The organism is Streptomyces sp. D2-8 (assembly GCF_023184515.1).
In the GTDB taxonomy this organism is placed as follows: Bacteria; Actinomycetota; Actinomycetes; order Streptomycetales; family Streptomycetaceae; genus Streptomyces.
The window spans coordinates 1-57069 of sequence record NZ_JAAHBP010000001.1 but is presented as its reverse complement, the minus strand read 5'-3'; the positions used below and the strand labels follow the sequence as shown (position 1 = coordinate 57069).

Below are 57069 nucleotides of genomic sequence, written 5' to 3'. Positions count from 1 at the left end.
CCTCGGAGCGGCCGTACATCGGCGGGTCGACGGACGGCACCGCCTGGAACCTGATCATGGGCTACAACGGCCTCGGCCGGATCCTCGGCGGCGAGGGCAACGGCGGTGGCGGCGGGGGCGGAGGCGGCGGCTTCTCCGGCACCGCGGGCCTCGGCCGGATGTTCAACGACACCCTCGGCGGCCAGATCTCCTGGCTGCTCCCCTTCGCGGGCATCGCGCTCGTCGGCGGCCTGGTGCTGTGCGGCCGTGCCGCGCGCACGGACCTCACCCGGGCCGCGCTCGTGCTGTGGGGCGGCTGGACCGTGCTGCACTACCTGACCTTCGCCCTGGCCGAGGGCACCATGCACCCGTACTACACGACCGCGCTCGCCCCGGGCATCGCGGCGCTGTGCGGAGGCGGCGGGGTACTGCTGCTGCGGGCCTTCCGCGCGGACCGGCGGTGGGTGTGGGTGCTGCCGCTGGCGCTGGGCGTCACGGCGGTCTGGGCCGCGGTGCTGCTGCGGCGGGCGTCGGGCTGGAACACCTGGCTGTGGCCTGCCGTCCTGGTCGTCATGGCACTGGCCGTGGTGGGCCTGTTCGTCTTCCGTTCCGGCACCTCGGGGCTGCGGCTGCGGCTGCTGGCGGTGTCGGTGGCGGCCGCGGTCGTCGCGGCGGTGGCGGGTCCGGCGGCGTACGCCTGGTCGGTTCCGTCGTCGGCAGCGAGTGGCGGCATGGGCGGGACGAACCCGACGGCAGGGCCGACCACCGGCAGCGGCTTCGGCGGGCCCGGCGGCGGAGGCGGTGGTGGCCGGGGGTTCCCGGGCGGGGGCTCGGGTGGTCCCGGTGAGGGAGGCGTGCAGGGCGGCAACGCCCAGGCGGGGGGCGGCATCCCCGGCGGCGGGACGCCCTCCGGCGGGCAGAGCGGGCAGGCTCCCGAAGGGACGGGCACCCCTGGGGGCACGCCCCCGAACGGCAGCGGCACGTCCTCCCAGGACGGCTCCGGCACCGACCGGTCCGGTGGTACGGGCAGCCAGCCCGGCGGCATGCAGGGCGGTGGCGGCATGGGCGGCGCGAGCAGCGAGCTGATCGCGTACCTGAAGAAGCACCAGGACGGCGCCAAGTGGCTGCTGGCGGTGTCGAGTTCGCAGGGTGCCGCCCAGCTCATCCTGAGCAGCGGGGAGCCCGTCATCTCCATGTGGGGCTGGTCCGGCAGCGACAAGGCGATGACGCTCGACAGGCTCAAGGAGCTGGTGAAGAACGGCGAACTGCACTACGTCCAGCTCGGCGGCGGCATGGGCGGCGGCCCCGGCGGCGGCTCCACCGTCAGCTCCGAGGTCACGGCGTGGGTGCAGAAGCAGGGCACGGCGGTGAAGGAGAGCGACTACAGCAACAGTACGAGTGCGGACTCCGCCTCCGGCTCCGGCTCCTCGACGCAGTCCGGTCAGTCGGCCGTCTACCGACTGGACGCCTCCGACGTCAGCTGACCCGACCCGACCGCGCACCGGCGAACGGCCCCGACCCCTCGGTCCGGGGCCGTTCCCGCGTCCCCGATCATGGAGACCGGTGTCCGGCGAACGGGTGAAGGGAAACGCAGCGGTGGGCTACTGCCTCGAGATGAGCACCGGCGACATGAGAACGGTGGTGCGGCTGCTCACGGCGGTGGAGCGGACCGAGCAGCAGGAGCGCACGCTCACCCGGGTGCGCACGGAGTGCGAGCGGACCGACGCCCGCTTCCAGGAGCAGGGCATCGACCTCGACGTCTCCATCAGCCAGGCCTTGGACGAGCTGATCGACGGCGCCCCGAGCACCGACCTCTGCCCCTCGTACAGCTACGCCTTCTACCAGGCCGTCGCGGCGCACTTCTCGGACCCCACGGACCTCGGCGCCTGGCGCCGGCCGACGTGGTTCCACGCCATGGACGACGAACTGGCCCGGCACGGCGTACCGTCCGACCTGCTCCCGGGCACGTTCCTGTTCAGCGGCCCGCCGCTGCGGCTGCCCCACCCCGGCGACGCGGTGCCCGCGATCGGCACCCTGCCGGCCCACCGGGCCGCCGCCCTGGCCGATGCCTACGAGGCCGCACTCGACCGTCTGGATCCCGAATTCCGCGGCCCGGCCCGCCGGTTCACCGAGGTCATGCGGTTCGAGGCGGAGGAGTGGGCGAGCGCCCGCGAGCTCGGGAGGAATCCGGACACGCTGCTCTTCTGGTTCCACTGACACCTGCCGGAACTCTTGACGCCGCCTTTCCCGCCGGGATACTTGCGTCGACAGCGCGCCAACTGCCGTGTCGTTCAAGGACGTTGTGCGGACGGCGGTGCCGATTGTCCGAGATCCCGAACGTCGTACGAAGTTTCGCAAATTTCGTGACGGCCACCCCCACCGGAGGATCCGCACATGAACCCACGCAAGGCACTCGTGGCCGCCCTGACCGCCGCGCTGCTGGCCGGCCCCGGCGTCGCCCAGGCCGCCACCCCCCAGGCCCCGCCCGCCCCCGCCCGGGAACGCGCCGCGGCGGCCACCATCACCTGGTCCCTCGTCCGCGCGAGCAACCCCACCGCGGACCAGCGCTCGGCCTACGACCTCATCACCCGGGCCATGAACGCGGCGGTGGCCCGCTACAACAACCTCAGCGACCTGGGCAAGACCCTCACCGTCCGCTACGAGCCGGGCGTCCCCACCGCCGACGGCAACATCAACGGCACCATCCGCTTCGGCAGCAACCGCAGCTACATGAACGAGCGGACGGCCCTGCACGAGATCTCCCACACCATCGGCGTGGGACTGAGCGGGGGCTGGTCCCGCCTCGGCGGCAGCGGCACCTGGACCGGCGCGCAAGCCACCGCCCTCGTCAGGCAGTACGACGGCTCCGGCGCCAAGATCTCCACCGGCGGCGGTCACTTCTGGCCCTACGGCCTGAACTACGACAACGAGTGGTCGGGCACGGCGGCCGACCGCCACGTCCGCATAGTCGCCGCGATGGTCCGCGACGGTCTCTGACCGGTCCGGCCGGCGCTCACCCCAGGTGCGTCGGCGCGAACATCCGCAGCACGGCCGGGAGCAGGACCACCGAGGGCCCGGGCGCCTGAAGCGCCTTCGCGAGGTCCCGCTCCAGGTTCTCCGGGGTCGTCCGGACCCCGGGGACGCCGAAGGACTCCGCCAGGGCCACGTAGTCGGGCCGGGTCAGTTCCGTCCCGGTCGCCTCGCCGAACGTGTCGGTCATGTACTCGCGCAGGATGCCGTAGCCGCCGTCGTCCACGATCAGCCAGGTGACGTTCAGGCCGTACTGGCGGGCCGTCGCCAGCTCGGCGATGGAGTACAGGGCCCCGCCGTCGCCGGAGACGGCGAGGACCGGCTGCGTCGGGTCGGCCGCCGCCGCGCCGAGTGCCGCGGGGAAGGCGTAGCCGAGGCCGCCGGCGCCCTGGGCGGAGTGCATGTGGTTGGGGCCCTTGGCGTCGAAGGCCGACCAGGCCCAGTAGGCCAGGATCGTCATGTCCCAGAAGGACGGGGAGCCGGCCGGGAGCGCCCTGCGGACGGACGCCAGCACGTCCTGTTCCAGGGTGAGTTCCTGCGCGGCGATGCGGTCGGCGACCTTCGCGAGCAGGTCCCGGACCCGGTCCGCGGCCGTCGCGTCCTCGCGGGCCGGCACCGTCTCCAGCAGGGCCTGCAACGCGAGGCGGGCGTCCGCGTGGATGCCCAGCGCCGGGTGGTTGGACTCCAGCTTGCCGAGGTCGGCCTCGATCTGGACGACCCGGCCGCGGGGCTTGAACGTGTGGTAGTTGGAGGACAGTTCGCCGAGGCCCGAGCCGACGACCAGGAGGACGTCGGCGTCCTCCAGGAAGTCGGTGGTGTGCCGGTCCTCGATCCACGACTGGAGCGACAGCGGGTGCGTCCAGGGGAACGCGCCCTTGCCGCCGGGCGTGGTGACGACCGGTGCCTGGAGCCTGACCGCCAGCTGCTTCAGCTTGCCGGAGGCGTCCGCCCGGACCACTCCCCCGCCCGCGATGATCGCCGGGCGGGCCGCCTTCGCCAGCAGATCGGCGGCCACGGCGGTCAGCTCGGGGCGCGGCGGCAGCTCCTCGGGGAAGGCGTCGCCGCCCGTCACCACCGGGATCGACGTCCCGGCGAGCAGCACGTCCTGCGGGATCTCCACCCACACCGGACCGTGCGGGGCGGTCAGCGCCGATTTCCAGGCCGCCTCGATGGCGGAGGGGATCTGTGACTGGGTGCGGACGGTGTGGACGGACTTGACCACGCCCCGGAACGAGGCGGCCTGGTCCGGGAGTTCATGGAGGTAGCCGTGCCGGCCGCCGCCGAGGCCCGCGGTCGGGACCTGACTGCTGATCGCGAGCACGGGCGCGGAGGCCGCCGCCGCCTCATGGAGCGCGGCCAGCGAGGTCAGGGCGCCCGGCCCCGTCGACAGCAGCAGCGGAGCGGCCTCACCGGTGATCCGGCCGTAGGCGTCCGCCGCGAACCCGGCGTTGTTCTCCACCCGCAGGCCGATGTACCGCAGGTCCGAGCGGCGCAGCGCGTCGAACATGCCGAGCGCGTGCTGGCCGGGCAGACCGAAGACGGTCGTCGCGCCCAGCCCGGCCAGCGTCTCCACGACCAGGTCTCCGCCGCTGCGGCCGTCAGGCGGGTTCAGGGCGGCCTCCGTCTGGGCGGGCGTCGGACGGAGCACCAGGTCGTGGTCGTGAGTCACTTCGCGCGGGCCTCGGCAATCTGGCGGGACATGATCGTGGTCAGTTCGTACGCGGTGTGGGAGGCCGCCACCGACGTGATCTCCGCGTGGTCGTACGCGGGGGCCACCTCGACGACATCGGCCGACACCAGGTTGCAGGATGCCAGGCCGCGCAGGATCTCCAGCAGTTCGCGGGAGGTCATGCCGCCGGCCTCGGGGGTGCCGGTGCCGGGGGCGTGGGCCGGGTCGAGGCAGTCGATGTCGATGGAGATGTACAGCGGCCGGTCGCCGATGCGCTGGCGGAGCTGGTCGGCTACCTCGTCGGCACCGCGCCGGTAGACGTCGGCCGAGGTGACGATGCCGAAGCCCATCTTCTCGTCGTCGGTCAGGTCCTGCTTGCCGTAGAGCGGGCCGCGGGTGCCGACGTGGGACAGGGCGGAGGTGTCGAGGATGCCCTCCTCGACCGCGCGGCGGAACGGCGTGCCGTGCGTGTACTCGGCGCCGAAGTAGGTGTCCCAGGTGTCGAGGTGGGCGTCGAAGTGCAGCAGGGCCACCGGGCCGTGCTTCTTCGCGACCGACCGCAGCAGGGGCAGCGCGATGGTGTGGTCGCCGCCGAGGGTCATCAGGCGGGCGCCCGTGCCGAGCAGGTCGTCCGCGGCGGCCTCGACGGTCTCCACGGCCTCGTTGATGTTGAACGGGTTCACGGCGATGTCGCCGCCGTCCGCGACCTGGGCGAGAGCGAAGGGCGAGGCGTCCTGCGCCGGGTTGTACGGGCGCAGCAGCCGGGACGCCTCACGGATCGCGTTGCCGCCGAAGCGGGCGCCCGGCCGGTACGAGACGCCCGAGTCGAACGGCACGCCCACCACCGCGACATCGGCCCGGCCGACCTCGTCCAGCCGGGGCAGCCGGGCGAAGGTCGCCGGTCCCGCGTACCGCGGAACGCGGGAGGAGTCGACGGGCCCGCGCGGAGTCTCGTTGCTGCTCATGAAGAAATGCCTTCTTTCCTACGCTTCATCGCGTATGTACTGCTTGCTCTACGACTCTACTGGGGAGCCGGGACCGGTTCGGACGCGCGTTCGGGGGATCGTCGGGCCGTGGTCGACGGCCCTGGGGCCCTCATCGATCGGTGTCGCCGACGGGTGACGAGGACTGACCTTAGGTGGCCGCAAAGCGACTGCGAAGTGTACGTTTCATCCATTCGAGCCGGCCCCGAATGGAGGGAACGCACACCATGCCCGACCCGGCGGTCCCGCCCACTCCGCCGGTAGGGCTGCCCGCCCTGCTGGCCCGGGAGGACCTGGCCCTGCGGCAGCTCGCGGGGCCGTCCGCCCCCGGCGTCGTCGTCCACTGGGTGCACACCTCCGAGATGGCCGACCCGTACCCGTATCTGCTGGGCGGGGAGCTGCTGCTCACGGCGGGCGTGCACGTCCCGCAGGCGGCGGGCCCGGACTACTTCGACGCCTACGTGTCCCGGATCGTGGCGGCGGGCGGCGCGGCCCTCGGCTTCGGAGTGGCGCCCGTGCACGACACGGTGCCGGAGGCGCTGGCCGCCGCCTGCGACCGGCACGGGCTGCCGCTGCTGGAGGTGCCGCCCCGGACCACGTTCTCGGGCGTGGCCCGCGCGGTCTGGCAGCTGATGGCCCAGGCCCGCCTCTCCGAACTCCGCCGCGTGACGGAGGCCCAGCAGAGCCTCGCCTCCGCCGCGTCCCGGCCCGACCCGGTCCCCTCCGTGCTTCGCCGGCTCGCCCAGCGGCTGGGCGGGTGGGCGGTGCTGTACGGACCGGAGGGCTCGGAGATCGCGACGGCGGGGCGGGAGCCCGGGGAGGGGCCGCGGGGGGCGCTGGCGCGGTTGGCGGGGGTGGTACGGCCGGAACGTCCGGGGGCGGGGGCGGGTGCCGAGCAGCAGAGCGCCACCGCCTCACGTACGGGCGCGCCCCCGCAAGCCGACCCCGCGCCGCGAACCGGCGCGGCCGGGGGGCGGGCGGCCGAGGACGGGGCGGTCCGCTCCCACGCCGCCCAGCGGCCGGACGCCCCACCCGATCCCTCCGCCCAGGCCTCACCCGCCGACCCCGGCCGCCCCGCCCCCACCTCCGCCACCGACACCAGCGCCGGCCTCCACCTCGCCGCCTACGGCCTGGGCGCCGGGCACGGGTTCGTGCTCGGGGTCGCCACGCCGCAGCGGACGCCCGGGGACCACACCGTCGCCAGCGTCGCCTCCGTACTGCTCTCCCTGCTCACCGGCGAGCAGCAGAGCGGCACCGGCGCGGCCCGTTCCTCCGCCCTGGTCCGGCTGCTGCTGGGCGCCGCGCCCGAGGAGGTCGCGCCGCTGCTCGGCGACGGGCCGTGGGCCGTCGTGCACGCGCGGCCCGAGACGGAGGGCGCCCCCGGCCCCGTCGCGGCCTCCGCGCTGGGCGCCGCGCTCGGTTCCGCCCTGGTCGACCCGGCCGGCGAGACCGTACGCGTCCTCGTCCCGGCCGACCGGGCACCGGCCGTCCCGCTGCCCGGCTGGACCCTGGGCGTCAGCGCCGCCGTCGCCCCGCACGACTGGCCCGCCGCCGACACCCAGGCCGCCCGCGCCCTGGCCCGGGCCCGCGCCACCCGCGCCCCGCTGCTGAGGCACAGCGCACGCCCCGCCCTCGCCGGCCTGGTCCCGCCCGGCGAGGCGACGGCCCACGCCCGCACGCTCCTCGCCCCCGTCACGGACCACCCGTCCCTCACCGAGACCCTGCGCACCTGGCTCTCCCTGCACGGCAGTTGGGACCGCACGGCCGTCGCCCTGTCCGTGCACCGCAACACCGTGCGGCAGCGCATCGCCCGCTGCGCGACGCTGCTGGAGACGGACCTGGACGACCCGGACGTACGGATGGAGCTGTGGTTCGCGCTGCGGCACATCTGAGTACGTGAGCGGTGCAGCTCTGAGTACGTGACGCACATCCCAGCGTTCGATACGCCAGGGACGCCCACAGTCGGCTGCCTCACAATGGATGCCATGCCGATATCCGGGACACCCAGCCGCGCCGAACTCGTCGAGCACCTCGTCAGGACGCGCATCGCGGGCGACGTCGCCACCCCCCGCGAGAACAACCTCTCCCACTACCGCAAGCTGGCGAACAGCGACCGTCACTACTGGCTCGGGCTGGAACTCGGCGACCGCTGGAGCGACGAGCAGGACGTCCTCGCGGTGATGGCGGAACGGGTCGGCGTGAACGACGACCCCGAATACCGGTACGGCCAGGACACCATCGACCCGGAGCTGACCGTCGACGGCCTGGAGCGGATGGCCGGGCGGCTGCGCAAGGCGGCGGACGGGCAGCAGCGCGTCCTCTTCGCCACCGGCCACCCGGGCGGCCTCCTCGACGTGCACCGCGCGACCGCGGCGGCGCTGCGCGCGGCCGGCTGCGAGATCGTCGTCATCCCGGACGGGCTGACGACGGAGGAGGGCTACGTCATGCAGTTCGCGGACGTGGCGGTGCTGGAGCACGGCGCCACCCTGTGGCACACCCACTCGGGCGAACCCATGAAGGCCATCCTGAAGACCCTGGAGCGCGAGGGCCGCCCGCTGCCCGACCTGGTCGTCGCCGACCACGGCTGGGCGGGCTACGCGGGGCAGCACGGCGTCGACTCCGTCGGCTACGCCGACTGCAACGACCCGGCCCTCTTCATCGCCGAGGCCGAGGGCACCGTGCAGGTGACGGTGCCCCTCGACGACCACGTGGTCAGCCCCCGCCACTACGACCCGATGACGGCGTACCTGCTGGCGGAGGCGGGCCTCAGCCAGTGACCGGCTCGCGCGGGACGCGGACCACGCCCTCCTGGATCACGGTGATGGCCAGCCGCCCGTCCTGCGTGTAGATCCGGGCCTGCCCCAGTCCCCGGCCGCCGTACGCGGACGGGGACTCCTGGTCGTACAGCAGCCACTCGTCGGCGCGGAACGGCCGGTGGAACCACATCGCGTGGTCGAGCGAGGCCCCTACGACGTCCCCGACGGCCCAGCCGCCGCGCCCGTGCGCGAGCAGCACGGAGTCGAGCAGCGTCATGTCGGAGACGTAGGTGGCGAGGACGACGTGCAGCAGCGGGTCGTCAGCGAGCTTGCCGTTGGTCCGGAACCACACCTGCGAGTGCGGCTCGCGCGGCTCGCCGAACGTGCCGTACGGCGGCTCGTCGACGTACCGCAGATCGACGGCGGCGCGGGCCTCGATGAACTTCTCCACCACGGCCGGGTCGAGATGCGCGTACCCGCGCAGCCGCTCCGCACCGGTGGGGAGGCTCTCGGGGTCGGGCGAGGCGGGCATCGGTTCCTGGTGATCCAGTCCGTCCTCGTACGTCTGGAAGGACGCCGAGAGATGGAAGATCGGCTTGCCGTGCTGGACGGCGACCACCCGGCGGGTGGTGAAGGAGCGGCCGTCGCGGATCCGGTCGACGGTGTAGACGATGGGCGCGCCGGGGTCGCCGGGGCGCAGGAAGTACGCGTGCAGCGAGTGCGCGGGCCGGTCCTCGGGGACCGTGCGCCCGGCGGCGACGAGCGCCTGGGCCGCGACCTGGCCGCCGAAGACCCGGGGGACGACGGCGGACCGGGACCGGCCGCGGAAGATGTCCTCCTCGATCTGTTCGAGGTCGAGCAGATCGAGGAGGTCCTGTAGTGCCTGACTCATGGGGTAGTTGTACCGGCCAGTGATCGCGTGCCGGTGTCGGGGGCCTTACAGCCCCATGTCCTTCGCGATGATCGACTTCATGATCTCGCTGGTGCCGCCGTAGATGCGGTTGACGCGGTTGTCCGCGTACAGGCGGGCGATCGGGTACTCGTTCATGTAGCCGTAGCCGCCGTGCAGCTGGAGGCAGCGGTCGATGACGCGGTGGGCGACCTCGGTGCAGAACAGCTTCGCGGAGGCGGCCTCGGCGGGGGTGAGCTCACCGGCGTCCAGGGCCTCGGTCGCGCGGTCGGCGACGGCCTCGGCGGCGTCCACCTCGGCCTGGCAGGCGGCCAGCTCAAACTTGGTGTTCTGGAAGTGCGCGACGGGCTTGCCGAAGACGGTGCGCTCCTGCACGTACTGCTTGGCGAACCGGACCGCGGCCTTGGCCTGGGCGTAGGCGCCGAAGGCGATGCCCCAGCGCTCGGAGGCCAGGTTGTGGCCCAGGTAGGAGAAGCCCTTGTTCTCCTCGCCGAGGAGGTCCTCGACGGGCACCTTGACGTCGACGAACGCCAGCTCGGCGGTGTCGGAGGTCTTCAGGCCGAGCTTGTCGAGCTTGCGGCCGACGGAGTAGCCCTCGGACTTGGTGTCCACGGCGAAGAGGGAGATGCCGTGGCGGCGGTCCTCGGCGGTCGGGGCGGCGGTGCGGGCGCAGACGATCACGCGGTCGGCGTGCACGCCGCCGGTGATGAAGGTCTTGGCGCCGTTGAGGACGTAGTGCGTGCCGTCCTCGGAGAGCTTGGCGGTGGACTTCATGCCCGCGAGGTCGGAACCGGTGCCCGGCTCCGTCATCGCGATGGCCCACATCTCCTCGCCGGAGACGAACTTGGGCAGGAACCGCTTCTTCTGCTCGTCGGTGGCGAGCATCTTGATGTAGGGCAGGGCGAGCAGCACGTGCACGCCGGAGCCGCCGAACTGGACGCCGGCACGAGCGGTCTCCTCGTACAGCACGGCCTCGAACTTGTGGCTCTCCAGGCCCGCGCCGCCGAACTCCTCGGGGACGTTGATGCCGAAGATGCCCAGCTCACCGAGCTTGTAGTAGAAGTCGCGGGGCGCCTGGCCGGCCGCGAACCACTCGTCGTACACGGGTACGACCTCGGCCTCGATGAAGGCGCGGATGGTCTCCCGGAACGCCTCGTGATCCTCGTTGAACACCGTACGGCGCACGCCGCCACCTCCACGACTTCGCATGTCTAAGCGCTTGCTCAGTCAAGATACCGGCGAGTATCGAGACGCGTCCAGGGTGGGGGCGGGGTAACGCTCGTCACGCCGGTCACGCCCGGCGGGCGCGGGGACCCCGCGCGTCAGCCTTCCGCCGCCGCAAACGCCCCCCTGGCCATCCGGTGCAGCAGCTCCGCCATGGCCCCCCGGCCGGGCAGCGACCCCGCCCTCCCCAGATGCGGCGTCGAGTTCAGCAGCCCGAACACCGAGTGCACGGCCGACCGCGCCGCGGGCTCCCCGAGCTCCGGGTACACCTCCCGCACCACCCCGACCCACAACTCCACGTACTGCCGCTGCAACTGCCGCACCATCTTCCGGTCGGTGTCCCGGAGGCGGTCCAGCTCCCGGTCGTGCAGGGTGATCAGAGGCCGGTCGTCGAGCGCGAAGTCGATATGTCCCTCGATCAGCGAGTCGAGGACCGCCTCCGCGCCACCCCCGTCCGCCTCCGCCAGCCTCCGCTTCGCCCCGGTCAGCAACTGCCCGCTGATCCCCACCAGCAGCTCCGCGAGCATCGCGTCCTTGCCCGCGAAGTGCCGGTACAGCCCGGGCCCGCTGATCCCGACCGCGGCACCTATCTCGTCGACTCCGACCCCGTGGAAGCCCCGCTCGGCGAACAGCCGCGCGGCTTCCTTGAGGATCTGCTCACGGCGGGTGGGGGCGTCGGTTCTGGTGGCCATGAAAACAATTCTAGACAGGGAGGTTAGCGGTCGTTAACCTGAAGGAAATGCGTTAACGCTCATTAACAAGGTGAGGGGACCCGCAGGATGCACGAGGCACCGGAGCTCACGAGCGCGGCAGACCCCGCGTCGGAGGCCTTTCGGGCCAACGAGGAGGCGCACCACACCCTCGTCGAGGAGCTGCGCAGCAAGCTCGCCGCGGCCGCGCAGGGCGGCGGCGACAAGGCCCGCGCCCGCCACACCGCGCGCGGCAAGCTGCTCCCCCGCGACCGCGTGGACACCCTCCTCGACCCGGGCTCGCCGTTCCTGGAGCTGGCCCCGCTCGCGGCCGACGGGATGTACGAGGGCCAGGCCCCGGCCGCCGGCGTCATCGCCGGCATCGGCCGGGTCAGCGGCCGCGAGACGGTGGTCATCGCCAACGACGCCACGGTCAAGGGCGGCACCTACTACCCGATGACGGTCAAGAAGCACCTCCGCGCCCAGGAGGTCGCCCTCGACAACCGCCTCCCCTGTGTCTACCTGGTGGACTCCGGCGGCGCCTTCCTCCCCATGCAGGACGAGGTCTTCCCGGACCGCGACCACTTCGGCCGCATCTTCTACAACCAGGCCCGCATGTCCGGAGCCGGCATCCCCCAGATCGCCGCCGTCCTCGGCTCGTGCACGGCCGGCGGGGCGTACGTCCCGGCGATGAGCGACGAGGCGGTGATCGTCCGCAACCAGGGCACGATCTTCCTGGGCGGCCCGCCCCTGGTGAAGGCGGCCACCGGCGAGGTCGTCACGGCGGAGGAACTGGGCGGCGGCGAGGTCCACTCCCGCGTCTCGGGCGTCACGGACCACCTCGCGGAGAACGACGCCCACGCCCTGCGCATCGTCCGCACCATCGTCTCCACCCTCCCCGCGCGCGGGACGCTCCCCTGGGAGGTCACCGAGGCGACCGAACCCAAGGTCGACCCGCACAGCCTCTACGGCGCGGTCCCGGTCGACTCCCGCACCCCCTACGACGTACGCGAGATCATCGCCCGGGTCGTCGACGGCTCCCGCTTCGCCGAGTTCAAGTCCGAGTTCGGCCAGACCCTGGTCACGGGCTTCGCCCGGATCCACGGCCACCCGGTGGGCATCGTCGCCAACAACGGCATCCTGTTCTCCGAGTCCGCGCAGAAGGGCGCCCACTTCATCGAGCTGTGCGACCAGCGCGGCATCCCGCTGGTGTTCCTGCAGAACATCTCGGGCTTCATGGTCGGCAAGGACTACGAGGCGGGCGGCATCGCCAAGCACGGCGCCAAGATGGTCACGGCGGTGGCCTGCACCCGCGTGCCGAAGCTGACGGTCGTGGTCGGCGGCTCGTACGGCGCGGGCAACTACTCCATGTGCGGCAGGGCGTACTCCCCCCGCTTCCTGTGGATGTGGCCGAACGCCAAGATCTCGGTCATGGGCGGCGAGCAGGCCGCCTCGGTCCTCGCGACCGTCAAGCGGGACCAGCTGGAGGGCCGCGGCGAGTCCTGGCCCGCGGAGGACGAGGACGCCTTCAAGGCCCCGATCCGCGCCCAGTACGAGCGCCAGGGCAACGCCTACTACGCGTCGGCCCGCCTCTGGGACGACGGTGTGATCGACCCGCTGGACACCCGTCAGGTCCTGGGCCTGGCCCTGACCGCGTGCGCCAACGCGCCCCTGGGTGACCCCCAGTTCGGCGTCTTCCGGATGTGAGGGGACGGACGACGATGTTCGAGACAGTGCTGGTGGCCAACCGCGGCGAGATCGCCGTACGGGTGATCCGTACGCTGCGGTCGATGGGCGTGCGCTCGGTGGCCGTCTTCTCCGACGCGGACGCCGACGCCCGGCATGTCCGCGAGGCGGACACGGCGGTCCGGATCGGCCCGGCTCCCGCGTCGATGAGCTACCTGTCGGCGGAGCGACTGCTGGAGGCGGCGTCCCGTACGGGCGCGCAGGCCGTCCACCCCGGCTACGGCTTCCTCGCGGAGAACGCCGCCTTCGCGCGCGCCTGCGCCGAGGCGGGCCTGGTCTTCATCGGCCCTCCGGCGGACGCGATCGCGCTGATGGGCGACAAGATCCGCGCCAAGGAGACAGTCCAGGGGGCCGGGGTACCGGTCGTGCCCGGCGGGCGCGACCCGGATCTGGCCGAGGCGGCCCGCGAGCTGGGCGCGCCGGTGCTGCTGAAACCCAGCGCGGGCGGCGGCGGCAAGGGCATGCGCCTGGTGCGGGACCTGACCCGGCTGGAGGACGAGATCGCCTCGGCCCGCCGTGAGGCCCGGGCCTCCTTCGGCGACGACACGCTCCTCGTGGAGCGCTGGATCGACCGCCCCCGTCACATCGAGATCCAGGTCCTGGCCGACGGCCATGGGAACGTGGTCCACCTCGGGGAGCGCGAGTGCTCCCTCCAACGCCGCCACCAGAAGATCATCGAGGAGGCGCCGAGCGTCCTCCTCGACGAGGAGACCCGGTCCGCGATGGGCGAGGCGGCGGTCCAGGCGGCCCGTTCCTGCGGCTACCGGGGCGCGGGCACGGTGGAGTTCATCGTCCCCGGCAACGACCCGTCGTCGTACTACTTCATGGAGATGAACACCCGCCTCCAGGTGGAGCACCCGGTCACCGAGCTGATCACCGGGCTGGACCTGGTGGAGTGGCAGCTGCGGGTGGCGGCCGGGGAGCCCCTGGCCTTCGCCCAGGAGGACGTACGGCTGACCGGTCACGCGGTGGAGGCCCGCATCTGCGCCGAGGACCCGGCCCGCGGCTTCCTCCCCTCCGGGGGCACGGTCCTGCGACTGCGCGAGCCGCAGGGCGACGGTATCCGCACCGACTCGGGCCTCACCGAGGGCACGGAGGTCGGCAGCCTCTACGACCCGATGCTCTCCAAGGTCATCGCCTACGGCCCCGACCGCGCGACCGCCCTGCGCAAACTCCGTGCCGCCCTGGCGGAGACGGTCACGCTCGGCGTGCACACGAACGCCGGGTTCCTGCGCCGGCTGCTCGCCCACCCTGCCGTGGTCTCCGGCGACATGGACACGGGCCTGGTCGAGCGGGAGGCCGAGGGACTGGTCCCCACGGACGTACCCGAGGAGGTGTACGAGGCGGCGGCGGCCGTACGCCTGGAAGCCCTGAAGCCGGAACCGGGCGGCTGGACGGACCCCTTCTCGGTGCCGAGCGGCTGGCGCCTGGGCGGCGAACCGAAGCCGGCCGCCTTCCACCTACGGGTGCAGGAGGCCCTGGAGTACACCCCGCGCGGCACGGCCACGGTCACCGGCGACCGGGTCGCGGTGACGCTGGACGGCGTCCGCCACACCTTCCACCGCGCCGCCGACTGGCTCGGCCGCGACGGCGACGCCTGGCACGTGCGCGACCACGACCCGGTGGCCGCGTCCCTGACCGGGGCGGCGCAGGCGGGCGTCGATTCCCTCACCGCGCCGATGCCCGGCACGGTGACGGTCGTCAAGGTCACCGTCGGCGACGAGGTGAGCGCCGGTCAGAGCCTGCTGGTGGTGGAGGCGATGAAGATGGAGCACGTCATCTCCGCGCCGCACGCCGGCAAGGTCACCGAGCTGGACGTGGCGCCCGGCTCCACGGTCGCCATGGACCAGGTGCTGGCGGTCATCGCACCGCACGAGGAGGTGGCGGAATGACAGTCCCGGGGCTCCCGATGGTCGTCCCGAGCAGGGAACTGCCCACCCGCGTCCGCATCCACGAGGTCGGCGCGCGCGACGGCCTGCAGAACGAGAAGGCGACGGTCCCCACGGAGGTCAAGGCGGCGTTCATCCGCCGGCTGGCCGACGCGGGCCTGACCACGATCGAGGCGACGAGCTTCGTCCACCCGAAGTGGGTTCCCCAACTGGCGGACGCGGAAGCGCTGTTCCCGATGGTCGGCGATCTCCCGGCGGCCCTCCCCGTCCTGGTCCCGAACGAACGCGGCCTGGACCGCGCCCTGGCGCTGGGCGCCCGTCGGGTTGCGGTCTTCGCCAGCGCCACGGAGTCCTTCGCCAAGGCCAACCTCAACCGCACGGTGGACGAGGCACTGGCGATGTTCGAGCCGGTGGTGACACGGGCGAAGACCGAAGACGTCCACGTCCGCGGCTATCTCTCCATGTGCTTCGGCGACCCGTGGGAGGGCGCGGTCCCGATCCCCCAGGTGGTGAAGGTCTGCCGGGCCCTGCTGGACATGGGCTGCGACGAACTGAGCCTGGGCGACACGATCGGCGTGGCGACCCCCGGCCATGTCGTCGCGCTCCTCGCCGCCCTGGACGAGGCGGGCGTCCCGCCCACCGCCCTCGGCGTCCACTTCCACGACACCTACGGCCAGGCCCTCGCCAACACGCTCGCGGCGCTCCAGCAGGGCGTCACCACGGTCGACGCCTCGGCGGGCGGCCTGGGCGGCTGCCCGTACGCGAAGTCGGCGACCGGCAACCTGGCCACCGAAGACCTCGTGTGGATGCTGCGGGGCCTCGGCATCGACACCGGAATCGACCTCGGCCGCCTCGTCGCCACGAGCACGTGGATGGCCGCCCACCTGGGCCGACCCAGCCCGTCCCGCACCGTCCGAGCTCTGTCCCACGAGGACACCGAGGAGCAGTGATCACCATGGACTACCGTCTCTCCCCCGAACTGGAGGAACTCCGCCGTACGGTCGAGGAGTTCGCGCACGAGGTGGTGGCGCCGAAGATCGGCGACTTCTACGAGCGGCACGAGTTCCCGTACGAGATCGTCCGGGAGATGGGCCGCATGGGCCTGTTCGGCCTGCCGTTCCCCGAGGAGTACGGCGGCATGGGCGGCGACTACCTGGCCCTCGGCGTGGCCCTGGAGGAACTGGCGAGGGTCGATTCCTCGGTAGCCATCACGCTCGAAGCCGGCGTCTCGCTCGGCGCGATGCCGATCTTCCGCTACGGCACCGAGGCCCAGAAGCGGGAGTGGCTCCCCCGCCTCTGCTCGGGCGAACTCCTGGGCGCGTTCGGCCTGACGGAGCCGGACGGCGGCAGCGACGCGGGCGCGACCCGTACGACGGCGCGTCTGGACTCCTCGACGAACGAGTGGGTCATCAACGGCACGAAGTGCTTCATCACCAACTCGGGCACGGACATCACCGGGTTGGTGACGGTCACGGCGGTCACCGGCCGCACCCCGGAGGGCAAGCCGCACATCTCCTCGATCATCGTCCCGTCCGGCACCCCCGGCTTCGCGGTCGCGGCCCCGTACTCGAAGGTCGGCTGGAACGCGTCGGACACCCGCGAGTTGTCCTTCACCGACGTCCGCGTCCCGGCGGCGAACCTCCTGGGCGAGGAGGGGCGCGGCTACGCCCAGTTCCTCCGCATCCTCGACGAGGGCCGCATCGCGATCGCGGCCCTGGGGACGGGCCTGGCGCAGGGCTGCGTCGACGAGTCGGTCAAGTACGCCCGGGAACGCCACGCCTTCGGCAAGCCGATCGCCGCGAACCAGGCCATCCAGTTCAAGATCGCCGACATGGAGATGAAGGCCCACACGTCCCGCCTCGCCTGGCGCGACGCGGCGGCCCGCCTGGTCGCGGGCGACCCCTTCAAGAAGGAAGCGGCCCTGGCCAAGCTCTACTCCTCCACGGTGGCGGTCGACAACGCCCGCGAGGCCACCCAGATCCACGGCGGCTACGGCTTCATGAACGAGTACCCGGTCGCCCGCATGTGGCGCGACTCCAAGATCCTCGAAATCGGCGAGGGCACGAGCGAGGTTCAGCGGATGCTGATCGCAAGGGAGTTGGGGTTGGTCGGCTGAGCGACGGACCGGGGCCGTAGCCCCCGGCCATACGGGCGCGGTGACTCGGATCACCGCGCCCGTCCGCATTCGCGCTCCCACCCCCGGGCACACCCCCCAGGGCCCCCCTGGACACATCTTGAGGTTAGGCTAACCTAAGTCTCATTCCAGCCAAGCGGCTGTCGGCCGTGCCCGCAGTGGCTCCGTACGCACGAAAGCAGACCCCGTCATGTCGAACGCCAGCACCGCCCGTTTCTCCCGCCGCGGCCTGCTCGCCGCCGGTGGTGCACTCGGGCTCGGCGCCCTCGTGACCGCGTGTGGCAGTGAAGACTCCAAGGACGACGGCTCGGACTCGAAGGGTGCCGCCAAGTCCGGCCCCTGGTCCTTCAAGGACGACCGCGGCAAGACCGTGAGCCTGGACCACGTCCCCACGAAGATCGTCGCCTTCACCGGCGTCGCCGCCGCTCTGTACGACTACGGCATCGACGTCAAGGGCGTCTTCGGCCCGACCAAGACCAAGGACGGCAAGGCCGACGTCCAGGCCGGCGACCTGGACGTCAGCAAGCTGACCGTCTTCGGCAACAGGTTCGACCAGTTCAACGTCGAGCAGTACGCGGCCTTCCAGCCCGAGGTGCTCATCACCACGACCTTCGACGCCGCCGGCACCCTCTGGTACGTCCCGGAGGCCTCCAAGGACAAGATCGCCAAGCTCGCCCCGAGCGTGGCCGTCTCGGTCTTCGACCGGCAGATGCCGAAGCCGCTGCAGCGCATGGCCGAGCTCGCCGAGTCGCTCGGTGCCGACCTGAAGGCCGCGAAGGCCGTCGAGGCGAAGAAGCGCTTCGAGGCCGCCTCCGAGCGGCTGCGCAAGGCCGCCAAGTCCCGCCCCGAGATCAAGGTGCTGGCCGGCTCCGCCTCGGACGCGATCTTCTACGTCTCCGGCTCCAACTTCTCCATCGACCTGGAGTACTTCAAGGCCCTCGGCGTGAACCTCGTCGAGCCGCCGAAGAAGGCCATGGAGGCCAACGGCGGCTGGTTCGAGAACCTCAGCTGGGAGAACGTCGACAAGTACCCGGCGGACGTCATCATGATGGACGACCGCGCCTCGACCATCCAGCCGGCCGACATCAACGAGGCGACCTGGAAGAAGCTGCCCGCCGTCAAGGCCGGTCAGGTCATCTCGCGTTCGCCCGAGCCGATCCTGTCGTACGACAAGTGCACGCCTCTGGTGGAGAACCTCGCGAAGGCCATCGAGTCGGCCGAGAAGGTCGCCTGACACCCCCTCCCTTCCTGACGCCCAGGAGCCGCACGTGACTACCGCCGTAGCCGCCCCGTTCCGCTTCTTCTCCCTCCAGGTCGTGCGGACGAGGCGGCTCGGCCCGTCCCTGGTCCGTGTCACCTTCGGCGGGCCCGACCTGCACGCCTTCCACTCCGACGGGCGCGACCAGTCCCTGTCGCTGTTCCTGCCGCATCCCGGGCAGCCCGAGCCGGTCGTCCCGCTCGAGCTCGGGGACGGCTGGTGGCAGGGCTGGCGTGAACTCCCGGACGACGTACGGGCCGTGATGCGGTCGTACACCCTGCGCGGTCTGCGCCGCGACCCGGACGAGATCGACATCGACTTCGCCCTGCACGGCATCGAGCCGGGCGCCTGCGTCCAGGCGGGTCCGGCCTCCCGCTGGGCCGCCCGGGCCGCCGCCGGGGACCGGGTCCTGCTGCTCGGCCCGGCCGTCGCCGACAACCGGGCGATCCGCTTCCGGCCGCCGCAGGACACCGACCTCGTCGTCGTCTGGGGCGACGAGACCGCCGTACCGGCCGCCTCGGCCATCGTCGAGGCGCTGCCGGCCGGCACCCGCGCCCGGGTCTGGCTGGAGGTCCCGCACGCCGGCGACATCCAGGATCTGGTGACCGAGGCCGACGCCGAGATCACCTGGCTGGTCAGGGAGGAGAGGAACGCCGAGGGGTCCCCCATGGCCCTCGACGCCCTCCGCGACGCCCACCTGCCGTCCGCCGAGCGGCCCTACGTCTGGATCGCCGGCGAGTCCGGGTGCGTGAAGGAGCTGCGCCGGCACTTCGTACGCGAGCGCGGGATCGACCGCCGCCGGGTGACGTTCGTCGGCTACTGGCGCCGCGGCGTGAGCGAGGAGCAGCTGCGGGCGGAGGGGTAGCCGCAGCCTCACCAGGACCGCAGTGACACGAGTGATCACAGTCACGGCAGGGCCCGCCCTCCCGTCAAGTAACTTAGATTAGGCTTACCTAAGTTGGACCGGAGATCAGCCCACCCTGTCCCGCACCGGACTGTCCCACCCGGAGGACCCCCACATGCGTTCGCACCTGCTCAACGACACCACCGCGGAGCAGTACCGCCGCTCCGTGACCGACGGAGTCGAGCGGGTGGCCGCCAAACTCGCCGCCACCGACCGGCCGTTCACCGGCATCACCGTCGACGCCCTCTCCCCGCGCATCGACGAGATCGACCTCGACCGGCCGCTGCACGACACCACCGCGGTGCTCGACGAACTGGAGGACGTCTACCTCCGGGACGCGATCTACTTCCACCACCCCCGCTACCTGGCGCACCTCAACTGCCCGGTCGTCATCCCGGCCGTGCTCGGCGAGGCCGTCCTGTCCGCCGTGAACTCCTCGCTGGACACCTGGGACCAGTCGGCCGGCGGCACACTCATCGAGCGGAAACTGATCGACTGGACGACCGGCCGTATCGGCCTCGGCCCCGCCGCCGACGGCGTGTTCACCTCCGGCGGCACCCAGTCCAACCTCCAGGCCCTGCTGCTGGCCCGCGAGGAAGCCAAGACGGACTCCCTCGCCAAACTGCGCATCTTCGCCTCCGAGGTCAGCCACTTCAGCGTGAAGAAGTCCGCGAAGCTGCTCGGGCTCGGCCAGGACGCCGTGGTCTCCATACCCGTCGACCACGACAAGCGCATGCAGACCGTCGCGCTCGCCCGCGAGCTGGAGCGCTGCACGAAGGACGGCCTCGTCCCCATGGCCGTCGTCGCCACCGCCGGCACCACAGACTTCGGCTCCATCGACCCGCTCCCCGAGATCGCCGAGCTGTGCGAGCAGTTCGGCACCTGGATGCACGTCGACGCCGCCTACGGCTGCGGCCTGCTCGCCTCCCTGAAGCACCGGGACCGCATCAGCGGCATCGAGCGCGCCGACTCGGTCACCGTCGACTACCACAAGTCCTTCTTCCAGCCGGTGAGTTCCTCGGCCGTGCTGGTGCGGGACGCCGCCACGCTCCGGCACGCCACCTACCACGCCGAGTACCTCAACCCGCGCCGCATGGTGGAGGAGCGCATCCCCAACCAGGTGGACAAGTCGCTGCAGACCACCCGGCGCTTCGACGCCCTCAAGCTGTGGATGACCCTGCGGACCATGGGCGCCGACGGCATCGGGCAGCTCTTCGACGAGGTCTGCGACCTGGCCCGGGAGGGCTGGCGGCTGATCGCCGCCGACCCGCGGTTCGACGTCGTCGTGGAGCCGAGCCTGTCCACCCTCGTCTTCCGTTACATCCCGGCGGCCGTCACCGACCCCGCCGAGATCGACCGCGCCAACCTCCACGCCCGCAAGGCCCTGTTCGCCTCCGGTGACGCCATCGTCGCGGGCACCAAGGTCGGCGGCCGCCACTACCTGAAGTTCACCCTGCTCAACCCCGAGACACAGGCGTCCGACATCGCCGCCGTCCTCGATCTGATCGCCGGCCACGCCGAGCAGTACCTGGGAGAGTCCCTTGACCGCGCGTCCTGAAAACCCGACCAGAATCCACGACTTCGTGGGGATCGGGCTCGGCCCCTTCAACCTCGGCCTCGCCTGCCTGACCGAGCCGATCGACGAACTCGACGGCGTCTTCCTGGAGTCGAAGCCCGACTTCGAGTGGCATGCGGGCATGTTCCTGGACGGCGCCCACCTCCAGACACCGTTCATGTCGGACCTGGTCACCCTCGCCGACCCGACGTCCCCGTACTCCTTCCTGAACTACCTGAAGGAGAAGGGCCGGCTGTACTCGTTCTACATCCGCGAGAACTTCTACCCGCTGCGGGTCGAGTACGACGACTACTGCCGCTGGGCCGCGGGCAAACTGAGCAGCGTCCGCTTCGGCACGACGGTCGCCGAGGTGACGTACGAGGACGAGCTCTACGTCGTGAAGACCACCGCCGGTGACACCTACCGGGCCCGTCACCTGGTCCTCGGCACCGGCACCCCGCCCCACATACCCGAGGCCTGCCAGGGCCTGGGCGGCGACTTCCTCCACAACTCCCGCTACCTGGACAACAAGGCGGAGCTGCAGAAGAAGGACTCGATCACGCTGGTCGGCTCGGGCCAGTCGGCCGCCGAGATCTACTACGACCTGCTCAGCGAGATCGACGTCCACGGCTACCGGCTGAACTGGGTCACCCGCTCCCCGCGCTTCTTCCCGCTGGAGTACACCAAGCTCACGCTGGAGATGACGTCCCCGGAGTACGTCGACTACTTCCGCGAGCTGCCGGAGGCGACCCGCTACCGCCTCACGGCCGAGCAGAAGGGCCTGTTCAAGGGCATCGACGGCGACCTCATCAACGAGATCTTCGACCTGCTCTACCAGAAGAACCTCGGCGGCCCGGTCCCCACCCGGCTGCTCACCAACTCCTCCCTGAACAGCGCGCGGTACGAGAACGGCACGTACACGCTCGGCTTCCGCCAGGAGGAGCAGGGCAAGGAGTTCGAGCTGGACTCGCAGGGCCTGGTCCTGGCCACGGGCTACAAGTACGCCGAGCCGGAGTTCCTGGCCCCCGTCAAGGACCGCCTGGTCTACGACTCCCAGGGCAACTTCGACGTCGCCCGCAACTACGCCGTCGACGTCACGGGCCGCGGCATCTTCCTGCAGAACGCCGGCGTCCACACGCACAGCATCACCAGCCCGGACCTGGGCATGGGCCCGTACCGGAACGCGTACATCATCCGCGAGCTGCTCGGCAGCGAGTACTACCCGGTGGAAAAGACCATCGCGTTCCAGGAGTTCGCCGTATGAGCGCCGCCACCGGCATCGGAACGCTCACCGTCCGCCCCCTCGACCCCCTGAAGGACGCCGAGCTGCTGCACTCCTGGGTCACCCACCCCAAGGCGGCCTACTGGATGATGCAGGACGCGAAACTCCAGGACGTCGAGCGCGAGTACATGCGGATCGCGGCGCACGAGCACCACGACGCCTACATCGGTCTGCACGAGGGCCGGCCGGCGTTCCTGATGGAGAAGTACGACCCCCGGTACGTCGAGCTGACCGGGCTGTACGACCCGGAGCCCGGCGACGTCGGCATGCACTTCCTGGTCGCGCCGACCGACCGGCCGATCCACGGCTTCACCAAGGCCGTCATCACCGCCGTGATGGACGAGCTGTTCGCCGACCCGCGCACCCGCCGGGTCGTGGTGGAGCCCGACGTCAGCAACAAGGCAGTACACGCGCTCAACGAGGCCGTCGGCTTCGTGGCCGAGCGCGAGATCGACAAGCCGGAGAAGCGCGCGCTGCTGAGCTTCTGCACGCGTGCACAGTTCCTGGCTGCCCGAGGAGTGGCGATATGACCCTGTCCGACGCCGTGGCACACCTGTCCCCCGAGCGCTGGGACCAGGCCAACCGCCTGCTGGTCCGCAAGGCGCTCGCCGAGTTCACGCACGAGCGGCTGATCACCCCCGAGGAGGACGGGGAGCAGTACGTCGTCCGCAGTGACGACGGCCTGACGAGCTACCGCTTCTCCGCGGCCCGCCGCGCCCTGGACCACTGGCAGGTGGACGCCGACTCGATCACCCGCCACCGGAACGGCACCGAAGTCCCGCTCGCCGCGCTGGACTTCTTCATCGAACTGCAGAAGTCCCTGGGCCTGAGCGACGACGTCCTGCCGGTCTACCTGGAGGAGATCTCCTCCACCCTCTCCGGCACCTGCTACAAGCTCACCAAGCCGAAGAGCACGGCGGCCGAGCTCGCCCGCGGCGGCTTCCAGGCCATCGAGACCGGCATGACCGAGGGCCACCCCTGCTTCGTCGCCAACAACGGGCGGCTCGGCTTCGGCATCCACGAGTACCTGTCGTACGCGCCGGAGACGGCGAGCCCGGTCCGCCTGGTGTGGCTGGCCGCGCACAGGTCGCGCGCCGCGTTCACGGCCGGTGTCGGCATCGAGTACGAGTCGTTCCTGCGCGAGGAGCTGGGCGGCGAGACCGTCGAGCGCTTCCACGGCGTCCTGCGCGACCAGGGCCTCGACCCCGCCGACTACCTGTTCATCCCGGTCCACCCCTGGCAGTGGTGGAACAAGCTCACCGTCACCTTCGCGGCCGAGGTCGCCCGGAAACACCTGGTGTGCCTGGGCGAGGGCGACGACGAGTACCTGGCCCAGCAGTCCATCCGGACCTTCTTCAACAAGACCAGCCCGGAGAAGCACTACGTCAAAACGGCCCTGTCGGTCATCAACATGGGCTTCATGCGCGGTCTGTCGGCGGCCTACATGGAGGCCACCCCGGCGATCAACGACTGGCTGGCCCAGCTCATCGAGGGCGACCCGGTGCTGAGCTCCACGGGCCTGTCGATCATCCGGGAGCGCGCGGCGGTCGGCTACCGGCACCTGGAGTACGAGCAGGCGACGGACCGCTACTCGCCCTACCGCAAGATGCTCGCCGCGCTGTGGCGGGAGAGCCCGGTGCCGTCCCTGGCGGAGGGCGAATCCCTGGCCACCATGGCGTCCCTGGTCCACGTCGACCACCAGGGGGCGTCGGTCGCGGGCGCGCTGATCGAGCAGTCGGGCCTCGCCCCGAAGGAGTGGCTGCGCCGCTACCTCCAGGCCTACTTCACGCCGCTCCTCCACAGCTTCTACGCCTACGACCTGGTGTTCATGCCGCACGGCGAGAACGTCATCCTCGTGCTGAAGGACGGGGTGGTGCAGCGCGCGATCTACAAGGACATCGCCGAGGAGATCGCCGTCATGGACCCGGACGCGGTGCTGCCGCCGACGGTGGAGCGGCTGCGCGTGGAGGTCCCGGAGGACAAGAAGCTCCTGTCGATCTTCACGGACGTCTTCGACTGCTTCTTCCGCTTCCTCGCGGCGAACCTCGCCACCGAGGGCGTCCTGGAGGAGGACGACTTCTGGCGCACGGTCGCGGAGGTCACCCGCGCCTACCAGGACTCGATGCCCTCACTCGCCGACAAGTTCCAGCAGTACGACATGTTCGCCCCCGAGTTCGCGCTGTCCTGCCTCAACCGCCTCCAGCTCCGCAACAACGAGCAGATGGTCGACCTCGCGGACCCGTCCGGCGCCCTCCAGCTGGTCGGCACCCTGAGGAACCCCATAGCGGACCTCTGACCTCACAGACAGACGCGCACCCCCGGTGTACGGTCCACCGGGGGTGCGCGTCTTTGGGGGCGCGGGGAACTGCGCAATCTTTCAGGGGCGCGGGGAACCGCGCGACCAGCCCCCACGCACCCGCAGCCGAATCACCGACCGTCGGACGCGCCCCACGGAACCTGCGGCGACCGATACCACTCGATCCCCAGCGCATCCCACCGCTCAGCCTGCGCAGCAAGCCGCCCCTTGTACCGCTCCCAGTCAAGAGAAGCCGCCGACGACCACCCCAACTCGGCAACACCGGGCAACCGCGGAAACGCCATGTACTCGATGTGCTCGGAGTTCTCCAGCGTCTCCGACCACATCGGCGCCTCGACACCCCGTACGGCCCCGCCCGGCACCCCTGGCAGATACGCCCCGGGATCCCAGTCGTAAGACCGCTTCACCTCGACATACCCCGCCCAGGACAGCCCCAGCGGCGTCTCCTTCGTGTACTTCATGTCGAGATAGGCCCGGTCGGCCGGGGACAGGATCAGGCCCGTCCCGTTCTGCGCGGCCTTCGCGACCCGCGCCTTCTCCTCGGCACCGGTGCTGTCCAGACCCCAGTACTGGGCGAGGGCCCCCTTCGCCGGGGTCGCCCCGGTCAGCTGGTGCCAGCCGACGACCGTCTTGCCGTACTTCGCGACGATCGGCTGCACCCGGTCCATGAACGTCACGTAGTCCTCATGGCTGGTGGAGTGCGCCTCGTCGCCCCCGATGTGGAGGTACCTGCCCGGCGTGAGCGCGGCCAGCTCGCGGATCACGTCGTCCACGAAGTCGTACGTGATCTCCTTGCCGACGCACAGCGAGCTGAAGCCGACCTCGGTGCCGGTGTAGAGCGGGGGTGCCACTCCGTCGCAGTTCAGGCCGGCGTAGGAGGCGAGGGCGGCGTTGGTGTGGCCGGGCATGTCGATCTCGGGGACGACCTCCAGATAGCGGGAGGCGGCGTACCGCACGATCTCCTTGTAGTCGGCCTTGGTGTAGAAGCCGCCGGGACCGCCGCCGACCTCCGTCGAACCGCCGTAGGACGCGAGGCGCGGCCAGGAGTCGATGGCGATGCGCCAGCCCTGGTCGTCGCTGAGGTGCAGATGGAGCTTGTTGATCTTGTAGAGGGCGAGCTGGTCGATGTAGCGCTTGACCTGCCCGACGGTGAAGAAGTGCCGGGATACGTCGAGCATGGCGCCGCGCCAGCCGTAGCGCGGGGTGTCCGTGATCGTGCCGCCGGCGACCAGCCAGGGGCCGGGCTGGACGGAGTCCTTCTCGACGGCGGCGGGCAGGAGCTGGCGCAGGGTCTGCACGCCGTGGAAGAGACCGGCGGGCTCGGCGGCGGTGATGGTGACGCCGCCCCGGCCGCTGTCGAGCCGGTACCCCTCGGCGCCGAAGGGGCCCTCGGTGAGGCGCAGCCGGATGCCCCCGGCGCCCTGGGCGGTGACGGGGAGGCGGTAGCCGGTCGAGGGGCGCAGGATCCTCGCGAGGTACCCGCCGATGCCCCGGGTCTCACGGGACCCGTCGACGCGGATGTGGGTGCCGCGGGTGATCCGGTACGGGGATCCGCCCGGGTCGACCGAGGCGGGCGCGGGGACCACCCGGTCGAGCGGGGTGGGCGATGCCGCCGGCGTGGGAGCGGCCCCGGTCACCGAGGCGGTCATCGCGACCAGCAGCAGGGAACCGAGAAGGCGGAGCATTCTGCGGTGCCGTCTCACACGGCCATCTCTCACAAGCGTGTCCCTTCACGAGCCGTTGAGCTCCAAGAGGTCTGGACCACTCTCTCGTGAGACGGGTGGAACAATCCACCCCATGGCGGAAATCATCCAGAGGGACGGTACGTGGGCCTTCGACGGGGACGCGTTACGGCTGACTCCGGGACGGGACAAGAACGTCAGTCTGCTGCGCAGGGAGCTGGGTGAACTGGTCGTCCCGCTGGGGGCGTTGGCCGGTATCTCCCTGGAGCAGGGCAAGAAGTCGGGGCGGCTCAGGCTCCGGCTGCGCGACGGCGCCGACCCCCTCCTGCACGCCACCGGCGGCCGGCTCACCGAGCCCCACGACCCGTACCAGCTGATCGTGGAGTCCGACCGCTACGGCGTCGCCGAGTACTTCGTGGACGAGGTGCGCGGTGCCCTGCTCCTCGACCAGGTCCCCGCCGGGCCGGTCGACACGTACCTGCTGCCGGGTCCCTCCGTCCCCCTGTCGGTCTCCGCCGGGGACGGCACCGCCGGCTTCGACGGAGAGCGCATACGTCTGGAGTGGAACTGGAAGACGGAGGACGCCAAGGCCGCCGCCGGCGCCCGCACGCTCGCGCTCACCGACATCACGGGCGTGGAGTGGCACCCGGCGGCCGGCCTGGAGAACGGCCACCTGCGCTTCACCGTGCGGCACGCGCCCACCAAGACCCCGCCCAAGTACGACCCCAACGCCGTGGAGCTGTGGGGCTTCAAGAAGGACCCGCTGATGGCGCTGGTCGCGGCGGCGGTCCAGGCCAGGCTTCCGCACCCGGCCCAGGCCGCCGCCCACCCGGTGGACGCCCGACCGGAGCCGCCTTCTCCCCCGGTCGCGCCCACCGAGGACGACCACGACGCCCTGCTGCGCCGCCTGCGCGAGCTCGGTGAACTGCACCGCACGGGCGTGCTGACGGACGAGGAGTTCGCCCTGGCCAAGCAGGCGGTCCTCAAGCGGATGTGACACCCGGGACCGGGGCGCTCCTTGGCCCGGCGGACGACCGTGAAGTGGTCGACCTGGTCCCCGCTCTGCCCGAATCCGGGCAGAATTCTTGCGAAAGCGCCGCCGGTACCCCAGGATCTAGCGAGTGCACGACGAACTCGTAGATCATCTGACGCGGTCCACCGCCCTCGGCCGGGGCGAGGCGCTGCGGGTGATCCAGGACGTGCTCGCCTACTTCGACGAGACGACCGAGGAGTACGTCCGTCGCCGCCACCGCGAGCTCCAGGCCCAGGGCCTGGTCAACGCGGCGATCTTCGAGCGGATCGAGGCGGATCTCAAATACCGCGCGGTGGCCCCGCCGGAGCTCTCGCTCCGGCAGCTGCGGCGCATCGTCTACGGCTAGGAATACGTATACATGTGCGGAATCGTCGGTTACATCGGGAAGCGTGACGTCGCGCCCCTCCTCCTGGAGGGCCTCCAGCGCCTGGAGTACCGCGGCTACGACTCCGCGGGCATCGTCGTCACCACCCCTTCGAGCGGCCGCCTGAAGATGGTCAAGGCCAAGGGCCGCGTCCGTGACCTGGAGGCCAAGGTCCCGGCCCGCTTCAAGGGCACGACCGGTATCGCCCACACCCGCTGGGCCACCCACGGCGCCCCGTCCGACGTCAACGCGCACCCGCATCTGGACGCCGAGGGCAAGGTCGCCGTCGTCCACAACGGCATCATCGACAACGCCTCCGACCTGCGCCGCAAGCTGGAGGCGGACGGCGTCGAGTTCCTCTCCGAGACCGACACCGAGGTCCTCACCCACCTCATCGCCCGCTCGCAGGCGACCAAGCTGGAGGACAAGGTCCGCGAGACCCTCCGGCTCATCGAGGGCACGTACGGCATCGCCGTCATGCACGCCGACTTCCCCGACCGGATCGTGGTCGCCCGCAACGGCTCCCCGGTCGTCCTCGGCATCGGCGAGAAGGAGATGTTCGTCGCCTCCGACATAGCGGCCCTGGTCGCCCACACCCGCCAGATCGTCACCCTCGACGACGGCGAGATGGCCACCCTGAAGGCCGACGACTTCCGCACCTACACCACGGAGGGCACCCGCACCACGGCGGAGCCCACCACGGTCGAGTGGGAGGCCGCCTCCTACGACATGGGCGGCCACGACACCTACATGCACAAGGAGATCCACGAGCAGGCCGACGCCGTGGACCGCGTGCTGCGCGGCCGCATCGACGACCGCTTCTCCACCGTGCACCTGGGCGGCCTGAACCTGGACGCCCGCGAGGCCCGGCGGATCCGCCGCGTGAAGATCCTCGGCTGCGGCACCTCGTACCACGCGGGCATGATCGGCGCCCAGATGATCGAGGAGCTGGCCCGCATCCCCGCCGACGCCGAGCCCGCCTCGGAGTTCCGCTACCGCAACGCGGTCGTCGACCCCGACACCCTCTACGTCGCGGTCTCCCAGTCCGGCGAGACCTACGACGTCCTGGCCGCCGTGCAGGAGCTGAAGCGCAAGGGCGCCCGCGTCCTGGGCGTGGTGAACGTGGTCGGCTCGGCGATCGCCCGTGAGGCGGACGGCGGCATCTACGTGCACGCCGGTCCGGAGGTCTGCGTCGTCTCCACCAAGTGCTTCACCAACACCACGGTCGCCTTCGCCCTCCTCGCCCTCCACCTGGGCCGCACCCGCGACCTGTCGGTCCGGGACGGCAAGCGGATCATCGAGGGCCTGCGCAAGCTGCCCGCCCAGATCGCCGAGATCATGGAGCAGGAGGAGGACGTCAAGAAGCTGGCCCTGCAGTTCGCCGAGGCCCGCTCGATGCTCTTCATCGGCCGCGTCCGGGGCTACCCGGTGGCCCGCGAGGCCTCCCTGAAGCTCAAGGAGGTCTCCTACATCCACGCCGAGGCCTACCCCGCCTCGGAGCTCAAGCACGGCCCGCTGGCCCTGATCGAGCCGGCCCTCCCGACGGTCGCGATCGTCCCCGACGACGACCTCCTGGAGAAGAACCGCGCCGCCATGGAGGAGATCAAGGCCCGCAGCGGCAAGATCCTCGCGGTGGCCCACCAGCACCAGGAGAAGGCCGACGAGACGATCGTCGTCCCGAAGAACGAGGACGAGCTGGACCCGATCCTGATGGGCATCCCGCTGCAACTCCTGGCGTACCACACGGCATTGGCCCTGGGCCGGGACATCGACAAGCCCCGCAACCTCGCCAAGTCGGTGACGGTCGAGTAAGTGACCTTCTTCTAGGGGCGCGGGGAACTGCGCGAACAACCCCCACGCACCCGCACAGGCCACTCAAAGAAGACGGACCCCCATGTGCTGCCACGCAGCACAGGGGGTCCGTTTTCATCGCCGGGAAGCCGCCCAACTCCCCGGCCTGCGCAGCTAACCGGTGGCCGTCACTCCCCGGCCGGCAGCGCGTCGCGGGAGTGCCGTGGGCCAGTGCGCCAACGCGGCAGTCGCCGCGTACCAAGCCACCGCACCCGCGGCGACGGCGAACCAGCCCCCGACCTTCGCCAGCCCGTCGTTCTCCGCGAACACGGCGATCGCGAGCAGCACCAGCGACACGAAGAACAACCCGTACACGCCCTGCCCGAGTTGGTCCCCGCCCGCGAGCGTGAGAGACAGCGCCACGAGGGCGAACAACAGCAGGAACAGCCCTGTCGCGTCGCCGGAGGCACCCTCGGACACGGCCCACGTGAACCACAGCGCCCCGAGCACCGAGAACGCCGTACCACCGGCGGCGTCACCCTCCCGCAGGGCCACCAGCCCGGCGACGAAGAGCGCAATGCCACCCACGTACTGGGCGATTGACACGGCGTCAGCGGCAGACACGCCGTCGATCAGAGCGGTATGCCCCAGCCCGAAGGCCAACAGGGTGATTCCCAGGGCGAGTCGACCGACCACGGTCGTGATTCCGCTTCCCGCGGAGACGTCTTTGTCCACGGCGGGCTCCCTTCGTGCATGTGCAGTTGTGCGGTGTCCCGTATATGCCCTTCACAAGGGCACAAACACCTCTACGCGTGAGTAGATTTATGCGGCACGCAAGGGAGTTGCTCGTACGCGAACGTCAGGGAATGACGATGACGGGGCGCTGCGCCCGCTTGGCGAGGCGCCCGGCGACCGAGCCGAAGAGGCGGCCCACGATGCCGTGGGTGGAGCCGACGACGATCGCGTCGGCCTCGTACTCCCGGCCGACCTCTTCGAGTTCGTGGCAGATGTCGCCGCCGCGCTCGACCAGGATCCAGGGCACCTCGGCGAGATACTCCGCACAGGCCAGCTCGAGACCGAGCACCTCGGTGCGGTGATCCGGCACGTCCACGAAGACCGGCGGCTCGCAGCCGGCCCACACCGTGGTCGGCAGCCGGTTGGCGACGTGGACGATGATCAGGCCCGACCCGGAGCGATGGGCCATGCCGATCGCGTACGCCAGGGCGCGCTCACTGGACGTGGAGCCGTCGAAGCCGACGACGACCCCGTGCTTGAAGGCGGGATCGCAGGAATGGCGTGGCTCTTCCGCCGCCAGAGGCTCGGCCGCCGTGGGATCGGCGACGGGCCGCTTGCGGTCCGCTGGTTCGAAGAATTCGTGACCGGCCATGACTGTCTCGGCGTTGTGATCCTTATACGGGAGGGACAACATGTGCGGCGGAGCTGTGTCCGGGAATGGTCTTCCCAACCCCATACCCCCAAGGGTACGGCGGCACGCCTCCTTAGCCCAGATCCCGCTCACGGTGCGTGCGGGTTCCAGGGAGCATGCACGAGGCACCGCCCGTAACGCAATGGTTGCTGCGCTGTACAGGCGGTGTGCACAGGATTCACTTACCTGCGGGCCGATCCGGGCAGCCAGTGACCGACGCACCGGCCACGCGTTGAACTCCGTGAGTCACGCCACAGGGAGCACGCATGTCCGGACCCCGCGCCGCCGCCGAGGCGGACCGCGCGACCCCGCCGCCGCGGGACACCGCGACGGATGTGGTTCGCTGGGCCGCCTTCAGCTGCCTGCTCGTCCCGGTGGTACTCCTCGGCTACGGCGCCTCTCTGGCCGGCGCCGCCGGCACGGCCCTCGGGCTCGCGGCCGTCACGGGCGCCTGCCGGGTCCTGCTGCGCCAGTCCGAGCGCGGCGCGGCCCGGCTCGCGGCCGAGGACCGGGCACCCCACCGGGGCCGGCGCCACCGCACCGGAACGGGGTCGCACCGTGGCGGACGGCACACCGGAGGAGATACACCGGTCGGCTGACCGGTTTCCGCGCACGCGCACGCTGCTTTTCAGCCAACTTCTCGTACCTGCGCATCACCCGGTCCAACCACCCCCCAACCCCCGTTCGACCTGCACGGAAAGGGCCTCCGGGGACCTGCGCACCCTACGTGGATTGGCCACCGCGACAAGGCGCACTTCCCTGCACGCCCCACGAGTGCAACGCTTCGTGATCGAATGCTTCACGCCAAGTTGCCAAGTCGACAATGTGCCGAGTGACGAACCGGCCACTTCGGCACGACGGGACACAGTAGATTCGATCTTGACTGTCTACGGCGGGGGACTCGTGCAGGACCGAGGGGAAACGTGCAGGAGCGACACAACCGAGGAGCCGCGACCACCGAGGGGGGCTTAGCAGTATGAGCCACGACTCCACTGCCGCGCCGGAAGCCGCGGCCCGGAAACTTTCCGGGCGACGCCGCAAGGAGATCGTCGCGGTGCTGCTGTTCAGCGGCGGCCCCATCTTCGAGAGTTCCATACCGTTGTCGGTGTTCGGGGTTGACCGCCAGGACGCCGGCGTACCGCGCTACCGACTACTGGTGTGCGGGGGCGAGGACGGTCCGCTACGGACCACAGGGGGACTCGAACTCACCTCACCACATGGCCTGGAAGCGATCTCACGCGCGGGCACGGTCGTCGTACCGGCCTGGCGTTCGATCACTTCTCCGCCACCGGAGGAGGCGCTCGACGCGCTGCGCCGCGCCCACGAGGAGGGCGCCCGCATCGTCGGGCTGTGCACCGGTGCCTTCGTCCTCGCGGCGGCGGGCCTGCTGGACGGCCGCCCCGCGACGACACACTGGATGTACGCACCGACGCTGGCCAAGCGCTATCCGTCGGTGCATGTGGACCCGCGTGAGCTGTTCGTCGACGACGGCGACGTGCTGACATCGGCGGGCACCGCCGCGGGCATCGACCTGTGCCTGCACATCGTGCGCACGGACCACGGCAACGAGGCGGCCGGGGCCCTGGCCAGGCGGCTCGTCGTGCCGCCGCGCCGCAGCGGCGGGCAGGAGCGCTACCTCGACAGGTCTTTACCCGAGGAGATCGGCGCCGACCCGCTGGCCGAGGTCGTCGCCTGGGCGCTGGAGCACCTCCACGAACAGTTCGACGTGGAGACACTGGCGGCACGCGCGTACATGAGCCGGCGTACGTTCGACCGCCGCTTCCGCTCGCTGACCGGGAGCGCTCCGCTTCAGTGGCTGATCACGCAGCGAGTGCTCCAGGCGCAGCGCCTGCTGGAGACATCGGACTACTCGGTGGACGAGGTGGCGGGGCGCTGCGGCTTCCGGTCGCCGGTCGCCCTGCGCGGGCACTTCCGCCGCCAGCTGGGGTCGTCCCCGGCCGCGTACCGGGCGGCGTACCGCGCCCGGCGCCCGCAGGGCGAGCGGCCGCAGGACACCGAGAGCGCGCCGGGCGGCCCCGGGTCCGGCATGCAGGGCCATCCGGGCCACGCGGGGCATCCGGGCCAGCCCGGTCACGCGCCGACGCCGCTGCACCCGGAGCACCCGGTCCCGCTGCAGTCCCGCCGTACGGCGGCGGCGAGCGCGGTCGGCCAGTCCCCGGCCCTGTCGGCGAGCCTGCCCGGGCAGCGCAGCGCGCCGTGATCCGGTAGCGGGGCCCGCGAGGAGCACGTCTCCTCGCGGGCCCCGCGCCTTTCCCGGCACGCGCGGCTCAGCCGGTGGCAGCGGGCCGTAAGGTTAGACACATGAACGATCGCATGGTGTGGATCGACTGCGAGATGACCGGCCTCTCGCTGTCGGACGACGCGCTCATCGAGGTGGCCGCCCTCGTGACCGACTCCGAGCTGAACGTGCTCGGTGAGGGCGTGGACATCGTCATCCGGCCGCCGGAGCAGGCGCTGGAGACGATGCCGGATGTGGTGCGTCAGATGCACACCGCCTCCGGGCTGCTCTCCGAGCTGGCGCAGGGCACGACGCTGAAGGACGCCGAGGACCAGGTCCTGACGTACGTGAGGGAGTTCGTCAAGGAGCCGGGCAAGGCCCCGCTGTGCGGGAACTCCGTCGGTACGGACCGCGGCTTCCTGCTGCGTGACATGCCGACGCTGGAGGGCTACCTCCACTACCGGATCGTCGACGTGTCGTCGATCAAGGAGCTGTCCCGCCGCTGGTACCCGCGGGCGTACTTCAACAGCCCGCAGAAGAACGGCAACCACCGTGCGCTCGCCGACATCCGCGAGTCGATCGCGGAGCTGAGGTACTACCGCGAGGCCGTGTTCGTCCCGCAGCCAGGGCCCGACTCGGACACCGCGAAGAAGATCGCCGCGAAGCACGTTCTGCCTGCTCAGTAGGCAGATCAGGGGCCCGTCGGGGGGCGCCGCGAAAGCCGGGCGCGAGCACCCCTTCGGACCCTGTACACTTTTACTCGGCCGGTCGGGGACAGCACTGATCTCCAAGCCGGTCATGGTGGGTGTAGCTCAGCTGGTAGAGCACCTGGTTGTGGTCCAGGATGCCGCGGGTTCAAGTCCCGTCACTCACCCTGAGTATTCAGCCGGTGGCCTCGAAAGAGGCCACCGGCTGAAGCGTTTTCAGCGCGCCGCTCAAGGGGGCGTCCGCGGGCCGGGGCTACCGTCGGCGGCATGGACGGTGGACGCCGGGGATGGCGCGCGTGTGTGTTCGGCGGGGCGGTGTTCGCCGTCTGTATGGCCGGCACCACGCTGCCCACTCCCCTCTACCCCCTCTACCAGGACAAGTTCGGCTTCTCCGAGCTGACGGTCACCGTGGTGTACGCCCTGTACGCCTTCGCCGTGATCGGAGTGCTGCTACTGGTCGGCAACGCCTCGGACGCCGTGGGCAGGCGCCCGGTGCTGCTGTGCGGGCTGGGCTTCGCGGCGTTGAGCGCGGTCTGCTTCCTGTGCGCCACCGGGCTCGGCTGGCTGTACGCGGGGCGGCTGCTGTCGGGACTGTCCGCCGGGCTGTTCACCGGGGCCGCCACGGCGTACGTGATGGAACTGGCGCCGCAGGGCGGTGCCTCCCGGGCCACGTTCGTGGCGACGGCCGCCAACATGGGCGGACTGGGCTGCGGTCCGCTGCTCTCCGGGCTTCTCGCGCAGTACGCCCCCTGGCCGCTGTACCTGCCGTTCGTCACCCACCTCGCCCTGGTGGCCGCCTCGGCCGCCGTCCTGCTGCGGCTCGCGGAGACGGTACGGGAACGGCAGCCGCTGCGCACCGTACGCCCGCAGCGGCCCGCACTTCCCCCGCAGGTGCGTGCGGTGTTCGGCCCCGCAGCCACCGCCTCCTTTGTCGGGTTCGCCCTGTTCGGGGTGTTCACCTCGGTCAGCCCGGCGTTCCTCGCGGAGTCCCTGGACGTCGACAATCACGCCGTGAGCGGGCTGATCGTCGCGCTGGCCTTCTTCGCGTCCACCGCCGGGCAACTGGCCGTCGGCCGGGTCGGCGTACGGCGCTCCCTCCCGCTGGGCTGCGCCGGGCTCCTCGCCGGGCTGGCGCTGCTCGCCGGCGCGCTGCGGTGGGACCAGATGTCCCTGCTGATCGCCAGCGCGCTCGTCGGCGGAATCGGCCAGGGCCTGGCGTTCCGCGGAGCCCTGACCGACGTGGCCGAGGCCTCTCCGGAGCACCGGCGCGCGGCGGTGATCTCGACGCTGTTCGTGGTCGCCTACGCGGGCATCTCCCTCCCCGTGATCGGCGTCGGCCTCCTGACCGGCCCGATCGGCCTGGAGGGCGCGGGACTGGTGTTCATCGCCTGCATGGCCGTCCTGGTCGTGACGGCAGCGGCGTATCTCCTGCGGCGGCTGGTACCGGCCCGGGTGTGAGGGCGGGCGCGGCCGATCGGCTCAGCCCGTACGGGTTGGCCGACCGCGGCCCACCGACCCCCGCCACGCCCTCGTCAACTCCCCCACTCCCGCGAACCGTTCGCCCGGGCCGGATGGGCGGCCCGTTCCACCACCGCCAGTTGCCCGGCCCTGCCCCGCCAGGCGCGTTCCCCGTCACCCGCCTCACGACGACGACCGGGACACCAGCTCCGTGGCCAGGACCATCTGCCGGCGCTCCAGGCCCCGGGACGCGAGCGGGCGGCGGTCGGCGACCTCCGTGAGCAGGAGGTCTATCATCCGGCGGCCCATCTCCTCGATGGGCTGGCGGACGCTGGTCAGCGGCGGTTCCATGTGGCGGGCGATGGCGGAGTCGTCGTAGCCGACGAGCGCCACGTCCTCCGGGATGCGGCGGCCCGCCTCGCGCAGCGCCCGGCGGGCGCCGGCCGCGGTGACGTCGGAGGCGGCGAAGACCGCGTCGATGTCCGGGCGGCGCTCCAGCAGGGCCGCCATGGCCCGGTATCCGCCCTCCTCCGTGAAGTCCCCCGCCTCGATCAACCCCTCGTCCGCCCCGAGGCCGGCGTCGCTCATGGCCTCGCGGTAGCCGTCGACACGGCGCTGGGCACCGTAGACGTCGAGGCGGCCGGTGATGTGGGCCACCCGGCTGCGGCCCCGGGACAGCAGATGCTCGACGGCCTGGCGGGCGCCGCCGTAGTTGTCCGAGTCGACCGACGGCAGGGTCTCCGCCGACGAGCGCGGGCCGCTGATCACCGCCGGGATCTCCAGCTGGGCCAGCAGGTCGGGCAGCGGATCGTCCGCGTGCACCGAGACCAGCAGGACACCGTCCACGCGGTGGGCCGCCAGGTACTGGGCGAGGCGGGCACGTTCGCGGTCGCTGCCCGCGAAGATCAGCAGCAGCTGCATCTCCGTGTCGGACAGCGCCGCCCCGACGCCCTTCAGCATGTCCGAGAAGTACGGCTCCGCGAAGAACCGGGTCTCCGGCTCGGGTACGACCAGCGCGATCGCGTCCGTACGGTTGGCGGCCAGGGCGCGGGCCGCGGTGTTGGGGACGTAGCCGAGCTCCGCGACCGCCGCCTCGACGGCCGCGCGGGTCGCGTCGCTGACCCGGGGCGAGCCGTTGATCACCCGCGAGACGGTGCCGCGGCCGACACCGGCGCGCGCCGCCACCTCTTCGAGGGTGGGCCGGCCACCACTTCGGCCCCGCGCTCCGTGGGTTGCCATGGGCTCCGCCTTCCCGTCCACACCCGCACTCTGCGACTGGCCTGGAATTTAACAGGCTTGTCAGCCGTCTGACCGCTGCCGAGGGCCCGCCGCCCCCGGCCCTCCGCTTCGGCCGGGCGAACCGCTGCGACCGGCGCCCCGGCTGGCTTGATACCACCGGCCCGGGCCCCAACCGATCCCGACCCCGGTCCAGCTAACAGCCCGGTAACTGAACGCATCTCTCCCTGTCCGGTCCCTTGACACCCCCGCCGCGACCGGGGACTCTTCAACACATCACTGGTGGGAGCGCTCCCACAGTACCTGACACATACACAACCCGCACGTTCCCCACCCGAGCCTTAAGCGCGTAAAACGGTCCGACAATGCAGTTGGCCGGGGGGTCGGCACGTCAGGGCAACAGGAGGACGACATGCGAGCACGCATCCGAACCGCCCGCAAGGCGATGGTCGTCGCGGCCGTCGCGTCGCTGGGCGCCGGGCTGCTGGCCGGCTGTGCCGACGATGGCGACGGCGGTGGCAGTTCGTCGTCGGGTGGCGGCAGCGGCAAGACCAAGATCACCCTGGGGCTCTTCGGCACCTTCGGGTTCGAGGAGGCCGGCCTCTACAAGGAGTACGAGAAGCTCCACCCGGACATCGACATCCAGCAGACGGTCGTCGAGCGGAACGAGAACTACTACCCCACCCTGGTCAACCACCTGACCACCAACAGCGGCCTTCAGGACATCCAGGGCGTCGAAGTCGGCAACATCGCCGAGGTCGTCAAGACCCAGTCCGACAAGCTGCTGGACCTCTCCAAGTACGGCAAGAAGAGCGATTACCTGGAGTGGAAGTGGCAGCAGGCCACTGCCGAGGGCGGCCAGACCGTCGGCCTGGGCACGGACGTCGGCCCGATGGCCATCTGCTACCGCAAGGACCTCTTCAAGAAGGCCGGTCTGCCCACCGACCGCGAGGAGGTGTCCAAGCTGTGGGCCGGCGACTGGAACAAGCTGGTCGAGGTCGGCGAAGACTACAAGAAGAAGGCCCCGGAGGGCACCACCTTCCTGGACTCCCCCGGCGGCCTGCTCCAGGCGATCCTCAGCAGTGAGAAGGACCGCTTCTACGACTCCTCCGGCAAGGTCATCTACAAGTCGAACCCGGCCGTGAAGGACGCGTTCGACCTCACCGCGAAGGCCGCCAAGGACGGGCTGATCGGAAACCAGACACAGTTCCAGCCCGCCTGGGACACCACGATCGCCAACAGCAAGTTCGCCGCGATGTCCTGCCCGCCGTGGATGCTCGGCTACATCAAGGGCAAGTCGAAGCCGGATGCCAAGGGCAAGTGGGACGTGGCCGCGTCGCCGAAGTCCGGCAACTGGGGCGGTTCCTTCCTGACGGTTCCCAAGTCGGGCAAGAACACCGAGGAGGCCGCGAAGCTGGCCGCCTGGCTGACAGCGCCCGAGCAGCAGGCCAAGCTCTTCGCCGTGCAGGGCAGTTTCCCGAGCACCCCGGCGGCCTACGAGTCGGACGCGGTGAAGAACGCCAAGAACGAGATGACCGGTGACACGCCGATCGGCACCATATTCGCCGCGGCCGCCCAGAGCAGCCCGGTGCAGACGATCGGCCCCAAGGACCAGATCATCCAGCAGGGTCTGACTGACAACGGCGTCATTCTCGTCACCCAGGGCAAGTCGCCCGAGGAGGCGTGGAACACGGCCGTCAAGACCATCGACAACAACCTGGACCAGTGACCGGAATGGCAACCAGGCACGACACCGCCGCGCCCCCCGTGAAGGAGGGGGGCGCGGCCCCGGGCCGCCCTCCGGCCGACGCGGCCGAGGAGGCGGCGAGGAAGAAGCGCGCCCGGCTCTCACGCCGCTGGCAGCGCGACATGCGCTGGAGCCCGTACGCCTTCGTCTCGCCGTTCTTCCTGCTCTTCCTCGCGTTCGGCCTGTTCCCGCTGCTGTACACCGGCTGGGCATCGCTGCACCAGGTGGAGCTGACCGCGCCCACGGACATGTCCTGGGTGGGCCTGCGCAACTACACCCGTATCTTCGACGACGACTTCTTCTGGAACGCGGCCAAGAACACCCTGACCATCGGCGTCATCTCCACGGTTCCGCAGCTGCTGATGGCGATGGGCATCGCCCACATCCTCAACTACAAGCTGCGCGGCTCCACCTTCTACCGCGTGGTGATGCTGGCCCCGTACGCCACGTCGATCGCCGCCGCCTCGCTGGTCTTCGTGCTGCTCTTCGGCCGTGACTACGGCATGATCAACTGGGTGCTGAACACCATCGGCATCGACAACGTCGACTGGCAGAACGACAAGTGGCCGTCCCAGATCGCCGTGTCGACGATCATCATCTGGCGCTGGACGGGCTACAACGCGCTGATCTACCTGGCCGCGATGCAGGCGATCCCGCAGGACCTGTACGAGTCGGCGGCGCTGGACGGAGCCAGCCGCTGGCGGCAGTTCCTCCACGTCACGCTGCCCTCATTGCGTCCGACGATCCTGTTCACGGTCGTGGTGTCGACCATCGGCGCCTCGCAGGTGTTCGGCGAGCCGCTGCTGTTCGACGCGAACAAGGGCGCCTCCGGCGGTTCCCAGCACCAGTTCCAGACGCTCGGCCTGTATCTGTACGAGCAGGGCTGGGTCAACCAGCACCTGGGCCGCGCTTCCGCCATCGCCTGGACGATGTTCCTGATCCTCATCGTGATCGGGGTCGTCAACTACGTCATCTCGCGCCGGCTGCGCGCCAGTAGCTAAGGAGAACCGGCCGTGACGACGACCCTGACAAAACCCCCGGCCGACGCGGTCCCCGAGCCGCCGAAGCGGTCACGTGGCATGAAGGCGGCACGCGCGGGCGGGCAGCTGCACGCCGGCCCGGTGGCGTACGTCATCCTCGCCCTGTTCACCCTCGTCTCACTGTTCCCGTTGGTGTGGACGGCGATCGCCGCCTCGCGCGACAACCAGCGCTTGGCGCAGACCCCGCCGCCGTTCTGGTTCGGCTCCGGCCTGTTCGACAAGCTCGAAGTGGCCTGGACGGACGCCAACCTGGGCGAGGCGTTCCTCAACACCACGCTGGTGGCGGGTATTTCGGCGTTCACTATCGTCTTCCTGTCGACGATCGCCGGGTTCGCCTTCGCCAAGCTGCGGTTCAAGGGCCGCAACGCGGCGATGCTGGTGGTGATCGGCACGATGATGGTGCCGCCGCAACTCAGCATCATCCCGCTGTACATGATGGTCGCCAAGCTCGACTGGACCGACCAGCTCCAGGCGGTGATCTTCCCGTCGTTGGTGAGCGCGTTCGGGGTGTTCTTCATGCGGCAGTACCTGATCCAGGCGCTCCCGGACGAGATCATCGAGGCGGCCCGGGTGGACGGCGCGAGCAGCTGGCGCGTGGTGTGGCACGTGGTGTTCCCGACGGCGCGGCCTGCGATGGCCGTCCTGGGCATGCTGATGTTCGTGCAGACCTGGAATGACTTCCTGTGGCCCTTCCTGGTCCTGACCCAGACCGGCAACCCGACCGTGCAGGTGGCGGTCGCGGGCCTGGGTCGCGGTTACACCCCGGACCAGTCGCTGATCATGGCCGGCGCCCTGCTGGGCACGTTGCCGTTGCTGATCGTCTTCGCGATCTTCGGCAAGCAGATCGTCGGCGGCATCATGCAGGGGGCCGTCAAGGGCTGAGCCTCTCTGCTTTCCCAGGGGCCGAGCCACCGCCGCCTCGGCCCCTTTCCTCCCCTCCCCCCACCCACTCGTCGGTCCACACGACCCCCTTTGGGAGCGTTTCCATGCCTGACTCCGAGAACCCGGCCACTCCGGTGACCTTCCCGCCCGCCTTCCTGTGGGGCGCGGCGACGTCCGCGTACCAGATCGAGGGTGCGGTGCGGGAGGACGGCCGTACGCCGTCGATCTGGGACACCTTCAGCCATACGCCGGGCAAGACGGCCGGTGGCGACACCGGTGACATCGCTGTCGACCACTACCACCGCTACCGCGACGACGTGGCGCTGATGGCGGAGCTGGGCCTGGGTGCCTACCGTTTCTCCATCTCGTGGTCGCGGGTGCAGCCGACCGGCCGGGGCCCGGCCGTGCAGAAGGGCCTGGACTTCTACCGGCGGCTGGCGGACGAGCTGCTGGCCAAGAACATCAAGCCGGCCGTCACCCTCTACCACTGGGACCTGCCGCAGGAGCTGGAGGACGCGGGCGGCTGGCCGGAGCGCGACACGGCGTACCGGTTCGCGGAGTACGCGCAGATCGTCGGTGAGGCGCTGGGCGACCGGGTGGAGCAGTGGATCACGCTCAACGAGCCGTGGTGCAGCGCGTTCCTGGGCTATGCCTCCGGGGTGCACGCCCCGGGCCGTACGGACCCGGCGGCCTCGCTGCGTGCCGCGCACCATCTGAACCTGGCGCACGGGCTGGGCGCGTCCGCGCTGCGGTCGGTGATGCCGGCCCGCAACACCGTCGCGATCAGTCTCAACTCCTCGGTGGTGAGGCCGCTTTCGCAGGACCCGGCGGATCTTGCGGCGGCCCGCAGGATCGACGACCTGGCCAACGGCGTGTTCCACGGACCGATCCTGCACGGTGCCTACCCGGAGTCGCTGTACGTGGCGACGGCGAGCCTCACGGACTGGGACCACGTCCTCGACGGCGACCTGGAGCTGATCAACCAGCCGCTGGACGCGCTGGGCCTCAACTACTACACGCCCGCGCTGGTTTCGGCGGCGGACGCGTCGGCTCAGGCGCCGCGCGCCGACGGCCACGGGGCGAGCGACCACTCGCCGTGGCCGGCCGCAAACGACGTCGCCTTCCACCAGACGCCCGGTGACCGCACGGAGATGGGCTGGACGATCGACCCGACCGGCCTGCACGAGCTGATCATGCGCTACACCCGGGAGGCGCCGGGCCTGCCGCTCTACATCACGGAGAACGGCGCGGCCTACGACGACAAGATCGACTCCGACGGCCGCGTGCACGACCCGGAGCGGGTCGCCTACTTGCACGGCCACCTGTCGGCGGTCCGCCGGGCGATCGCCGACGGCGCGGACGTCCGCGGCTACTACCTGTGGTCCCTGATGGACAACTTCGAGTGGGCGTACGGCTACGGCAAGCGCTTCGGCGCGGTCTACGTGGACTACGCGACGCTGGAGCGCACCCCGAAGACGAGCGCCCAGTGGTACAGCCGGGCGGCGCGGACCGGGGCACTGCCCGAGGTCGAGGCGGTCTGACCGGCGGGGGACGCGGGCGCGGCACGACGAGGGGGAGTGCCGCGCCCGGCTCCGCCTCAGCCGGGTCCTGGCCGGGTTGGCTGTACTCATCGGCCTCGGGGCGGCGGTGGTCAGCCCTTGTTGGCTCCGAGCGTCAGGCCGCTGACGAACTGGCGCTGGAGCGCGAAGTACACGATCAGGGTCGGGATCGCGGTGAGCAGGGCGCCGGCGGCGACCAGGTTGGGGTCGGTGAAGTACTGGCCGGAGAGGTTGTTCAGCGCCGAGGTGATCGGCATGTTCTCGCCGGTGGAGATGAGGACGATGGCCCAGAAGAAGTCGTTGTAGATCCAGATGGAGAGCAGGGTGGCGAGGGCGGCCATCGCGGGCTTGCACAGCGGCAGCACGATCTGCCAGTACAGCCGCCAGACGGAGGCGCCGTCGACCAGGGCGGCCTCGGTGAGCTCGTGCGGCAGCGAGCGCATGTAGTTGCTGAGCACGAAGGCGCAGAAGCCGGACTGGAACGCCACGTGGATCAGCACCAGGCCGAGCGCGGAGTCGTAGAGCTTGCCGCTCATGGTGATGCCGGGCAGGTCGATCAGCAGGTACAGCCGGTACAGCGGGGTGATGATGACCTGCTGGGGCAGCAGGTTGCCGGCCGTGAAGACCAGGAGGAGGAACAGGTTGAGCCGGAAGTCGAAGCGGCTGACGTAGAAGGCGACCATCGACGACAGCAGCAGTGTCAGCAGCACGGCCGGGACCGCGATCAGCAGCGTGGTGCCGAAGTAGTGCAGCATGTCCGACTGCTGGAAGGCGTTCGTGAAGTTGGCGAAGGTGAGCTTGTCGGGCCAGGAGACGTAGCCCTTGTCGCTGGTCTCCGCGTACGGCCGCATCGCCGCGAGCAGTGCCCACAGCAGGGGCGCGAGCCAGGCCAGCGCCGTGACGACGAGGAAGGTGTGCAGCAGGACCCGGGCGGGGCGGATCGGGGTGCGCTGCGCCCGCGGGCCACTCAGGGTGCTCATGCGCGCCGCTCCTTCCGGAAGGTGGCGATCAGATACGGGATGATCACCGCGAGCGAGATCACCAGCAGGACGACGGCGATCGCGGAGCCGTAGCCGATGCGGCTGGACTCGCCGATGATGTTGTTGGTCACCAGGATCGACAGCAGTTCGGTGCCCTGGGCGCCCTTGTTGAAGACGAAGACCAGGTCGAAGGCGCGCAGCGCCTCGATGATCGTGACGACCAGGACGACGGTGTTGGTGGGCCGCAGGGTCGGGAAGATGACGTTCTTGAACGTCTGCCATTCACTGGCGCCGTCCAGGGCGGAGGCCTCGCGCAGGGCGGGGTCGACGCTCTTCAGGCCGGCCAGGTACAGGATCATCATGTAGCCGGCGTGCCGCCAGGAGGCTGCGACGAGCACGGCCCACAGGTTGAGGTCCGGGTCGCCGATCCAGTCGATGTAGTGGCCGGGCTTGTTGGCGCCGATGATGCTGTTGATCAGGCCCGTGTCCGGGTTGTAGATCAGCTGCCAGACGAACCCGATGACCGCCAGCGACATCACGACCGGCAGGAAGAACGCGGTCTGGTAGACGCGGCTGAAGCGGATCTTCTTGTCCAGCTGCACGGCGAGGAACAGGCCGAAGGGCGTGGGCAGCAGGATCAGCGCCACGAACCAGATCACGTTGTGCTCGACGGCGGGCCAGAACTGCGGGTTGCTGGAGAACAGTTCCCTGAAGTTCTGCAGTCCGACCCACGTGATGGCGTCGAAGCCGATGCCGTCCCAGGTGGTGAAGGCCAGCGCGATCGAGGCGAGGGCCGTCAGCCACACCAGGGTGACGTGCAGGATCGTGGGCACGCCCGCCATCAGGCCGAGCGTGAGGCGGTCGCGGCGGGTGAGCAGACGCCGGTGGCCCTGGGGCGCCTTGGCGGACGGGGGCGTGGGGCCGGGCCCCGGAGCCGGCGGGGTGGCCGACTCCGGAGCCTTCGCGGGGGTGGCGGTCATGTCGGATCCGAGTCGTCGAGTCTCCGTTTCTGCGGTCAGGAGGAGGCGAAGATCGTCTTCTTCTGGCGGTCGATCGACGAGAGGATGCCGTCGATGTTCTTCGGGTTGCGGATGAAGTTCTGCAGCGCGGGCTGCATCACCGTGGACGTGAAGTCCGGGCGGGAGTCGCGGTCCATGAACTGGGTGAGGCTCTTCGCGCCGGAGATCATCTCGTAGGACTTCTTCTGCAGCGCGGTGTAGGAGGAGGTGTCGGCCTTGGTGGAGGCGGCCACCACGCTGGAATCGGCCTTGAGGTAGATCTCCTCGGCCTCGGGCGTGCCCAGGTACTCGAGGAGCTTGACGGCGCCCGCGCGGTTCTTCGGGGCCTTGGAGAGCATGAAGCCGTCGGTCGGCGCCTCGACGGTGTCCTGCCCGAACTGCGGGTCGATCTCCGGGAAGGCGAAGAAGTCCAGGTCGTCCAGGTCGGCCTTGTCGGTGAACTGCTGGCCGACGAAGGTGCCCAGCAGATACATGCCGGCCTTCTTCGCCACCAGCGTCTGCGCCGCGTCCTGCCAGGTGCGGCCCACCGCGCCCTCCTGGTGGTAGGGCAGGATCTCCGTCCAGTGGTCGAAGACCTTGCGCACCTTGGCGTCGGTCCAGGAGGCCTTGCCGGCCATCAGCTCGACGTGGAAGTCGTAGCCGTTGGTGCGGAAGTTGATCTGGTCGAAGGTGCCCATCGCCGGCCAGGCGTCCTTGTCGCCGAAGGCGATCGGGACGAGCCCGTCCTTCTGCATCCGCTTGCACAGGGCGACGAAGTCGTCCCAGGTGGCGGGGACCTCGTAGCCGTGCTGGGCGAAGACGCTCTTGCGGTAGAAGACCGCCCACGGGTACGTGTACAGCGGCACGAAGTAGTACTTGCCGTCCTCGCCCTTGCTGAGCTTCTTCATCGCCTCGGGGAAGTTCCCGCCGATCTTCTGCCACACGTCGTCGATCGGGGTGGCGAGCTTCTTCGACGCGAAGAACTGCATGCGGTAGCCGGCGAACCAGGTGAACACGTCGTCGGGCGTGCCCTGCAGATAGGAGTTGATCTGCTCCTGGAACGTGTTGTGGTCCTTGGTGTTGACGTCGACCTTGATGCCGGACTTCTTGGTGAAGGCGGCGTAGATCTCGGCGAACGCCTTCTTCGGCACGGCGTCGGACGAGTTGGAGCCGAGACTGACCGTCTTCGGGTCGGCGGACGAGCCGCTGCCGCCGCAGGCGCTCAGCAGGGGTATGCCGGCACCGAGCAGGGCCGCGCCGCCCATTCCGCGCAGCAGGGTGCGGCGGCTGGTAGCGGGGAGGGAGAGACCGGAGGGAGAGAGGTCGCGCATGAACGGCTCCTGAGGGCAGGGTTCGGCCACGAGGGTGTGGCATGAAATCCAGTCGTAATCGACCAGAAACCAACTTGACCGAACACGGTGGCGCAATGACAGCCGCATGTCCGGTCATGCGTCAAGAGCCGGTCCGTGCATTTGTCGAAACGTGACCGTCCCGTGAAGGCGGCGATCCGGGAGCGCTCAGTGGGACCGGGAGCGGCTGTAGACGGCAGCGAACCTGCCGGGACGGCGACGCCGCATCTGCCGGTGCCCGCCGCTCGCGGGGGCGCGGCCGTCCAGCTGGATCCAGATCCGCACCTCGGTGCCGCCGAGCACCGAGGAGCCGATCCGTACGTCCCCGCCGGTGGACTCCGCGAGCCGGCGCACGATGTCCAGGCCGAGCCCGGTCGAGCCGTCGCTCCCGGAGCCGCGGCCCCGCGCGATGGCGACCTCGGGGTCGGGTATGCCGGGGCCCGCGTCGGAGACGAGGACGATCACCGCGTCCTCGCCGTTGTGCACGTCGACCGCGAAGGCGGTGCCCTCCGCGGTGTGCCGGAAGACGTTCCCGAGCAGCGCGTCGAGCGCGGCGGCCAGGTCGGCGCGGGCCACGGGTATGCGCACGGGCCGGTCGGCCCCGGCCACCCGCCACTTGCGCCCCTCGTCCTCCGCGAGCGCCGACCAGAAGGCCATCCGCTCCCGGACCACCTCGGCCGCGTCGCATCCGGCGCCCGGACCGGCCGCGGCCGTCTGCGGCTTGGCCTCCCGGGCCGTACGGATGATGGTGTCGACCTCGCGCTCCAGCTGCTCCACCGCGGTCCGGGTCTGGTCGGCGGCCGGTCCCTCGCCGAGCGAGGCGGTGTTGAGCCGCAGCACGGTCAGGGGCGTGCGCAGCCGGTGGGACAGGTCGGCCGCCAGCTCCCGCTCGTTCGCCAGGAGCTGGACCACCTGGTCCGCCATCGAGTTGAACGCGACCGCCGCGAGCCGCAGTTCGGTCGGGCCCTCCTCGGGCACGCGGGCGCCCAGCCGGCCCTCCCCCAGGTCGTGCGCCCCCTCGACCAGACGCCGGGCGGGCCGGACCATACGGACACCCAGCCGGTCGGCGACCGCGACCGAGCCGAGGATCAGCGCCACCCCGACCGCGGCGAGCACCGCCCAGGCCGTGCCCACGCCGTTGGTGACGTCGGACTCCGGCACGTACACCTCGACCACCGCGATCTTGCCGGTGCTGAGCGCGACCGGCTGGAGCAGCGTCGAGCCGCCGCCGACGCCGGTGGTGGAGGCGCGGCCCAGCCTCCGCACGGCCGCGATGTCCTCGTCGGCGGCGCGCTGCCGCCCGAGCTCCAGGGCCTCCTGGCCGTCGCCCGCCGGTATGTGCACGGCCATCCCGGCGTCGGAGCCGGCCGAGGCGACGACCCGTTCGAGCTGGTCGCGGTCGGTGGTGATGGACAGGGCGGGGGCGACGGCCGCGGCCTCCCGCTCGGCGTTGGAGAAGGCCCGGTCGCGGGCCATCTCGCGGATGACGAGTCCGAGCGGCACGGCGAAGGCGAGCACGACCATGGTGGTCACCGCCAGCGACACCTTGACCAGGGCCCACCTCATCGCGGCGCCTCCGCCCCCGGTGGTTCGAGCTTCACGCCGACGCCCCGGAGAGTGTGCAGATAGCGCGGGCTGGCCGCCGTCTCGCCCAGTTTCCTGCGCAGCCAGGACAGATGGACGTCGATGGTCTGGTCGTCGCCGTAGGACTGCTGCCACACCTCGGCGAGCAGCTCCTTGCGGGGGACGACGACGCCGGGCCGGCGGGCGAGGAAGGCGAGCAGGTCGAACTCGCGGCGGGTGAGGTCGAGCCGGGCGCCGTCCAGCTCGGCCTGGCGGCGCAGCGGGTCGACGGTCAGGCCGCCGACCCGGATGACGGGGGACGGCTCCCCTTCGCCGGCGCCGGAGCGGGCGCGGCGCAGCACGGCCGCCATGCGGGCCGAGAGGTGCTCGACCGAGAAGGGCTTGGTCAGGTAGTCGTCCGCCCCGGCGTTCAGCAGCCGGACGACCTCCGTCTCGTCGTCCCGGGCCGTGGCGACGATCACCGGCACGTCCGTGATCCCGCGCAGCATCTTCAGGGCCTCGGACCCGTCGAGATCGGGCAGTCCGAGGTCCAGGATCACCACGTCGAAGCGGACATGGGCGACCTCGCGCAGCGCCTCCAGTGCCGTCCCGACACTGCGCACGGTGTGCGCGGCGTCGGTCAGGTGCCGGATCAGCGCCGAGCGTACGAACTGGTCGTCCTCGACCACGAGCACACTTGCCATGCGCCGCACCGTACGCCATCTCGAACAGCCGGGTGCGGGCCTGTGGACAACTCCCCGCATGCGGACAACGGGCCCCCGTACACCCTCGTTTGTGGACAACGCGTGGGACGCGTGAGGCAGTATGGCCCGCGATGCGCAGAGGACTCGTACACGTACTGGCCTGGCTGCTCGCCACGGGCGCGGCGGTCACGCTGTCGTGGTGGGGTGTCCACACGGTGATGGCGGGCACGGCCTACGACCCGCCGCGCGCCCTGCCCATCAAGGCCGCCGACACGTCCACACAGGAGCCGAAGGCGCTGTCCACGCCGTCGCTGCGGACGCCTCCGCCGAAGCGGCGCGAGCCGAGCACGCCGGCGGCGTCCCCGTCCGGGAAACCGAGCCCCTCCCCCACGCCCTCGTCCTCGCCCGGCACCGCCCCCGCCGCCTCCGGCCGGGTCAGGAGCTACGACACCGACGGCGGCCGGGCGGTCTTCGACCTCGGGAAGACCTCCGCCTCCCTCGTCTCGGCAACGCCCGGGGCGGGCTGGTCGATGCAGGTGTGGAAGACGGAGTCGTGGATCCGCGTGGAGTTCTCCTCGGGCGCGGACCGGGTGTCGGTGTTCTGCACATGGCACGACGGGCCGCCCCGGGTGGAGATCGGGACCTACTGACTGCCGTACGCGGTCATCGGGACCTACCGAGTGCCGCACGCGGTCATCTGAACACCGACGCGGGCGGTGCGGGCGACGCCACCGCCGCGAGGTCCGTGACGGGCGCGGCCCCACCGGTGAAGTCCGTGAGCGTCCTGCCGTGCTCGACCCGGGCGGGATGCGGGTCGGAGGCGGCGAGGCGGGTCAGCTCCGCGACGGGCAGCGGGTGGTCGGAGGCGACCAGCACGGCGTTCCCGAAGCGCTTGCCGCGCAGCACCGCCGGATCCGCGGCCAGCGCGAGGTGCTCGAAGCGGGCGGCGGCGGTGGCGATCTGGCCGCGCAGGTGGGCGAGCGGCGGCCCGTCGGCGAGGTTGGCGGCGTAGACACCGCCGGGCTTGAGGGCCCCGCGCACGTCGTCGAGGAACTCGGTCGAGGTCAGATGGGCCGGTGTCCGGGCCCCGCTGAACACGTCGGTGATGACGAGGTCGGCCCAGCCGTCGGGCACCTTGGCGAGACCCTCGCGAGCGTCGGCGGAGCGCACCCGTATCCGCGCGTTCGGATCCAACGGCAGTTCACGGCGGACCAGTTGGACGAGGGCGCCGTCCCGTTCGACGACCTGCTGGGTGGAGCGGGGCCGGGTGGCGGCGACGTAGCGGGCGAGGGTGAGGGCGCCACCGCCGAGGTGCACGGCGTGCAGGGGCCGACCGGGCGGGGCGACGAGGTCGATCACATGCCCGAGGCGACGCTGATACTCGAAGGACAGGTACGCCGGGTCGTCCAGGTCGACGTGCGACTGCGGGGCCCCGTCGATCACCAGGGTCCAGGCCCGGGCCCGCTCGCGGTCGGGGATCAGCTCGGCGAGCCCGCCGTCGACGCTCTCGACGACGGCCTCCGCACCGGCCTGTCTGCGCCGGCCGCCCTTGGACTTTCCCATGGGGTCATTATCGGGGTGGGCTGTTAAGCAGGGCGTACGCTCCGGCCGCCCGGCGTCCGAGGGCGCCTCAGCGGCAGCTGTCCGCCGCCTTGATCATCCGGGCGGCCTCCCCCAGGGCCTCGCGCAGCACCGCGGGGTCGGTGGCGAGGTCCGCGTCGCCGGGCGGCAGCAGCCAGTCCGAGCCCGCCACGGGAGGCTCGGGCGCCAGGGTGAGTCCGCGTCCGTCCGTCTCCGTGCACGTGCTCCCCGGCACGTCCCACGCGGCGGCCGTCCCCGGCGGCACCAGGAAGCCCAGGGTGTCACCGCCGTCGTCGTGCAGTACGGGTCCCACCGTGTCCCCTGGTCCGCGCCGCAGGATGTCGACCGCCTCCAGCCCCTGCCGCGCCGGCACCGTCACCACATCGCAGCCGGCCGCGGGTGTACTCGGCGGCGTACGAGGATCGTTGATCCGGCTGGTGTCCATCCCGGCCTCCACCACGAAAACCCCTGTTTGGACGAGCGGTCGGGAGTCGGGGGCCTCCCGGTCCGCGAGGTTCAACGCGGCAGACCGTCAACGGCTACGGCGGAAGTCAGCCGCAAAGGATGGCACTTCATGGCAGATCACGGATGAGATATCCGGTTTGTAGCCAAACCCAGCGTGGTGACTTCATCACAGCAGGTACGTTCTTGCCCGCCGGACACGGGGCGGACCATGCGGACAACTCGCACCAGGTCGCCCTCGATCCGGCATGGTTCGACGGTTCGCACGGGAGGACCCGGCCATGGCGTCGTCATCGGTGACCTCGTCTCAACCCAACCGGCCGCCACGGCCGAACCTCGTCTTCCGGCGCCTGCGCGGACAGCGCTCACCGGCCGAGTTCGCCGCGGCGATCCGCCGGGCGGGGCTCGAGATCGGCGAGCAGGTGAGCTGTGACGCGAGGTACATCGGCCGGGTCGAGGCGGGCGAGATCCGCTGCCCCAACTACGCATACGAACGGGTGTTCCTGAACATGTTCCCAGGCCGCACGCTCACCGATCTGGGGTTCGCGCCCCGCTCGTCGGTACGCGGACGCCGGGCGCGCGACACCGAGGACGCGCCCCTGACGCGCACCGCGAACCCGGCGAACGCCACGAGTGAGACCAGCGGGGCGTGCGAGCCGTATGAAAGGCAGAACCCGTACGACCCGCACCACCCGCACGACACCTACGAGGAGAGCGACGTGCTACGTCGCGCGTTCATGACCGGCGGAGGCGCCACGGTGGCCGCCGCCTCGATGGGGCCTGTCGGCCTCGCCCTCGACGCGGCGGCGGCACAGCGCCCCGTGCACCGCGCCGGGGCGAGCGACGCGGGTGCCCTGGAAGAAGCCGTCCGCCGGATCCGGCTGCTCGACGACCGGCACGGGGCCGACGGCCTCTACCGTCGCGCCGCCGCCCCGCTGCGCGCCGCCTACGCCCTGCTGGACGCCGGCGCGACCCGGCAGACGACCGCCGACCGGCTCTACTCCGGCGCCGGTGAACTGGCCATCTCCGTGGGCTGGCTGGCCCACGACTCGGGGCGCTTCGACGACGCCCGCTCCCATTACGCGGAGGCCCTGGCGACCGCCCGGATGACCGGGGACCCGGGCCTGGAGGCGCACGCCTTCTGCAACACGGCGTTCCTCGCGCGCGACGCCGGCCGGCCGCGCGAGGCGGTCCGGGCCGCCCAGGCCGCGCAGCGCGTCGCCCGGCCCGTGGGCTCGGCCCGGCTGATGTCGCTGCTCGCGCTGCGCGAGGCGGGCGGCTGGGCGGGGCTCGCCGACCGCGTCGGCTGCGAGCAGGCACTGGCCCGGGCGCAGGCCTACTTCGAACGCGGCCCCTCGGACGCCGACCCCGAGTGGATGAGCTTCTACGGGGAGGCCGAACTCGAGGGCCTGGAGGCGCAGTGCTGGTCCACGCTCGGCGACTGGCCCCGGGCCGCACGGCACGCACGCCGGGCCGCCGAGCTGCAGGATCCGCACTTCACCCGGAACATCGCCCTGTACACGGCGGAGCTGGCGGACGACCTCGCGCGCGGTGGCCGGCCGGACGAGGCGGCGGTGGCGGGGATGCGGGTGCTGGATCTGCTGGAGGAGGTCCAGTCGTCCCGCGTCCAGACCATGCTGGCGGCGACGGCGCGGGTGCTGCTGCCGCATCGCAGGGCGTCCGGGGTGTCGGCGTTCCTGGAGAGGCACGCCTCGTCGCCGCGCATGGCCTAGGGAGGCGTCCCGGGACAGCACGCCCAGGGACTGTCGCGAACGTCACGCCCGCCGTGTGGCGTCCGGCCCTCCCTGGTCGAGGTGCCCCAGGTCGTTCCAGCTCTCGATCGCCGGCTCCCCATAGGCCCAGCCCAGCACCGACAGCGAGGTCGGGTTCAGCCGTATCCGGGCCGCGAAGTCGATCGGGAGGCCGAGCCAGCGCGCCCCGATGGAGCGCAGGATGTGCCCGTGAGCGAAGACGAGGACGTCGCGGTCCTCGGAGCGGGCCCAGGAGACCACCTCGTCGGCCCGGGCCGTGACCTCGGCGAGCGGCTCCCCGCCCGGGACCCCGTCGCGCCAGATCAGCCAGCCGGGCCGGACGGCCTGGATGTCCGCGGGGGTCATGCCCTCGTACGTCCCGTAGTCCCACTCCAGCAACGCGTCCCAGGTTCGCGCGCGGTCGCCGAAGCCGGCCAGTTCGCAGGTCTCACGCGCGCGTGCCAGCGGGCTGGTGCGCACCTCGACGCCGGCCAGGCCGTCGTACGGCGCCCGGTGCAGGCGCTCGCCGAGCAGCTTCGCGCCGCGCCGGCCTTCCTCCAGGAGCGGCACGTCGGTCCTGCCCGTGTGCTTGCCGGACAGGGACCACTCGGTCTGTCCGTGGCGGGCCAGCAGGATGCGCGCAGCCATAGGGCACCTTTCCGGAAGAACAACGCAAGGGGAACTCCTCCATCATCGCGCACGCCCGCCGCGGGCAACCCGGGGGGCGATCTCTGCGTCTTTGAGGGCCGGAGGCGCCCCCCCGGGGCGCGCGCCCACGCCGTAAAGTGGCACGGCCGACCGGGCTACGCGTGATGACGAAGGGGGAGGACGATCGGATGCCGCACACCGTGACACCGGGCACCGAGGCGGCCCCCGCGCCCAGGCTGCGCTGGTGGACCGAGCTGCCGCTGATCCTGCTGGTGTACGCGTTCTACTCGGCCGGCCGGCTCCTCGCCCGCGGCGACGTCTCCGGCGCCGTCGACCACGGTCTGACGATCCTGCGCTTCGAGAAGGCGCTGTATCTCAACTTCGAGCACCCGCTCAACCGCCTCTTCACGCGCGAGGCCTGGATAGGCATACCCGCCGACTTCTGGTACGCGTCGCTGCACTACCTGGTCACGCCGGCCGTCCTGGTGTGGCTCTTCCGCTCCCGGGCCGTGCGGTACCGCGCCGCGCGCACCTGGCTGATGACGTCCACCCTCATCGGCCTGATCGGCTTCACACTGCTGCCCACCTGCCCGCCCCGGCTCCTCGACGCGAGCCACGGCTTCGTGGACACGATGGCGCAGTACAGCTCCTACGGCTGGTGGGGCGGCGCGGCGAGCGCACCGCGCGGCATGGGGGACATGACCAACCAGTACGCGGCCATGCCGAGTCTGCACGTGGGCTGGGCCCTGTGGTGCGGAGTGATGCTGTGGCGCCATGGCGGTACGCGCGCGGCGAAGGCGGCCGGTGTCGCCTACCCCCTGATCACGACGATCGTGGTCATGGGCACCGCCAACCACTACTTCCTCGACGCGGCCGCGGGCGCGGCCGTCATGGGCGTCGGACTGCTGCTGGCACCGGGCGTGATGCGCACCGCGGACCGGGTCAAGGCACGGTTCGTGCCGGCGGCCACACCGGTCGCGGCGGACTCTTCCGCCGCGGGTTCCTCGATTGTCAGTGCCGGATGCCAGACTTCCGCGGGTGAGCGAATTCCACGGCAGCGCGAGTCGCGGTTCGGAGCGGGAGCCGAGCCGGGTGCCTCTCCCCAGGACGCGGGGGACGAGGCTCCGGCAGCGGCTCGCTGAGCTGCGCGGTCCCGACGTACCCGCGAAGGCACTGGACGCGCGCGCTCTGGCGGCGCTGGCCGCCAACCCCGGTTGTGCGCGGCGGGCGATCCTCGACGGCGCCGGGGTGAACAAGGCGGCGCTGGCGAGTGCGCTGGGCTCGCCGTCGGCCTTCGGGCAGTCGCAGTTCGCACTCACCAGAGGCAACGCCTTCGAGGCGAAGGTCAAGGCCGACGGCGGCGCGGAGCTGCTGCGGCTGGTGCACGAGACGCTCGACCGGTCCGCCGAGCCGCCCGCCGACGCGCGCGTGCCCGACCTGACGGCGACCGGCCCCCAGGGGCGCACGGCCCGTACGGCGCTGGAGCTGCGGGAGGTCGCCGCGCACCCGGGCGCGTGGACACTGCTCGACCATCCCATGCTCGCGCTGGACGTCGCGGGCTCCGCCGCGTTCCTGGAGCCGGACGCGGTGGTGGTGCATCCGGACGGCAGCTGGACCGTGGTGGAGATCAAGTCCTTCCCGCTGCTGGACGGTTCGGCGGATCCGGCGAAGGTCGGGGCGGCGGCCCGGCAGGCGGCGGTGTATGTGCTGGCGCTGGAGGAGCTCGCGGCCCGGCTCGATCCGGCTCCGCGCGTGCGGCACCGGGTGCTGCTCGTCTGCCCCAGGGACTTCTCCAATCTGCCGGCCGCTTCGGCCGTCGACATCCGCAAGCAGCGGGCGGTGACGGCCCGACAGCTGGCGAGGCTGACCCGTATCGAGGACATCGCCGACGCGCTCCCCGAGGCCACGTGCTTCTCGCCCGAGCTGCCCGCCGAGGAGCTGACGGCGGCCGTGGAATCCGTCCCGGCGGCCTACGCGCCCGAGTGCCTGTCCGCGTGCGAGCTGGCGTTCCACTGCCGGACCCGGTCCCGCCAGGCGGGAGCGGTGACCTCGCTCGGGCGTCCGGTACGGGCGGAGCTGGGCGGCCTGACGACCGTGGAGGAGGTCCTCGCGGCCGCCCGTGGCGAGGCGGGCGATCCCGACGACCCGGCCGTGGCGGCCCTGCGGCGGGCGGCTGCCCTGCGCGCCGAGGCGTTGGAGGCGGCGTGTCGCTGATCTCCACCCTGGCCCGCCTGGAAGCCGTCAGCTCGGGCCGCGCCCAGCCCGCCGCCACCGTCCGGCACCGCCATCTCGGCGACCGTCCACTGGTGTTCGTGCCGCTGACCACCGCCGGTGAGGCCGGCGCCCCGCTCGGCGCGCTGGTCGGCACCGACCGGGACGCGCCGCGTCTGCTGGCCGTACCGCAGCCCCGCGACCGGGACCTCAGGTTCGCGTTCCTGGCGGAACTGGCCGGCATCGTGCTGCCGTACGTCGACTCGTTCGCCGAGGTCGTGGAGGCCGCCGAGCGCACCGAGACCGACCCGGAGACCGGCAAGCGCGTCAAGGTCGAGGTCGACCTGTGCGCGGACGCGCCGCAGCTGATCGTGCCGAGCCGCGCGGGCATCGACCTCGTGCGGCTCCTCGGGCGCTCGATGCGGTTCCGGCGCACGGCGGAGCAGGATCCGGAGACCCCCTATCCGGCGCCGCCGCGGGTGCCGCTGCTCGGGCGATGGCTGACGCACTTCGGGGAGCGGGCCCGGGTGCCCGGCTCCTCGCTGCTGCTGGCGATGACCGACGTCCTGGGCCGGCACTGGGTGACCGGGCAGTCCACCCTGGAGGACCAGCATCTGGGCGCGCTGCTCGCCTGGATCGACCCGCCGCAGGGCGTCACCGGCGCCGAGGCCGCGCTGCGCGCCGAGCTGGAGCGGGACGAGCGGGGCCAGCTGACGTGTCCGCCGGCCGGTCCGGCCACCGACCCGGCGTTCGACAACAAGCTGCTCGCCCCGGCCATCGAGCGCTACGACCGTGCCCGCACCGCCCTCGCCGCCGCCGAGGACGGGCTGGAGGCCGACGACCGGCTCGGTACGCTGACCGCCGCCGAGCGGGAGATCCGCGATCTGGTGCTCAGCCGCACCCGGCCCACCTGGGACGCGGTCTGGCGGGGCCTCGACCTGCTGCGGGAGCTGCCCGAGGGGGCGCGGGTCGAGGAGCGGTGGACCCGTGACCGCTGGTCGTTCACCGGCCACCGGGACCGGGTGCTGGCCGGTGAGCCTCCGCAGCCGCGCCGCGACGACGCGGTCACCGCGGCGAACAAGCTCGCCACGCGCGAGCGCGAACAGGCCCGGCTGGAGGCGCAGGAGGCCCTCGACGACCCGCTGGTGATGGCGGGCCGGCGGCTGTCCGGGGAGGCGTTCGCGGGTGAGGTCACCGACGTCGTGATGGCGTACAGCGAGGGCAAGCGGCCCAGCCCGCGCCCCCTGGTCACGGTGCGCACGGACGACCGGCCGCATCTCGGCGAGCGGGCGAAGGTGTACCGGTCGCTGGGCGGGAAGCCGCAGTCGGCGGAGTTCGTCGCGGCCGAGGAGGACGGCGCGTACGTGGTGCTGCGGGTCCTCGACAAGATGGGCCGCGGCAAGGAGCCCGAGCCGGGTTCGGTGCCGGAGAAGGGCGACCGGGTCTGCTTCACGCTCTTCGAGCACGAGCAGCGGGGCGGTGCGAAGCTGCCCGACCCGGAGGAGACGCCGTGGACGCACGGCGGGCCGCCCGGCGAGCTGACTCTGGAGGCGGCCGACCCGGTGACCGAGGAGGATGTGCTGTGACGACGGTCTTCGATCCCGCTGCCGCCGCGGCACAGGCCACCGACGCGATCCTGCGCGACACACTGCACGGCACCGCGCGCGGTGTCGTCGTGGACTCCCCGCCGGGCGCGGGCAAGTCCACGCTGGTGGTCCGCGCGGCCCTGGAACTGGCCGAGGCGGGCCACCCGTTGATGGTGGTCGCGCAGACCAACGCCCAGGTCGACGACCTGGTCCTCAGGCTCGCCGAGAAGAACCCCGGGCTGCCGGTGGGCCGGCTGCACAGCAGCGACTCCGACCCGTACGACAAGGCGCTCGACGACCTGCCGAATGTACGCAAGTCGGCCAAGGCGGGTGACCTCGCCGGGCTGGCCGTGGTGATCTCGACCGCGGCGAAGTGGGCGCACGTCAAGGTCGACGAGCCGTGGCGGCACGCGATCGTCGACGAGGCGTACCAGATGCGTTCGGACGCGCTGCTGGCCGTGGCCGGGCTGTTCGAGCGGGCGCTGTTCGTGGGCGACCCGGGGCAGCTCGACCCGTTCGCGATCGTGGGCAGCGAGCAGTGGGCGGGCCTGGCGTACGACCCGTCGGCCTCGGCGGTGACGACCCTGCTCGCGCACAACCCGGACCTGCCCCAGCACCGTCTGCCGGTCTCCTGGCGGCTTCCGGCCTCCGCGGCGCCCCTGGTCTCGGACGCGTTCTACCCGTACACGCCGTTCCGCAGCGGTACCGGCCCCGGCGACCGGACCCTGGCCTTCGGCGTGCCGTCGGACGGCTCGGGCCCCGACCGGGTGATCGACGAGGCGGCCGAGTCGGGCTGGGGCCTGCTGGAACTGCCCGCCCGGCACACTCCGCGCACGGACCCGGAGGCGGTCCGGGCGGTGGCGACGATCGTCCGGCGCCTGCTGGACCGGGCGGGCGCGGCGACCTCGGAGCGCTCCCCGGCGCCCTCTCCCCTCACCGCCGACCGGATCGCCGTCGGCACGGCCCACCGGGACCAGGCGGCCGCGGTCCGCGCGGCCCTGGCCGGCCTCGGCGTCACCGACGTGGTCGTGGACACGGCGAACCGGCTACAAGGCCGCGAGTACGACGTCACGGTGGTCCTCCACCCCCTTTCGGGCCGCCCCGACGCGACGGCCTTCCACCTGGAGACGGGCCGCCTCTGCGTCCTGACCTCCCGCCACCGGCACGCCTGCATCGTGGTCTGCCGAGCGGGGGTGACCGACCTGCTGGACGACTATCCGTCGACGGAGCCGGTGCAGCTGGGGACGGTGGTGAAGTTCCCGGACGGGTGGGACGCGATGTTCACCACACACCTTCACCTCCTGGAGCACCGTGTGTCCTGCCGTCCCTGACGTCCTACGGCGCCTTGTGCTTGCGGTGGCTGGCTCATGCGCCCGGAAAGTGCCGGGGCGAACGTTGCCTGTCGGGCCACCGGGTGCGGGACCGCCCGCTGGTGGCGGTCCCGGGTCTGCTGAGCCGGGACGTCAACGGGCCACTTTAGACGGTGTCCTATGTGGTGAGGCGGAGGAGTCGCTTGTAGCAGCACAGGGCGGCGGCGAGACCGAGAAAGGCCAGGTAGTTGCGGGGATTTCGTTCGTAGCGGGGGCTGAGCCGACGGTAGCCGGACAGCCAGGAGATGGTCCGCTCGATGACCCACCGGCGGCGGCCCAATCGTTCGCTGGACTCGATGCCTTTGCGGGCGATGCGCACGCCGATGCGCTTGCCGCGTAACCATTTCCGCAGCTGAGGCACATCGTATGCCTTGTCT

At 71.3% G+C, this 57069-nt stretch carries 50 protein-coding genes and 1 tRNA gene (1 of these 51 only partly in view); 33 read left to right on the top strand and 18 right to left on the bottom strand.

Annotated features, from left to right (window positions below; all coding sequences use genetic code 11):
• From G3I77_RS00255 to G3I77_RS00245, 3 genes are all read left to right on the top strand, one after another.
• Window positions 1-1463 carry the 3' portion of a glycosyltransferase family 39 protein gene (locus tag G3I77_RS00255; RefSeq protein WP_248500362.1) on the top strand. It extends 754 nt beyond the left edge of the window, so the window shows 1463 of its 2217 coding nt (coding positions 755-2217); its start codon lies off the left edge, out of view; it ends in the stop codon at window positions 1461-1463.
• A gap of 130 nt (window positions 1464-1593) precedes the next feature.
• A complete protein-coding gene (locus G3I77_RS00250; RefSeq protein WP_248500361.1) occupies window positions 1594-2196 on the top strand; it encodes a hypothetical protein in 603 nt (200 codons plus the stop codon).
• Window positions 2197-2373: 177 nt separating this feature from the next.
• On the top strand, window positions 2374-2976 hold the full coding sequence (locus G3I77_RS00245; RefSeq protein WP_248500360.1) for a hypothetical protein: 603 nt from the start codon (window positions 2374-2376) through the stop codon (window positions 2974-2976).
• A 16-nt stretch (window positions 2977-2992) separates the two neighbouring features.
• Here G3I77_RS00245 and G3I77_RS00240 read toward each other — a convergent pair whose 3' ends face one another.
• Together G3I77_RS00240 and speB are read right to left on the bottom strand one after the other, a co-directional pair.
• Entirely contained in the window at window positions 2993-4678 is a 1686-nt protein-coding gene (locus G3I77_RS00240; RefSeq protein ID WP_248500359.1) for a thiamine pyrophosphate-binding protein, read from the bottom strand.
• Window positions 4675-5643: an agmatinase gene (gene speB, locus G3I77_RS00235; RefSeq protein ID WP_193458894.1), complete on the bottom strand. Its 969-nt coding sequence runs from the start codon at window positions 5641-5643 to the stop codon at window positions 4675-4677. The genes G3I77_RS00240 and speB overlap by 4 nt, the downstream gene beginning before the upstream one ends.
• A 245-nt stretch (window positions 5644-5888) precedes the next feature.
• Between speB and G3I77_RS00230 the strand changes: the two genes are divergently transcribed.
• Both G3I77_RS00230 and G3I77_RS00225 read left to right on the top strand, forming a co-directional pair.
• Window positions 5889-7553, top strand: coding sequence for a PucR family transcriptional regulator (locus G3I77_RS00230; RefSeq protein WP_248500358.1), 1665 nt, complete (start codon window positions 5889-5891; stop codon window positions 7551-7553).
• Window positions 7554-7646: 93 nt separating this feature from the next.
• A complete protein-coding gene (locus G3I77_RS00225; RefSeq protein ID WP_248500357.1) occupies window positions 7647-8438 on the top strand; it encodes a phosphatase in 792 nt (263 codons plus the stop codon).
• Here G3I77_RS00225 and tesB read toward each other — a convergent pair.
• From tesB to G3I77_RS00210, 3 genes are all read right to left on the bottom strand, one after another.
• Window positions 8428-9309, bottom strand: coding sequence for an acyl-CoA thioesterase II (gene tesB, locus G3I77_RS00220; RefSeq protein WP_248500356.1), 882 nt, complete (start codon window positions 9307-9309; stop codon window positions 8428-8430). The genes G3I77_RS00225 and tesB overlap by 11 nt on opposite strands.
• Window positions 9310-9354: 45 nt before the next feature.
• Complete coding sequence (locus G3I77_RS00215; RefSeq protein WP_248500355.1) at window positions 9355-10512, bottom strand: acyl-CoA dehydrogenase family protein; 1158 nt, start codon at window positions 10510-10512, stop codon at window positions 9355-9357.
• Between the two features lie 137 nt (window positions 10513-10649).
• Window positions 10650-11243: a TetR/AcrR family transcriptional regulator gene (locus G3I77_RS00210; protein WP_248500354.1), complete on the bottom strand. Its 594-nt coding sequence runs from the start codon at window positions 11241-11243 to the stop codon at window positions 10650-10652.
• Between the two features lie 87 nt (window positions 11244-11330).
• Here G3I77_RS00210 and G3I77_RS00205 point away from each other — a divergent pair, with 87 nt between their 5' ends.
• The 10 genes from G3I77_RS00205 (at window position 11331) to G3I77_RS00160 (ending at window position 24304) form a co-directional block, all read left to right on the top strand.
• Entirely contained in the window at window positions 11331-12947 is a 1617-nt protein-coding gene (locus tag G3I77_RS00205) for a carboxyl transferase domain-containing protein (RefSeq protein ID WP_248500353.1), read from the top strand.
• Window positions 12948-12961: 14 nt separating this feature from the next.
• On the top strand, window positions 12962-14878 hold the full coding sequence (locus G3I77_RS00200) for a biotin carboxylase N-terminal domain-containing protein (RefSeq protein WP_248500352.1): 1917 nt from the start codon (window positions 12962-12964) through the stop codon (window positions 14876-14878).
• Window positions 14875-15825, top strand: a complete 951-nt coding sequence (locus G3I77_RS00195) for a hydroxymethylglutaryl-CoA lyase (protein ID WP_248500351.1) — start codon at window positions 14875-14877, stop codon at window positions 15823-15825. Before G3I77_RS00200 ends, G3I77_RS00195 begins: the two co-directional genes overlap by 4 nt.
• Before the next feature lie 5 nt (window positions 15826-15830).
• Window positions 15831-16991 (top strand): acyl-CoA dehydrogenase family protein, encoded by a 1161-nt coding sequence (locus tag G3I77_RS00190; protein WP_248500350.1) that lies wholly within the window; start codon window positions 15831-15833, stop codon window positions 16989-16991.
• Window positions 16992-17199: 208 nt separating this feature from the next.
• Window positions 17200-18243, top strand: a complete 1044-nt coding sequence (locus tag G3I77_RS00185; RefSeq protein ID WP_248500349.1) for an ABC transporter substrate-binding protein — start codon at window positions 17200-17202, stop codon at window positions 18241-18243.
• Window positions 18244-18277: 34 nt separating this feature from the next.
• Window positions 18278-19132 carry a siderophore-interacting protein gene (locus tag G3I77_RS00180; RefSeq protein ID WP_248500348.1) on the top strand — a complete coding sequence of 285 codons (855 nt, stop codon included), beginning with the start codon at window positions 18278-18280 and terminating at the stop codon, window positions 19130-19132.
• A 154-nt stretch (window positions 19133-19286) separates the two neighbouring features.
• Complete coding sequence (gene desA, locus G3I77_RS00175; protein ID WP_248500347.1) at window positions 19287-20729, top strand: aspartate aminotransferase family protein; 1443 nt, start codon at window positions 19287-19289, stop codon at window positions 20727-20729.
• On the top strand, window positions 20713-21990 hold the full coding sequence (locus G3I77_RS00170; RefSeq protein ID WP_248500346.1) for a lysine N(6)-hydroxylase/L-ornithine N(5)-oxygenase family protein: 1278 nt from the start codon (window positions 20713-20715) through the stop codon (window positions 21988-21990). The genes desA and G3I77_RS00170 overlap by 17 nt, the downstream gene beginning before the upstream one ends.
• Window positions 21987-22538 carry a GNAT family N-acetyltransferase gene (locus G3I77_RS00165; RefSeq protein WP_248500345.1) on the top strand — a complete coding sequence of 184 codons (552 nt, stop codon included), beginning with the start codon at window positions 21987-21989 and terminating at the stop codon, window positions 22536-22538. Before G3I77_RS00170 ends, G3I77_RS00165 begins: the two co-directional genes overlap by 4 nt.
• On the top strand, window positions 22535-24304 hold the full coding sequence (locus G3I77_RS00160; RefSeq protein WP_248500344.1) for an IucA/IucC family siderophore biosynthesis protein: 1770 nt from the start codon (window positions 22535-22537) through the stop codon (window positions 24302-24304). Before G3I77_RS00165 ends, G3I77_RS00160 begins: the two co-directional genes overlap by 4 nt.
• Before the next feature lie 131 nt (window positions 24305-24435).
• Here G3I77_RS00160 and G3I77_RS00155 read toward each other — a convergent pair whose 3' ends face one another.
• Window positions 24436-26010, bottom strand: coding sequence for a beta-N-acetylhexosaminidase (locus G3I77_RS00155; protein ID WP_248500343.1), 1575 nt, complete (start codon window positions 26008-26010; stop codon window positions 24436-24438).
• Between the two features lie 112 nt (window positions 26011-26122).
• Between G3I77_RS00155 and G3I77_RS00150 the strand changes: the two genes are divergently transcribed.
• The 3 genes from G3I77_RS00150 to glmS all read left to right on the top strand — a co-directional run bounded on the left by G3I77_RS00150 (window position 26123) and on the right by glmS (window position 29216).
• The gene (locus G3I77_RS00150; protein WP_248500342.1) at window positions 26123-27004 is read left to right on the top strand and encodes a DUF4429 domain-containing protein; all 882 of its coding nucleotides are present in this window, start codon (window positions 26123-26125) and stop codon (window positions 27002-27004) included.
• Between the two features lie 124 nt (window positions 27005-27128).
• Window positions 27129-27386, top strand: a complete 258-nt coding sequence (locus G3I77_RS00145; RefSeq protein WP_030838058.1) for a hypothetical protein — start codon at window positions 27129-27131, stop codon at window positions 27384-27386.
• Window positions 27387-27398: 12 nt separating this feature from the next.
• On the top strand, window positions 27399-29216 hold the full coding sequence (glmS, locus tag G3I77_RS00140) for a glutamine--fructose-6-phosphate transaminase (isomerizing) (RefSeq protein WP_248500341.1): 1818 nt from the start codon (window positions 27399-27401) through the stop codon (window positions 29214-29216).
• A gap of 153 nt (window positions 29217-29369) precedes the next feature.
• On the opposite strand, the gene G3I77_RS00135 is transcribed toward glmS, so the two are convergent.
• Together G3I77_RS00135 and G3I77_RS00130 are read right to left on the bottom strand one after the other, a co-directional pair.
• Complete coding sequence (locus G3I77_RS00135; protein ID WP_248500340.1) at window positions 29370-29930, bottom strand: GPR1/FUN34/YaaH family transporter; 561 nt, start codon at window positions 29928-29930, stop codon at window positions 29370-29372.
• A 124-nt stretch (window positions 29931-30054) separates the two neighbouring features.
• A complete protein-coding gene (locus G3I77_RS00130) occupies window positions 30055-30582 on the bottom strand; it encodes a universal stress protein (protein ID WP_010986667.1) in 528 nt (175 codons plus the stop codon).
• 305 nt (window positions 30583-30887) lie between these two features.
• Between G3I77_RS00130 and G3I77_RS00125 the strand changes: the two genes are divergently transcribed.
• The 5 genes from G3I77_RS00125 to G3I77_RS00105 all read left to right on the top strand — a co-directional run bounded on the left by G3I77_RS00125 (window position 30888) and on the right by G3I77_RS00105 (window position 35025).
• Window positions 30888-31220 carry a hypothetical protein gene (locus tag G3I77_RS00125; protein ID WP_248500339.1) on the top strand — a complete coding sequence of 111 codons (333 nt, stop codon included), beginning with the start codon at window positions 30888-30890 and terminating at the stop codon, window positions 31218-31220.
• 377 nt (window positions 31221-31597) lie between these two features.
• Window positions 31598-32842 carry a helix-turn-helix domain-containing protein gene (locus G3I77_RS00120; protein ID WP_248500338.1) on the top strand — a complete coding sequence of 415 codons (1245 nt, stop codon included), beginning with the start codon at window positions 31598-31600 and terminating at the stop codon, window positions 32840-32842.
• A 101-nt stretch (window positions 32843-32943) separates the two neighbouring features.
• The gene (gene orn / locus G3I77_RS00115) at window positions 32944-33546 is read left to right on the top strand and encodes an oligoribonuclease (RefSeq protein WP_248500337.1); all 603 of its coding nucleotides are present in this window, start codon (window positions 32944-32946) and stop codon (window positions 33544-33546) included.
• A 115-nt stretch (window positions 33547-33661) separates the two neighbouring features.
• Window positions 33662-33734: transfer RNA gene (locus tag G3I77_RS00110), tRNA-His, on the top strand.
• A 100-nt stretch (window positions 33735-33834) separates the two neighbouring features.
• Entirely contained in the window at window positions 33835-35025 is a 1191-nt protein-coding gene (locus G3I77_RS00105; protein ID WP_248500336.1) for an MFS transporter, read from the top strand.
• A 183-nt stretch (window positions 35026-35208) separates the two neighbouring features.
• Here the strand turns inward: G3I77_RS00105 and G3I77_RS00100 are convergent, their stop codons facing one another.
• On the bottom strand, window positions 35209-36264 hold the full coding sequence (locus G3I77_RS00100) for a LacI family DNA-binding transcriptional regulator (protein ID WP_248500335.1): 1056 nt from the start codon (window positions 36262-36264) through the stop codon (window positions 35209-35211).
• Between the two features lie 409 nt (window positions 36265-36673).
• Between G3I77_RS00100 and G3I77_RS00095 the strand changes: the two genes are divergently transcribed.
• From G3I77_RS00095 to G3I77_RS00080, 4 genes are all read left to right on the top strand, one after another.
• Window positions 36674-37990 (top strand): ABC transporter substrate-binding protein, encoded by a 1317-nt coding sequence (locus tag G3I77_RS00095; RefSeq protein ID WP_248500334.1) that lies wholly within the window; start codon window positions 36674-36676, stop codon window positions 37988-37990.
• A gap of 5 nt (window positions 37991-37995) precedes the next feature.
• Window positions 37996-39009 (top strand): carbohydrate ABC transporter permease, encoded by a 1014-nt coding sequence (locus tag G3I77_RS00090; protein WP_248500333.1) that lies wholly within the window; start codon window positions 37996-37998, stop codon window positions 39007-39009.
• 12 nt (window positions 39010-39021) lie between these two features.
• The gene (locus G3I77_RS00085; RefSeq protein WP_248500332.1) at window positions 39022-39930 is read left to right on the top strand and encodes a carbohydrate ABC transporter permease; all 909 of its coding nucleotides are present in this window, start codon (window positions 39022-39024) and stop codon (window positions 39928-39930) included.
• A gap of 104 nt (window positions 39931-40034) precedes the next feature.
• A complete protein-coding gene (locus G3I77_RS00080) occupies window positions 40035-41471 on the top strand; it encodes a GH1 family beta-glucosidase (RefSeq protein ID WP_248500331.1) in 1437 nt (478 codons plus the stop codon).
• 110 nt (window positions 41472-41581) lie between these two features.
• Here G3I77_RS00080 and G3I77_RS00075 read toward each other — a convergent pair whose 3' ends face one another.
• From G3I77_RS00075 to G3I77_RS00055, 5 genes are all read right to left on the bottom strand, one after another.
• Complete coding sequence (locus tag G3I77_RS00075) at window positions 41582-42469, bottom strand: carbohydrate ABC transporter permease (protein ID WP_248500330.1); 888 nt, start codon at window positions 42467-42469, stop codon at window positions 41582-41584.
• Entirely contained in the window at window positions 42466-43449 is a 984-nt protein-coding gene (locus G3I77_RS00070; protein WP_248500329.1) for a carbohydrate ABC transporter permease, read from the bottom strand. Before G3I77_RS00070 ends, G3I77_RS00075 begins: the two co-directional genes overlap by 4 nt.
• Window positions 43450-43484: 35 nt before the next feature.
• On the bottom strand, window positions 43485-44798 hold the full coding sequence (locus G3I77_RS00065; protein WP_248500328.1) for an ABC transporter substrate-binding protein: 1314 nt from the start codon (window positions 44796-44798) through the stop codon (window positions 43485-43487).
• A gap of 186 nt (window positions 44799-44984) precedes the next feature.
• Window positions 44985-46382 carry a HAMP domain-containing sensor histidine kinase gene (locus tag G3I77_RS00060; protein ID WP_248500327.1) on the bottom strand — a complete coding sequence of 466 codons (1398 nt, stop codon included), beginning with the start codon at window positions 46380-46382 and terminating at the stop codon, window positions 44985-44987.
• Window positions 46379-47083, bottom strand: coding sequence for a response regulator transcription factor (locus G3I77_RS00055; RefSeq protein ID WP_248500326.1), 705 nt, complete (start codon window positions 47081-47083; stop codon window positions 46379-46381). The genes G3I77_RS00060 and G3I77_RS00055 overlap by 4 nt, the downstream gene beginning before the upstream one ends.
• A 131-nt stretch (window positions 47084-47214) precedes the next feature.
• Between G3I77_RS00055 and G3I77_RS00050 the strand changes: the two genes are divergently transcribed.
• Window positions 47215-47733: a hypothetical protein gene (locus tag G3I77_RS00050; RefSeq protein ID WP_248500325.1), complete on the top strand. Its 519-nt coding sequence runs from the start codon at window positions 47215-47217 to the stop codon at window positions 47731-47733.
• A 43-nt stretch (window positions 47734-47776) separates the two neighbouring features.
• Here G3I77_RS00050 and G3I77_RS00045 read toward each other — a convergent pair whose 3' ends face one another.
• A complete protein-coding gene (locus G3I77_RS00045) occupies window positions 47777-48646 on the bottom strand; it encodes a spermidine synthase (RefSeq protein WP_248500324.1) in 870 nt (289 codons plus the stop codon).
• Between the two features lie 67 nt (window positions 48647-48713).
• Window positions 48714-49109 (bottom strand): hypothetical protein, encoded by a 396-nt coding sequence (locus G3I77_RS00040; protein ID WP_248500323.1) that lies wholly within the window; start codon window positions 49107-49109, stop codon window positions 48714-48716.
• A 298-nt stretch (window positions 49110-49407) separates the two neighbouring features.
• Between G3I77_RS00040 and G3I77_RS00035 the strand changes: the two genes are divergently transcribed.
• Complete coding sequence (locus tag G3I77_RS00035; RefSeq protein ID WP_248500322.1) at window positions 49408-50859, top strand: hypothetical protein; 1452 nt, start codon at window positions 49408-49410, stop codon at window positions 50857-50859.
• Window positions 50860-50901: 42 nt separating this feature from the next.
• Here the strand turns inward: G3I77_RS00035 and G3I77_RS00030 are convergent, their stop codons facing one another.
• Window positions 50902-51525, bottom strand: a complete 624-nt coding sequence (locus tag G3I77_RS00030) for a histidine phosphatase family protein (protein WP_248500321.1) — start codon at window positions 51523-51525, stop codon at window positions 50902-50904.
• A 188-nt stretch (window positions 51526-51713) separates the two neighbouring features.
• On the opposite strand from G3I77_RS00030, the gene G3I77_RS00025 reads away from it, so the two are divergent.
• Genes G3I77_RS00025 through G3I77_RS00010 form a run of 4 tightly spaced genes read left to right on the top strand, consistent with a single transcriptional unit; the run spans window position 51714 to window position 56653 of the window.
• A complete protein-coding gene (locus G3I77_RS00025) occupies window positions 51714-52667 on the top strand; it encodes a phosphatase PAP2 family protein (RefSeq protein WP_248500320.1) in 954 nt (317 codons plus the stop codon).
• A complete protein-coding gene (locus tag G3I77_RS00020; protein ID WP_248500319.1) occupies window positions 52618-53739 on the top strand; it encodes a hypothetical protein in 1122 nt (373 codons plus the stop codon). Before G3I77_RS00025 ends, G3I77_RS00020 begins: the two co-directional genes overlap by 50 nt.
• On the top strand, window positions 53730-55322 hold the full coding sequence (locus G3I77_RS00015; protein WP_248500318.1) for a hypothetical protein: 1593 nt from the start codon (window positions 53730-53732) through the stop codon (window positions 55320-55322). The genes G3I77_RS00020 and G3I77_RS00015 overlap by 10 nt, the downstream gene beginning before the upstream one ends.
• Window positions 55319-56653, top strand: a complete 1335-nt coding sequence (locus tag G3I77_RS00010; RefSeq protein ID WP_248500317.1) for an AAA family ATPase — start codon at window positions 55319-55321, stop codon at window positions 56651-56653. The genes G3I77_RS00015 and G3I77_RS00010 overlap by 4 nt, the downstream gene beginning before the upstream one ends.
• Window positions 56654-56810: 157 nt before the next feature.
• On the opposite strand, the gene G3I77_RS00005 is transcribed toward G3I77_RS00010, so the two are convergent.
• Window positions 56811-57069, bottom strand: a 259-nt coding sequence (locus G3I77_RS00005; RefSeq protein ID WP_248500316.1) for a transposase, incomplete at its 5' end; no start/stop codon positions are given.

What these genes read in the sequence shown, in the direction of transcription:
- G3I77_RS00120 (WP_248500338.1), top strand. Translation starts at nt 31,598, where the DNA reads ATGAGCCACGACTCCACTGCCGCGCCGGAAGCCGCGGCCCGGAAACTT.
- G3I77_RS00205 (WP_248500353.1), top strand. Translation starts at nt 11,331, where the DNA reads ATGCACGAGGCACCGGAGCTCACGAGCGCGGCAGACCCCGCGTCGGAG.
- G3I77_RS00065 (WP_248500328.1), bottom strand. Translation starts at nt 44,798, where the DNA reads ATGCGCGACCTCTCTCCCTCCGGTCTCTCCCTCCCCGCTACCAGCCGC.
- speB (WP_193458894.1), bottom strand. Translation starts at nt 5,643, where the DNA reads ATGAGCAGCAACGAGACTCCGCGCGGGCCCGTCGACTCCTCCCGCGTT.
- G3I77_RS00150 (WP_248500342.1), top strand. Translation starts at nt 26,123, where the DNA reads ATGGCGGAAATCATCCAGAGGGACGGTACGTGGGCCTTCGACGGGGAC.
- G3I77_RS00130 (WP_010986667.1), bottom strand. Translation starts at nt 30,582, where the DNA reads ATGGCCGGTCACGAATTCTTCGAACCAGCGGACCGCAAGCGGCCCGTC.
- G3I77_RS00075 (WP_248500330.1), bottom strand. Translation starts at nt 42,469, where the DNA reads ATGAGCACCCTGAGTGGCCCGCGGGCGCAGCGCACCCCGATCCGCCCC.
- G3I77_RS00160 (WP_248500344.1), top strand. Translation starts at nt 22,535, where the DNA reads ATGACCCTGTCCGACGCCGTGGCACACCTGTCCCCCGAGCGCTGGGAC.
- orn (WP_248500337.1), top strand. Translation starts at nt 32,944, where the DNA reads ATGAACGATCGCATGGTGTGGATCGACTGCGAGATGACCGGCCTCTCG.
- G3I77_RS00040 (WP_248500323.1), bottom strand. Translation starts at nt 49,109, where the DNA reads ATGGACACCAGCCGGATCAACGATCCTCGTACGCCGCCGAGTACACCC.
- G3I77_RS00100 (WP_248500335.1), bottom strand. Translation starts at nt 36,264, where the DNA reads ATGGCAACCCACGGAGCGCGGGGCCGAAGTGGTGGCCGGCCCACCCTC.
- G3I77_RS00190 (WP_248500350.1), top strand. Translation starts at nt 15,831, where the DNA reads ATGGACTACCGTCTCTCCCCCGAACTGGAGGAACTCCGCCGTACGGTC.
- G3I77_RS00195 (WP_248500351.1), top strand. Translation starts at nt 14,875, where the DNA reads ATGACAGTCCCGGGGCTCCCGATGGTCGTCCCGAGCAGGGAACTGCCC.
- G3I77_RS00030 (WP_248500321.1), bottom strand. Translation starts at nt 51,525, where the DNA reads ATGGCTGCGCGCATCCTGCTGGCCCGCCACGGACAGACCGAGTGGTCC.
- G3I77_RS00200 (WP_248500352.1), top strand. Translation starts at nt 12,962, where the DNA reads ATGTTCGAGACAGTGCTGGTGGCCAACCGCGGCGAGATCGCCGTACGG.
- G3I77_RS00035 (WP_248500322.1), top strand. Translation starts at nt 49,408, where the DNA reads ATGGCGTCGTCATCGGTGACCTCGTCTCAACCCAACCGGCCGCCACGG.
- G3I77_RS00080 (WP_248500331.1), top strand. Translation starts at nt 40,035, where the DNA reads ATGCCTGACTCCGAGAACCCGGCCACTCCGGTGACCTTCCCGCCCGCC.
- G3I77_RS00095 (WP_248500334.1), top strand. Translation starts at nt 36,674, where the DNA reads ATGCGAGCACGCATCCGAACCGCCCGCAAGGCGATGGTCGTCGCGGCC.
- G3I77_RS00185 (WP_248500349.1), top strand. Translation starts at nt 17,200, where the DNA reads ATGTCGAACGCCAGCACCGCCCGTTTCTCCCGCCGCGGCCTGCTCGCC.
- G3I77_RS00210 (WP_248500354.1), bottom strand. Translation starts at nt 11,243, where the DNA reads ATGGCCACCAGAACCGACGCCCCCACCCGCCGTGAGCAGATCCTCAAG.
- glmS (WP_248500341.1), top strand. Translation starts at nt 27,399, where the DNA reads ATGTGCGGAATCGTCGGTTACATCGGGAAGCGTGACGTCGCGCCCCTC.
- G3I77_RS00050 (WP_248500325.1), top strand. Translation starts at nt 47,215, where the DNA reads ATGCGCAGAGGACTCGTACACGTACTGGCCTGGCTGCTCGCCACGGGC.
- G3I77_RS00060 (WP_248500327.1), bottom strand. Translation starts at nt 46,382, where the DNA reads ATGAGGTGGGCCCTGGTCAAGGTGTCGCTGGCGGTGACCACCATGGTC.
- G3I77_RS00155 (WP_248500343.1), bottom strand. Translation starts at nt 26,010, where the DNA reads ATGCTCCGCCTTCTCGGTTCCCTGCTGCTGGTCGCGATGACCGCCTCG.
- G3I77_RS00055 (WP_248500326.1), bottom strand. Translation starts at nt 47,083, where the DNA reads ATGGCAAGTGTGCTCGTGGTCGAGGACGACCAGTTCGTACGCTCGGCG.
- G3I77_RS00230 (WP_248500358.1), top strand. Translation starts at nt 5,889, where the DNA reads ATGCCCGACCCGGCGGTCCCGCCCACTCCGCCGGTAGGGCTGCCCGCC.
- G3I77_RS00225 (WP_248500357.1), top strand. Translation starts at nt 7,647, where the DNA reads ATGCCGATATCCGGGACACCCAGCCGCGCCGAACTCGTCGAGCACCTC.
- G3I77_RS00045 (WP_248500324.1), bottom strand. Translation starts at nt 48,646, where the DNA reads ATGGGAAAGTCCAAGGGCGGCCGGCGCAGACAGGCCGGTGCGGAGGCC.
- desA (WP_248500347.1), top strand. Translation starts at nt 19,287, where the DNA reads ATGCGTTCGCACCTGCTCAACGACACCACCGCGGAGCAGTACCGCCGC.
- G3I77_RS00090 (WP_248500333.1), top strand. Translation starts at nt 37,996, where the DNA reads ATGGCAACCAGGCACGACACCGCCGCGCCCCCCGTGAAGGAGGGGGGC.
- G3I77_RS00105 (WP_248500336.1), top strand. Translation starts at nt 33,835, where the DNA reads ATGGACGGTGGACGCCGGGGATGGCGCGCGTGTGTGTTCGGCGGGGCG.
- G3I77_RS00165 (WP_248500345.1), top strand. Translation starts at nt 21,987, where the DNA reads ATGAGCGCCGCCACCGGCATCGGAACGCTCACCGTCCGCCCCCTCGAC.
- tesB (WP_248500356.1), bottom strand. Translation starts at nt 9,309, where the DNA reads ATGAGTCAGGCACTACAGGACCTCCTCGATCTGCTCGACCTCGAACAG.
- G3I77_RS00250 (WP_248500361.1), top strand. Translation starts at nt 1,594, where the DNA reads ATGAGCACCGGCGACATGAGAACGGTGGTGCGGCTGCTCACGGCGGTG.
- G3I77_RS00070 (WP_248500329.1), bottom strand. Translation starts at nt 43,449, where the DNA reads ATGACCGCCACCCCCGCGAAGGCTCCGGAGTCGGCCACCCCGCCGGCT.
- G3I77_RS00125 (WP_248500339.1), top strand. Translation starts at nt 30,888, where the DNA reads ATGTCCGGACCCCGCGCCGCCGCCGAGGCGGACCGCGCGACCCCGCCG.
- G3I77_RS00025 (WP_248500320.1), top strand. Translation starts at nt 51,714, where the DNA reads ATGCCGCACACCGTGACACCGGGCACCGAGGCGGCCCCCGCGCCCAGG.
- G3I77_RS00245 (WP_248500360.1), top strand. Translation starts at nt 2,374, where the DNA reads ATGAACCCACGCAAGGCACTCGTGGCCGCCCTGACCGCCGCGCTGCTG.